Raw genomic sequence first — 57,671 nt, 5'->3', positions numbered from 1 at the left:
CTCTCTGATCAGCAAGGTGCTGTCAGTGAACACGTGGCCGCCCACAGCTGCCTCTGCACGGGCAAGAGCAGCATCGGCTGCCTCCCAATCGGACTCGGCAGACCGTTCCAGAACTTCCCGCAATTCAGCCTGCAGCGAGCGGCCCTTTGCCTGAGCTCGCGCCTTCAACCGGTCAATCGTCTCCGTGGATAGTCCCCTTATGAGAACCTGAGGCATCGTTTCCACCACCTCTCAACGGGTGATAGCATGATGATATCACTCCGGTAGAGGCGGGGCAAGAGGCCGGCAGGCCCATCCGAGTCTCGACCACTCGTCACTGCATCATCATCTGTCCTGCTTCGATGCTCTTCATGACCGCCAGATCGCGCCGCATGGTCTCGGCGACGCTCGAGGGCAGATCGCCGATGTCATAGCTGCGGTCGTGCTCGATCTGGAACTGGTACTCGAAGCTGTACGCCTTCGCACCGGACGCACCCGCCGGAACCTGGACATCCCAGCGCAGCAGTCCGCGCGGGCGCTGCTGGGCCAGATAGAGCGGGTCCGTGGCCAGCGGCGGCTGCGGGTCCACCAGCTGGACTGTCACCTGGTTGTCAGGGGCCTGCGGAAGGCGGTCCCAAAGGCGCACCGTAGCGGGCTCGGTCATGTAATTCTGCAATGCAAGGCGATACTTGTACTGCACGATCTGGTTGCCGCCCCGGGTGCTCGTCGTTTTCTCGAGGAACTCGCGGGAAGCTCGCAGGCGGGTCTCGGTGCCGAATCCGATGGTGAAGTTCTGCCCGCTTGCCACCAGCGGGATCTCGCCCCGGCCCGAGAAGGCGCCGTCAACGTAGGCATTGTAAGGACCCGCGAGAAGCGCCAGGTCACTGCTGTTGACACATTCGGCCGCGCGGTAGACGTAGTCCGTGAGCAGGGGGACCGCGGTGTAGTTGAACTCGGCCTTCAAGTCCAGCCTGGCGATAAGGAACATCTGCTGGTCTCGCCGGCTCTGAATGCTCACAGCCCCCTCGATGGGGTAATCAACCGCCAGGCCCTCGGTCGCTCCACCAATGGCCCGCGACAGCCGTACGACTTCATCGGGCGCGGTGAGTTCCACGTTCTGCAGCTGCGCGGCGAACAGGTTGGCGTTCAGGTATTCGTCATCGGCCGAGGGCATGGCAAGCTGCGCAGGCGGCGCGGCCTGCCCCATGCCGCCCGGCGCACCCATCATCCCCGGCATGCCCGCGCCCACCGGTCCCCGCTCGCCTGTTGGGCCCGGAGGCCCCGCCGGTCCGGTGTCGCCCTTGGCTCCCACCGGCCCGCGAATCTGCCGCTGCAGTTCACGGGTCTTTTCGGTGTAGCTGGTGACGGCATCCGCTTCCTGCCGCTGCTGCTCCTGACGGCTCACGAGCGCTATGCGAAGTGGCGACAAGATGGGCGCGGAAGCCAGCATCTTTGGGTGGCTGGTGGAGAGTGTCAGGGCCACCGAGTTCCAGTCCTCGCCGCTCATCTGGGTGAGCGCCGCGTGATACTCCAGCGCCACCTTGTCCCGTTCCTTGCTGAGCCGGGCGCTGTAAGCGGGGGTCCATCCGACGCCATCGACGAGGTAACTCAGGTGCAGCACGGAAGGCCCGGCCTGCGCCGCGTCCACGAAGATCACCGCGTCGCGTTGCACGTTTGCGCCGCCCCGGGTGAGTTCCGCGCGCTGACGCTGGAGGAGCGCCAGCGTTTCCTCGATGGCCACTTTCCGTTCCTGAAGCTCCAGCGCCCTGGCCGCGACTTCATCTCTCTGCTGGAAGATGAAGGTCGCGGTCTTCTCGACCGACTCTGGGTTCAGGACTGCCTGGGCCGCATCTTTCTCGAACTTGGCGGCCGTGAATTGGCCGAGTCTGTCCAGGAACTCCGCGCGACTGGCGAGGACCTTCGATTCGCTCTCGGCTCGACGCTGAGCGGCCATCTGCTCTTTGATCTTCGCATCAAGCTCGCGCACTTCCGGCCTGGGTTCTTCGGACACCGCGGTACTTCGGAACCGGACTGCTCGCACCGAGACGCTGTCACCGCCCGTGGCATACAGGGAACCCGGCACGACCCGTTCGGGCAGGCTTGTGACCGTGATTTCCTGGCTCCCCGCGACGGCCTCAAACTGGACCTCGCGCGTGACCAAAGCTTGTCCCTGGTACACACGCACTTCTGTGATCCTGCCGGCAGTCTGCGGCAGTGCCGAGCCGCAGACTGCAAGGAAAAGCAAACAGAGCAGGGCCGATCGTGTGTGCCTCGCCATCCTGACCGCTTCCCTTCACGAAGCGGCTGGGCCGCTCCTACTTGAGCGCAGCGATCTGCGCCTCGATTTCGTCAATCTCCGCCTGGCTGGTAAGCACTCCGAACTCGGTGTTGTACTCCACGACTTCGCCCGGCTCCAGGTACACCAGCGTTCCATTGTCCCGGTACATCTTGCGGCCCTGGACCTTGCAGTTCGCGGGCTCCAGGCCGGTCACGTAGTGCCCCTGGGCTGGCATCTTCCACTGGGTGAAGTACGGCATGGTCGCTTTCTCATAGCTGATGTACAGGCCAAGTCCCCGACCGCCGGCGATGTCACGGTTTACGAAAGCCACCGTCGCGATCCCGTTCTCATCGGTGGCGACATCATGGTAGTAGCACATCTCCGGCTGATGCGGCGTCGGCGCGGGCCACTGGCTCCAGCGGTCGAGCTGCGCTTCCGCGTCGGCATCCCGCGGCGTGGTCTCGCGAGAATTGATGACGTACTTCGCCCCCTCCTGCAGCAGTGGGAAACCCAGATTGCAGTGGTACAGGAACATGTGCTCCTGCTTCTCGTACCCCAGGTTCTCCACGCGGTCATTCAGCCAGATCTTGTTCTCGCCCAGCTTCGCGGTGATGCGCCGGGTGAGGAGCAGGTTTGCCTTGAAGACCTGCGCTTCCCGCACCCTGCCCTGTGCCCAGAAGACGTAGTCGTCACCAATCCACTCGCTGTCCACACACACGTTCTTTGCCGGGATGTGCGAGACTCGACCATGCAGTCCGATGCCCCCGGTTTGGCTCCAGGAGCCGTCCTCGAGCATGGCCGGGTAGCCCTCAGGCCCACCCTCCGCCGGGTCCACGCAGGGCGCGCCGGCCCAACTCATGCCGCAGGTCAGCAGCAAGCCTCCGTAGAAACTGCGCAGCCAGTTCAGGCCCTGCGGGTCGAAGTACGGAGACGCCACCTCGCCGGTGTGAGACATCCACGCCAGCGACTCGCCGTTGAAGTCACATGCGGAAATGTCCATACCGCGCCCCGGCAAGACCCGGAACCTCAGCCCCGCACCGGTCCTGAACTCGATTGCCTCACACCCGGCCGTGTTCCCGTCATCCAGAAGCACCTTCTGCGCCCCCGCAATCTGCTCAATGTCACCTACGTGCTGGAGCAATTCGGCCTTGGTCCAATGTTTCCCGTACAGGTTCGCCATCTGACTTCTCCTTCCGATATATCCGTGAATCACGGAGTGTCTTGATGCACAGCGATGCGCCAGCCGCCCGCTAGGGACCGGCAGGCGTCAGAATATCGCGTGGCCTACAGTCTGGGCAGAAGTTCCCCCACGTTGAGGGTGACACGGGCCGCGATGCAGGCCAGGGCGAAAGCGGCCACGATCGCAAGCGCCACAATGTCTCTTTTCCCCTGCTCCAGGTGACGGTATTCGGTGCGTCTTTTCCGCGCACCCATCCCCCGCGTCTCCAGGGCGCGAGTGAGATCATCCGCGCTGCGCAGAGCATAGCCCAGCGTGGGCACCACCGCCGGCAGCGACTTCCGGAACCGGTGCAGGGGCCCGCCGGAGTCAAGGTCAAGCCCCCGCGCCCGCTGGGCCTGCATGACGGTTCGTGCGGTGTAGGCGAAGAACGGGACAAGCCGGAAAGCGAGGGATAGCGCCACCGACGGAGCAAGACCCATCCCCGAAGAGCGCAGGGCCTGGGTGAGCTGCTCGGGCGATGTGGTTGAGATGAACACAAGTCCGAACAACAAGAACGCCACAATGCGCAGGCCCATGGCGGGGCCATATAGCAGCGCCTGCTTCGAGATGCTGACTGTGGGCCCCCAGTAGAAGCTGGTTCCTTCGGTATGCAGGTGCACCAGGAACCCGTCGATGCCGAGATACAGACCAGCGGCCGCCCCCGCAAGCCCAAGCCAGACGGCCAAAGCGTACGGGGTCTGCATCCGCCGCATCACCACTGCAGTGGCCGCGACGAACCATGCGAACGCCACCAGGTACCAGAGCCATAGTTGCGCGAACAGCGCGGGGCCGCGATACGCCAGGTATGCGCCCAGTGTCAGCAGCCCCCAGAACGCCGCATACCACCACCCGCCCACCTTCGTCAGGCTCGCATCGCGGAAGACGATCTGTATCAGCGAGAGCACAGTAATCGCCAGGGCCAGCAGGCCCGCGAAGATTATGACAATGACCAGGTCATAGGCAGTTGTGCCGCGCTCCACCAGCGCAGGTTCCAGGCTCAAGACCACGGTTGGATTTGCGATGTCTCGCACGAAGAAGATCCACAGTAGAGAGCTGACCACGAAGATCAACGTGAAAAACCTGAGGCTGCGCCGCAGGTTGTCCAGTGCACCCGCAATCGCAATGAGCACGATGCCGACAATGACCATCCCCGCTTCGTACACCGGGTGGTTGAAGGCCAGTGTTGCCGCGAACAGAAGCGCCAGGGCCACCAGCTTCGTGTTCGGATGCAGGCGATGGATGATGCTGTTGCCGTCTTTGTACAGGAAGCGCGAGGTCATTTGCCATCACCTGCCCGCAGGCAGTAGACGGCCTCATCCACGGATAGCATCGGTTTGCCCCAAACCCGCATTGCAAGCTCCGTGATGAGCGGCGGGCTCTGCCCTGAGCGCGCCAGCAATGCGCTGTCGCCGAAAACATCCCGCACCGGCGCGTCCGCCACAAGCTCCCCGTCCTGCATCACAATCGCCCGGTGCGCGTATTCGGCGGCGGCCCAATTGCAATGGGTAATGACGATGATGGTGTGTCCCTTCTCATTGAGCGCGCGCAGCGCGTCCATCATCTGCTCCTGCCTGGGGCCGTCCAGGCCGGTGGTGGGTTCGTCGAATACGATCACCTGCGGCTTCAGCGCAAGAATCGATGCCAACGCCACGAGTTGGCGCTCCCCCTTCGTCAGAAGGAACGGGTCATCAGCGGCCTGGTCCGAAAGGCCCACGGTCTCCAGCGCCCCGGCTACCCGGCGTTCCACAATGTCGGGCTCCAGGCCCACATTGCGGGGTCCGAAGGCCACTTCGTCCCAGACCGTGTCCGCGAAGATCTGGTGGTCCGGGTCCTGGAACAAGTAGCCAATTGTCTGCGCGAGTCCGGCGGGTGTGAGCCCTTTCGTGTCCCGACCCCCCACCAGCACGCGCCCCTGAGTAGGCTTGAGCAGACCGTTCAGGTGCTTGGCCAGGGTGGTCTTCCCGGACCCGTTCTCGCCGAGGATCGCCACAAACTCCCCTGCGTGAACGTCGAACGACACATTGCGGATCGCCTCGACCCCGTCGGCATAGACATGCTGCAGGCCCTGCACGCTGAGGACCGGTCTGTCCAGCGACCCGTCATTGGCCCGGTAGGCTTCGGCCATCCAGGGCGTGGCAATGTCATCCCAACGCTGCTGGTCGCAGGTCTCGGTCTTCAGCAAATCAGCGGCGTCATCTATGCTCAGCGGCCGCTCCGGCCGCCCAAGTTCCGCGAAGAGCCGTGGGATGTCGAGCGGACGCAGGCCCAGCGACTGGCTGCGCGCCGGGTCAGAAAGAAGCTCCTGGGGCTTGCCGTCGAAAGCAACGCGACCGTCCTGCAGGACCGTGAGATGGTCGGCTCCCAGGGCCAGGTCGGTCTCGTGCTCGGCAACCACAAGCGTGCGGCCTTCGTTTCGCAGGCGCCGGCACTGATCCAGCAGTTCGCGTTTCCCCTGTGGGTCAAGATCGGTCGTTGGCTCGTCCAGGACCACGATCGGCGGCTCGTTCACCAGCGCCGCAGCAAGAGCCAGACGCTGCTTTTCGCCGCCGGAGAGCAGGTGGGGCTCCCGGTCCCTCAATTCCCACATGTCCACGCTCTCCAGTGCCTGCCGGACGCGCCGGGCCATCTCATCCACGGGCGTGCCCATGTTCTCCAGGGGGAACGCCACCTCAAGCTCGGCGCTTGTGGTCAGCAACTGGCTCTCGAAGTCCTGAAACACCTGGCCGACGAGGGGCGCGAGGGCATACACCGGCAAGCCGCGGATGTCTCGTCCGAAGAGCCTCACCGTGCCGCCGAAGTCGCCAGTCTGAAGCTCAGGGATTACGCCATTGAGGCATTTGCAGAGAGTGGACTTCCCCGAGCCCGTAGCGCCCATCAACATCCGCAGTTCGCCGCGTTCCTGGGTGATGCTGACGTCCTGAAGTGCAGGGGCGTCCGACAAGGGATAAGCGAACCGGAGACTTTCCACCTGGATCGCGGGGCCGGTCCTGGGCACTTGCGCAAGGTCGTCCACCTCGACGACGTCCAAGTCCTCAGCTCTGCGTCCGATGCGGGTGAACAGACCGCTTCCTACCAGCACCATCGCTGCCGAAAGCAGCCCCAGCCCTTTCACGGTCACGCCGGATTCAGCCATTGCCGCGAGGGGGCCCTGCTCGCCGCCGAGAAACATAACCAGTGCCAGCGCTGCGCCGCCGACCGCACCCGCGATCACAAGAAGCGCCCCAACCGGCGCCAGCGGTCCCTCGCGGTAATCCTCGGGCCGCATGAGGTCCTCATACAGAAGACCCCAGCGGCGCGCTCGGGGGTACACCAGCGGCAGCAAGAGGAGGCCCAGCAGGATGGAAGCCGCGGAGTTATTCAGCGTGATGACCGCGGTAAGCACCTGGTACGGCACGAGGCCCAGCAGATCAACGCCCCAGCCGATCACCACCGCGCAGGCCATGCCCCCCAGCACGGCCACGAGCAGGAAGACGGGAGCCTGCCCCGGCGCGCCCGTTGCCGGACGCCCACCCATGATCAGCCGCCAAAGGCGGTACGGCACGTAGGCATACAGGAAGTTGCCGATGAACCCGAAAAAGCTGCCGGGACCGATCGTGCCGAAAAAGTCGCCGATCAAGTTGCCCACCGCGCAACCCCACGCTGCCGCCGGCCCGAAGAGAACACCGGCAACGACGGGCACCACGTTCCCCGGACGCAGTTCGGTGAGCCCAGGTATGAGCGGAATCGCCTTGAACGGGATGAGCAGTGCGGCATAGAAGGCAGCACACAGGGCAGACAGCACCGCCAGCTTTGTGCTGCGCCACATGACAATGGCGTCCCTCACAGCACAGGCCTCCCGGCGAAACAGTAACCCTTTCGTATGGTATTTCGACGCCGGTCCACGGGTCCCTTCCCATGCCCGGAGCCCGCAGGTGTCGGTCGCGCCGCGGCGAAATGCCCTCCGGCAATCCTCGGGCTCGCGTTCCGTGAGCCCTGGTGCATACCGAAAGGAGACCGAACCGTGAAACCCTGGATCATGTTCACCAAGCACCTCGAGGGATGGGACCTGTCTCAGATCATCGACGGCCTGAAGCGCGGCGGCGTGCAGGGAGCCGACCTCTGCGTCCGGCCCGGCTACCCCGTCAATCCCGAGAATGCAAAGACCGCGCTGCCCGAGGCCGCGAAGCGTTTCGCCGACGAAGGCCTCTGTATCCCGCTCATCACCACGCCGGGCGATTTCACGGACGCCGGAATGGACTACGCTGAGCCCCTGTTCGAAGCCTGTGCGGAAGCGGGCGTCAAGTTCGTCAAACTCGGCTACTGGTATGTGGAAGAAGGCGGCTACTGGGCAACCATCGACCGGTGCCGCACCCGACTTGAGGGCTTCGCCAGGCTGGCCGAGAAGACCGGCGTGAAGCCCGTGATCCACAACCATTCGGGCAAGACCATGGGCCTGAATTCGTCTTCCGTCATGAATATCGTGAAGGGCTTTGACCCCGCACTCGTGGGTGTCTTCACCGATGTCGGCCACCTGTCCATCGTAGGCGAGCCCTACGAGATGGCGTTGGACATCGTGAAGGACTACATCTGCGCCATAGCCTTCAAGGACCTGGTGAAGCAGAAGTTCATGCAGGGCAATGATGCCGTCTGGCGCATTGACGTCTGGCCACTGGGTATGGGTTTTGGCGACTTCCCGCTGGTGATGAAGCTCCTGAAGCAGATGAACTTCGACGGGCCGATCAGCTTCCACTGCGAGTACAGCCGCATGCCCGCGGAATCTATCATTCACCAGCTTGCCATTGACACGAAGTACATCAGCGACATCTTGGCGGAACTGGACTGACCGTCAGGGAGTCTCAAAGAGCAAGAACCTGAAACGCGGGCGCGTTGCCGGAGGACGTAAGTCCCGGCATTGCTGCGTGTGCTGGTATTTGATGGGAGGTCGGGCAAGATGAGGCCGACAGAGGTCGTCAGCGCCTCGTTCCTGGTGGCGCTTGTCATCCTGCTGGCGGGTTGCGGCGCGGGCACGGACAGCCGCAGCACCAGCTCATCCACGCGGAAGGACTCGGTGCCCGGCATCAGCGGCGGCAGGAGTGGGGTCACCCGCGCGAAGGCCGCAGCCAGCGCGAAAGCCGAGGAGGTCCAGTACTTCGGCCGCCGCGCCTTCAAGCTGAGCAACGGCCTGGTCAGCGTCATTGCCGTCCCCGACCTGGGCGGTCGGGTGCTGGAATACAACCTGGGCGACTACGCCTTCCTGTGGGTCAACAAGGCGGAACTGGGCGGGAGCGAAGGCGAGTCAGCCGGCGCGACGGCCACGTCCGCCTGGCGTAACTACGGCGGCTACAAGGTCTGGCCTGCCCCGCAGAAGGACTGGGGCGGCCCACCAGACCCCAAGGGCTCCGAACTCGACGGCGGGCGCTGGCAGGGGAAGATCGTCACCGCGTCAGGCCCCTCGGTTGTGGTGGAGATGACGAGCCCGGACGATCCGCAGGTGACCGGGCTGCGAATCACCCGCCAACTCACGCTGCATGCGGGCACGACGCGGCTGGAAGTCAAAGAGACCTTCCGTAACGTGAGCCAGCGGTCCATCTCCTGGGCCATCTGGGGCATCACCCAGGTCCCGGGCTCGGTCACCCCGAACGGTCCGCCCAGCGCCGATGCCCGGATCTATTTCCCCGTCAACCCCAATAGTGCCCACGCCGGCGGCTTCATCTACCTGCTCGAAGACAAGGGGCAGCAATGGAAGAAGGTGGCCAATGACCGCATCGTTCAGACCAGCTATGGGGGCAAGGCCGCCAAGATCGGCGCGGATTCTGTCGCGGGATGGATCGCCTCGGTGAATGAGGATGAGCGCCTTTCCCTGGTGCAGACCTTCCAGCCCAAACCCGGCGCGCAATACCCCGACAGCGGCAGTATTGTGCAGGTCTACACCAGCCCGGCGGACCTCAACTACATGGAGATGGAGATCAACTCGCCCATCACCCAACTCAAGCCGGGCGAAGACTTCAGCTTCGCACACGACTGGTTCTGTACCAGCGTGGGCGGCCCGGTGCTCAAGGTCACCAACGCCGGCGCGGTCAAGGTTCACCCCACCGCGGCGCGCAAGGGTAACCAGATCGTGGTCACCGGCGAACTGGGGGTTTTCGCGCCCGGCGAGGCCGTGCTGGTCCTTTCCGACGCGGACGGTAACAAGCTGCAGACCAGCAAGCCGGTCAAGGTCAGCCCCACGGGAACGGTGAAGCTCAACATCACCGTGCCACTGCCGGATGCAACCGCGACGGCGATGATCGTCCTGAACGACGAAAAGGGCGGGCGCGTGGGCAATCTGGCCGAGGTCCCCCTGGGTTCGGCGGTCGCGAAGAAACCGTCTGGCAACTGATCGCTGTGGCCGAAAGCGATGCACGACGGCGCCCGGCTTATCCCCGGGCGCCGTCCATGAATCCCGGAGGCGCCCCATGTCCCTCTTCTCCGTCGACAGACTCGGGTTCAGCAGCGCCTGCTATGCGGGATTGACTCTGGACCAAGCCGCACAACGTGGGCAGAGGCTGGGGTTTCGCACCTTCGAGATGCTCGCATTCGACGGCTACCGGCACAGCCAGGGGGTGCTTCGGGGGTTCTACTTCGAGCACACGACCGCAGCGGAGCGGGACGAACTGCGCGCCATCGCCGACCGGTTCGACCACGTGAGCACCCACGCACCCTTCATCGATATGACGCCGCTGGCGCCCAATCCCTCGGTGCGGGAGACGGCCGTTCGCCAGCTTGAGATCGCCATCGAGGCCGTTGCGTTCCTGGGCGGATCCACCACCACCACTCACGTCGCTCCGCGCTCAACCTGGACCTACGAGGACTCCGCAGGCGACCTCATCAGCCTCTACCGCCACCTGGGTGATCGCGCGGGAGAGCGCGGGGTCACCGTCACCATCGAGACCGGCTGGCCCGGAGATGTTCGGGCTTTCGCAGACCTGATTCATGGGATCGATCACCCCGCAGTGGGCGCGAATGTGGACGTAGGACACCTGGTGGGCACGATCCCTTCTGACTTGCGAGGCACGGAAGAGGGGAGGGCGCTGTACAACGACCGACTTGAGGAACACGTCCGGTCGCTTGAGGGACGGCTGTTCCACTTCCACTTGCATGATGTTCGACGAGAGGATTTCCGGGATCACCGCGCGGCAGGCAGAGGCTTTCTGGACTACTCGCGTCTCATGGCAACGGCTGCAGAGATCGGCTATGAGGGGCTGTTCGTGTTCGAACTGGAAGAACCGGACTTCGACGAGGCTCTGCGCGACAGCAAGGTCTGCATCGAGCGCGCCATGGGACTGGCCAACTGACTTCGCTCAGTCCAGCCCGAGGTCCGAACGCAGGTCTGGCCATCTATCTTCCAGGATGCGCGCTGAAGCAACCTGGCGGGCCGCCTCAACCAACGCAACGTGGTCGGACAGGGTGCGCAGGCGCAGCGTTCGCGGGTGGCACCGTGCGTACGCCAGCGCAGGTGCAAGCTCCGTAGTCAACTCCCACTCCGCACCGCCCTCTGTGACAAACTCCAGCGCGTCTCTGCGCACCGTGGCGGTGAGTTCGGTCCTCACCCACTCATACCCGTAGTTCGCGCTCAGATACCAGGCCAGATCCCGTGTCCGGTCCGCGAGGCCCGGGTTGTGGGCCAGGGACAACAGTAGGAGCATCTCCAGGAACTCGCGCTGCTCGGGGGAATGGACGGGGAAGAAGAACCAGACGCGCGCGCCGAATATCGAGCTTGCAGTTGCCTGCGCTGCCTTCTGCGTCTCTACCGGCATCCGCAGTCGCTCGCAGACCCGCTCCGTGTAGTTGTGCATTTCACGGATCCGAGCCGTCAGCGCATTGCGTTCTTCCTGCTCGATCTCCTGCGGGGTGCGCCTGCGTGCCACAGTCGTCTCCAAGGGTGGTTGCAGATGGATGACTGATTGGGCGGATGAGTTCGGCGGGGAGGCGTCAGGACGAATCTGCACCGGCCCGGTGCCCCAGGGCGGCAATCCCGGCAGCGGCCACGTAGATGAGGGTCCCGAGCACGAGCACGATGCCAAAGCCGAACAGCTTCGCGAGCACCATGGTGGCCACCGAACCGATCACGGACGTGACGCCATTCAGCCCCCACATCCACGGGACGAGGTCAGGGGACCAGTTGCCGACGATCCGAATCCCGGTGGGAAATGGCATACCCATGACGAAGCCCAGGGGCACCAACATGGCCGTGGTCATCGCGCAACGCAGGCGGATGTCCCAGGCCAGGGTGTTCTCCACCAGTGCAGGCTGAAGGCGGTACAGCACGTAGGATGCCACAGCGACAATCAGCGCCGCGCTGCATGCACGCAGAGCAAGCCCGCGTCCGGCTGCCCAGCGCTGGCTGAACAGGCTGCCCATTCCGCCGCCAAGAAGCAGCGAAAAGAGGATCACCGACAAAGTGAGCACCGGATAGCCCAGGTACAGTGTGAGTTTCTGGGCCAGCACGACCTCCACGAGCATGAACCCCGAACCCAGGAGGCAGAAGTAGAGTGCCGCTCCGCCCAGCTTGCCAATACCCGGGAACTGTGCTGGAGCCACGCTCCGCAGCCAGGCGATCACACAGATGCACAGCGCCAGCACCAGCAGCACCGCAACCCACAGGAAACGCCGGAACTGCGGCGGGACACCCACCGACATATCCACCACGAAGGGGCGGTCATCAGGGCACGCGCCGAACTCCACAGGCTCTGGGCTCGGGTACATCCGGTTCCACAGTGCGATGAAATCCTTGTCCGACAGGACCTTGCCTGTCAGCGACCTGAATGGTTCCGGCTCGAAGGCGCCCGGGAAGTAGATAGGCTCGAGGCCCATGCCCACGCTCTGTTTGGCAAGTTCGGTGGAGCGTGATAGCTCGAAAGGCTGCTTCCCGGCAAGCAGCAGGTACCGGTAAGGACCCACCGCGTGCATGATGTTTGGGGGGACGCTCATCAGGGCGACGTGCCTTAGTGCTGTCGCGCGGTCAATGCCCCGGGTTTCGAGGGCGGCCACCGCCGTAAGCATGGTGCGCAGAAGGATCAGCGGGCTCTGGCAGACGAACCCCACGGCGCCGCGGTCGGTGAGATGCTCGAAGTATTGGTCGAACGCCTCTATGGTGTGGACATAGCTCTCCAGCAACGCGAGGCTGGATGTGGTCGTCGTGGCTGTCTTCGTCAGGGCCATGTAGATGAGATCATACTTGTCCTCGCTCCGGTTCACGAAGCTGCGGCCCTCATCCACACGGATGTCAACGCCCTCGATATCGTAGATATGCCCGTTCATGTCGCCGTACTTGCGCACCAGCCGCGGGATCGAGGGGTTCAGTTCCGCGCCGTCGATCTTCTTCGCGTCCACCGCCATGGACAGGAGCACATCCAGCCCGCCGCCCGGTCCGATGAGCAGCACACTCTCCGGCTTTACCTGGTAGAACGCGTAGAAACCGATGAAACTCGTCAGGCGCGGCAGGATCGCTTGCATGTCCCCGTCAAAGGGGATCATATTTGTTGGCACTTCGCCGTCGGTGTAGATGAACAGATCGTCGGTGCCCTTGTTGGACACCACGTCTGTGCGCGCGAAAGCATTCCATTCGGTGTCCACGATCTTCGCGCCGATGTTCGGGTCGCCCAGTTCCTGAAACAGCGGCTTGGCGTTCCAGTCCGAGGCCAGAGGCATGATGGGGACGTCGATGATCGCACCGCCGCGGTTGGCGATCACCAGCCCGATCACCAGCACGGTCACAACCCCAGGGAACACGGTCCAGGCGGCTCTGCGCTCCTGAACACCGAGGCAGACACAGCCTGCCGTCACAACCGCCCCCCAGACAATCGCCGCGTTGATCCCGCCCAGCATCTGCAGTGCGCCGATGACCAGGAAGCTGCCGAGAGCGGCGCCGATGAGGTCCGCAAAGTACAGCCTGCCCCCCTGACCGCTGTGCCAGGCGAAGGCGTGGCTGAGGAAGGCTCCCGCAGCCAGGAACGGCGGCAGGCAGATGCCGGTGACCACCCAGACCGAAGTAAGGTGTGCGGAGAGTGAGGTGTTGAAGAGCAGATGGATACTGAGCGGAATGAGTACGCCGCAGAGGGTCCCGGAGACAACAAGCAGCAGTGGGGGGGGCATGGAACGCAGGACGGTCCGGCGCACAAGAAAGTCCACGAGGCCACCCATGCCCAGTCCGCACGTGGCCAGCGAGATTGCGAGGAAAACGAAGTGGAAACGCAGAAGTACCGAGAACGCCCGGGTGAGCGCGACCTCGAACCCCAAGACCGCCATGGCCACCGCGAAAACGGAGACCATAAGGGCCCATGACGGCCGAGCCGCCGCTGCTGTGTTCTCAACTTCCGCGCTCAACGTGCTCTCCCGGTCTCGCTCCATCATGATTCCGATGGCTCTTCGCCGCTCCCGGACTCGCCACCTTCGGGCTCGCCAGGCAGCCACTTCGCGCGCTCATCGTCGGTGAGGTTCCGCGTGTTGCGGCACCGGGGATAGCCCGCGCAGCCGAGGAACGGTCCCCTGCGTCCGAAGCGGATGACCATATTCTTCTTCCCGCACTTGTCGCACAGGATATCGGTCTCGACGGCCTGGCGGCGGGGCTTCTTTTCCCCCTCCAGAGGGCGGGTGTAGCGGCATTTCGGGTATCCGCTGCAGCCAACGAAGTCGCCCCGGCGTCCCTGGCGCACCACAAGATCAGCCCCGCACTCGGGGCATTTCTCCCCCAGAGGCTTTGGCTCGTTGCGGGGCAGGATGTCCCCCGTCAGGTCCTTCTTGTACTTACACTTCGGGTAGTTTTCGCACCCGGCGAACTTGCCGTAAAGGGAGTACCGTTCCAGCAGTTTCCCGCCGCACTCGGGGCACCGTTCACCCTCGAGCTCCTTGAGCGGTGCCGACTGGGCCTCTTCCACCTTCTCCTTGAAGGGCTCGTAGAAGGCGCGGAGAAGTTGCGCCCAGTCGGTCTCCCCTTGTTCGATCCCGTCAAGGTCGCTTTCGACCCGCGCTGTGAACTCCACGTCTACGATGTCCGGGAAACGCTCCACCAGGTAGTCGTTGACCGCCAGACCGGTGGCCGTCGCCACGAACTGCCGCGATTGCATGCGCACGTACTTGCGCTGGCGGAGGGTCTCGATGATCTGCGCGTAGGTGCTGGGCCTGCCGACACCGTTCTCCTCCAACGCCCGGACCAGCGTGGCTTCTGTGTACCGGGGCGGCGGCTTCGTGAAGTGCTGGTTGCCGGCCACGTCCAGAAGACGCAGAACCTGTCCGGCGATCAGTTCCGGCAGCGCCTTCTCGTCTTCTTCCTCTTCCGGGTCGCTTTTGAGCACGCTCAGGAACCCAGCGAACTTCAGGACAGAGCCGGTGGCCCGCAACCCGTACGGCCCGGCCTGGATCGCAAGGGTCGTCTGGTCGAACACCGCCGCGGACATCTGGCTGGCGATGAACCGGCGCCAGATCAGGTCATAGAGCTTGAACTGGTCGGGGCTGAGGAACGGACGGACCGACTCGGGGTCCTTGTCCACATAGGTTGGACGGATCGCCTCATGAGCGTCCTGGGCTCCCTTGGCCTGCTTGCCCTTGGCCCCGGGGCCCACGTATGCGTCGCCGTGGCGCTCCCTGATGAGACTGACTGCGGCGGTCCGCGCCTGGTCGGCGATGCGCGTTGAATCCGTGCGCATGTAGGTAATCAGGCCGACGGTTCCCTCGGCCATATCGACGCCCTGGTAGAGCTCCTGGGCGATGAGCATGGTCTTGCGCGCCGAGAAGTACAGCTCGCTGGCGGCCGCGCGCTGGAGAGTGCTGGTGATGAAGGGCGGCTGCGGGTTGCGCCGGCGCTCCTTCTTCTCCACCGAGTCGACCACATACTGCATTTGCCTGAGTTCCTCGACGATAGGCCTGACCTGCTCCTCGGTCTTCAGCTCGAGGTCTTTGCCGTCCTTGGTCTTCAGGTCTGCCGTGAACGGGATTTCCTCTCCCTCGGGGGTGAGTGTTGCCGTGACCGACCAGTACTCCTCCGGGACGAAAGCTGCGATCTCTCGTTCGCGCTCGCAGATGAGCCGCAGCGCCGCGGACTGCACGCGACCGGCGCTCAGGGGTGCAGAACCCCTTGCGCGGCCGGCCACCTTCTCCCATAGCAACGGGCTGAGGAGATACCCCACAAGGCGGTCGAGAATGCGCCGGGCCTGCTGGGCATTGACGCGATCCATGTCGATCTTGCGCGGGTGCTTCAGGGCATCGCGCACTGCGGTCTCTGTGATCTCATTGAACTCGATGCGCTCGGCGTCTCCCAGTCCCAGCGCCTCAGCAAGATGCCAGGCGATGGCCTCCCCTTCGCGGTCCGGGTCGGAGGCGAGGTAGACCCTGTCAACGCCCTTGAGCGCCTTCCTGAGCTGGGCCAGCACTTTTTTCTGCCGGTCATCGGTGGCGTAACGAGGCTCGAACCCGCGCTCGACATCCACAGCCAGTTCGCTCTCAGGTAAGTCGCGAACATGTCCCATCGAGGCGAGCAGCTCGTACTCGTCCCCGAGGAACCGCTTGAGGGTCCGCGTCTTCGTGGGTGATTCAACAATGATTGCAGATTTCGTCACGGCTCAGAGCGCTCCGTCCGATCGGGGGGGTGCCCCGGTTGATATTGAAACTGGTGAAACCGCGGCGTTGCCGGCAAGTGCCGCGTGTCCGACTACGCGCGCACGAAGGTACTGCCGGGCAACCTGCGCGCGAGCCCCTTCATTTCCAGCATCATCAGGCCCGCCGACACCTGTCCCGCCTGAAGCCCAGACCTGGTAACCACGTCGTCCACGTGCCGGGGCTCGTGAGACAGCGTCTCGAGTATGGCCTTCTCGTCTGCCGGGAGATCGTCAGTGGGGATGGGCTTGCGCTCGGGCACCGCCTCCAGGAGAATCCCCAGCCCGGCGACCACATCTTCGGCGAACTCGACCAACTGCGCGCCGTCCTTGATCAGGGCATGACAGCCGCGGCTCTCCGGCCGTGTCACGTCTCCCGGGACGGCGAAAACTTCGCGACCCTGATCTGCTGCCAGTCGGGCAGTGATCAGCGCGCCGCTCTTCTCCGGCGCCTCGACCACGATGACGCCGAGGCTCAAGCCGCTGATGATCCTGTTCCTTGCGGGAAACCGCTCTCGGATCGGTTCGGTTCCCAGCGCAAACTCGGTAACTACCGCGCCCTGGGCAGCGATCTCGGACCGCAACTGGCGATGCTGGCGCGGGTAGGTGATGTCCGGGCCGCTGGCCATGACGGCTATTGTTCTGCCACCTGCCTCCAGCGCGGCAGTATGAGCCTGCGCGTCCACCCCGAGCGCCATGCCGCTGACGATCGTAAAGCCGCGCCTTGCCAGGTCTTCCGACAGCCGCCGGGCCATTGTTAGCCCGTATGCGGAACACCTGCGTGTCCCAACCAGCGCTACGGAAAGCTCGTCACGGCGCTCCAAGCTGCCCTGGACAAAGAGCAGAGGCGGCATGTCAGAAGCTTCGCCCAGGAGTGGCGGATACTCAGGCGAGGTGCACGGAACGGGGGTGACTCCCAGCTCCTCGCAACGCGCGCGTATTGTTGCCGGGTCCACCTTGGCTCGGGCATCCCGCAGACGCGCTATGTGCGCCCCGCGCAGGCCATCAACCTGGGCAAATTCCGCATCCCCGGCTTCGAGCGCACCCCGTGCTGTGCCGAAGGCCTCCAGCAGTGCTCTCTGGCGCATGGGCGACAGGCCGCTGGCATTGAGGACGAGAAATGCGTCCAGTTCGTCGGGGTCGATCCGGACCAATTACGCGCTGCCCCCCGAAATCACATGCGGAAAAAAGACGGCAAGAGGGAGACCCCTCTTGTCGCTCGGTATTATCTGGCTGGGCCCGGGAACCGTGCCTCAGACGCCCTGTTCGCTTTGTTCCGTGTCCGCATCAAGTTCCAGCGGATCCGGAAGAATGATGTCTTCCTCGTCTTCATCATCCACGTCCACAGCCGCCGGAGCCGCTGCGACTGCCGCCGGCCGTTCTGCCTCAATCTGCTCCTGGAGCAGGAGGACCTGAGCCTCGAGTTCCTCGATCATGCGGTCGCGCGCGGCCAGTCGCTGCTTGAGCTCATTGAACTTCTCGATTGCCTTGGCCAGCTTCGCATTGGCCGCACGTGCAGCCGCACGCTGGCTGGCCCACGGCGCCCACGCGGCGACGGCCATTATGACTGCGCCGATCATCGTGCCGACTACGGGCAGGAAGCCGATGGGAACGTCGGGCAACCAATACTGAGGGGTGGCCACATTCCAAACCACCACATCGGTGGTCAGTGCCGAGTTCCACATGAGGAAGGCGGCACAGTAGCAGAATCCTGCAAGCAGCAGGGCTACCATAATGATGGACTTGACCACCGTGAAACCTCCAGAAAAACGCTCTCGTGAGCGCGGTCAGACGTGCTGTGCCGCTACATTCCCGGCAGACCCGGCATTCCAGACATCCCGCCGGGCATTCCAGGCATCCCGCCAGGCATTCCAGGCATCCCGCCAGGCATTCCAGGCATCCCGCCAGGCATTCCAGGCATTCCGCCGGGCATTACGGGCATTCCGCCAGGCATTCCGGGGATGGGTTCAGGCATTCCTCCTGGCATCATGCCAGGCATTCCGGGGATGGGTTCAGGCATTCCACCCGGCATCATGCCCGGCATTCCACCGGGCATCCCACCGCCCGGTGCTCCGAAACCTCCCCGCTGGAACCCACCGGCAGTGGGCGCCGGTGCTGCGGGGAGCTTGCGGTCCACGGTGAATGCGAAGTGGCGGGTAGACTCATTGCCCATCCAGTCGCTTACCGAGACAGCGACAACATAGTCGCCATCCGGCATGTTGCGTGACCGGCTACCGCGGTACTGCTCGCAGATAAGCCAGAGGTAGGCGCCAGCGGCGTCGTATGCCACTTCCCAGCGCACATCCTCATCGCCGCTCACCAGCGACGCGCTGATGGTCTGCGGGTCAATGCCGGAACCAGCGTCATAGGCAACCATGCGGACGTAGACCGGAAGTGCGCCGCGGATCTTGGGTTTTTCGGTCTCCGGCTTGATCTCATCGACTCCGACGTACAGGGCGAGATTCTGCTGGGTGCGCTGCTCGCCGGCGCCCGGGACCTCAATCTCGGCCTCTTCAAGTTCCGGCCCCACTGCGTCGGCCGCTTTCTGGCTGAAGGCGTAGAGCGCGCGGTCGTTCCCGAGGACGTACAGGTTGTCACCGTCAGCGACGGGCGATGCCTGCACCTCATACTCAAACACGAGAGTGGGGGCGACGGCGCGTCCATACTCGTCGTAGTAGTACCCCCCGGCGGCGCCAAAGCCCGATCTGGTGAGCCCGCCCCGGCTGAAGCGAGAAGTCCCGCCCGTGCGGCCTCCGAACCCGCCGAACCCACCCGCGCCCGCCGTAGTCCCTGTTCCCGCCATCGCGGACAGTCGTGCCGCTTCTGTGACCTGAGCCAGTGCCGCCGCCGCCTGGTCCTCTGTCGTTTCCTGCCCGGCCAGTTCGGCCAACTGGTAGTGCCAGAGCGTGGAGCCGTCTTCGATGCTGACTGCGTTGATCTGGCGCGGGCCGGAGCGATAGATCACCGCATCCCCGGCGACCAAGGGCGTGCTTTTCACAGGCTGCTGAAATCCATCCGTGGGTACCGCAGGCTTCTCCGCTCCCTGTCCGTCGCTCTCCTCCGGCGGCAACTGCCAAAGGATGTATTCACTGTTCACATCGTGGTAGGAGATATTCCCGGTGGCCCGGATGTCCAGGGCATACAGCTTGTCCTCGCTGTCGCCGAAGATGATGGCGTTACCGGCAACGGTTGGCGTGCCAACGATATTGCCCTTCGCCTCGAATCGCATCCGCACGTACCCGTTGCGCCCGTGGTCACAGGCGTACAGGTGCTTGCCCGCGGCGGCGAAGACCTTGCTCCGGGTGATAACAGGAGAGACAAGGAGGTCCTTGTTCTCGAGGGTCGTCTGCCAGACGAGCTTGCCGGTGTCCTCACTCAGACCGTACACGCTGCCGTCCAGGGAGGCCACATAGACGCCGCGATTCCAGTATGCGGGGGAGGAGACGATGGGCCCTTTGGTGCGGAAGTCCCAGATCTTTTTCTGGGATGCCATGTCCAGTGCGTATACCCAACCGTCACTGGCGCCGAAGTACACCTTCCCATCATGATAGAGCGGTGAAGACTGCACGCGCGGCGGGATCGCCTGCTCTTCGGGGGACTTCGGGAGCTTCGTGTGCTCGCGGGCGATGTTGAACTCACCCGCAAAACTCCCACTCTTTGCGCCGAGCTCAACAAAGTACACAATGCCGTTGCGGCATCCGAATACCGCGACACCGTCTTTGATCAAAGGGGTGGAATCCACACGGTCCGGCAGAGCGAGGGGCGCATCCCATTTTTTCGCCCCGCTGTCCTTCCAGACAGCATACATGTTATTGCCGACGAAGAAGTAGACCGTATCGTCGTCGTAGGCCGGAGAGGCCACTACGTGCTCGACGTTGTCCGTATTCGGCTCAACCGTGTGTTTCCAGCTGAGAACGAGCGGCACGGTGAGCTGCGCTGGGGAGCCGCCGCTGTGGCTGGGGTCACCCAGGAACATGGAATCGGGCCCGGCCGGCGCGGCGCCGGTCACACGGCTCTGGGCCAGTGCCGGTCCTGTGAGAACGGCGAAGACCGCCAGTGCCAGCAAACCGACTGTAACCCGCATCTAAGATGCCTCCTGGCCATTTGCCTGCAGGTCGGTACGAGGGTGCCGAGATCGGCCCTGCGCCTGCCGGTAGCGCCTGCTCACGATCCGGCTCCCGCGGGCTCACGCTTCTCCTGTACCAGCAGGCGCTGGAGACCGTACTTGGCCGCGATATTGTCCGGATCCTTCGCCAAAGCAATGCGATACTCGGCCGAGGCCTCGTGGAACCGCCCCTGGACTTCGTACACCTGCGCCAACTGGGCGTGTATATTCGCCAGAGTCACCGCGTCGGCCTTGGGAGCGTTCTTCAGAGCCGCTTTCAGCGCTTCCTCCGACGCCGCCCACTGCTCCAGCCCTGCATAGGAAGCGGCCAGCAGGCGGTAAGCGTCGGCGAAATCTGTGCGCAGCTCGAGGGCCTCATTGAGAATCTCGATGGTCTTCTCGTACGCCTTGCGCTCATGCCGCGCGCGGCCGATGAGATACAGCACGTACGGCCGCTGGCTGGTGGTATTCGCAACCGAGGATTTGGGCAGAAGCTCAAGGGCCCGCACATACTCGCCCTCGGCCCGGCCCCAGGATTGGAGCGCGAACAGGGCGTTCCCCAGGTTCAGGTATGAGCGGTAGTCCTTGGGTGCGGTCTCGATGGCAGTGGCGAAGTCGTTGACCGCAGCCACTAGCTTGTTGCGGTAGTACTTCACCAACCCCGACACATTCAGCGCCGTCACGTCGTCTTTATTGATGGCGAGAGCTTTGCGCGCCGCCTGATCAGCTTTGTCAAGTTCGTCCAATCCGAGATAGGCCCGGGAGAGCTCGGACCAGAGCTCTCCGTTCTCCGGTTCGAGGGCGATGGCTTCCTGTTCCAGGAGGTCGCGGGCCTGGGCGTACATGTCAAGCTTCTCAGCCGGGTCGGTGAGGGTCTCGCCGTGGCTGATCCAGGCCTGTGCTTTGTGAAGCATGGCCGGAACATACGTGGGCATGTAAAGGAGCGCCTTGTCGAAGGCCTCGGCGGCCTCCTCAAACGTGTGCGACTCGATGCCGCGTTCCTTGTCGGTCGCGTAGGTACTGGCCTGATAGAGATAGATCTGCCCCAGGCCGTCGAAGATGCGCGCTACCAGCGGATCGGGCTGCGGCGGCGCCTGCATTTCCCGCAGTTTCGCGTCCTTCGGGATGCCCAGCACGTACAGTGCCCGAGCGTAACCGTCCAGTCGGTCCTTTGGATCCTGGGACTGCTGTGTTGCAGTGGTCAGGCCGGCCGTGCCGAAGCCCCCAAATCCCCGGGTTCCCTGGGCCTGCTGCTGGTTGTAGCTCGACGGGGGCGGCAGCTTGTCACCCTCTGCGGCGTACCACTGGAAAATGGCAGAAAGCAGAAGGCCGTCCTGCTCGAAGATCTCTTTGCCGTGCAGGAAGTAGCCCCTTCCGATGCGAGCCCAGGCGTCGGCATCGTCAAGAGAACCTTCGCCCTCCTGCGGCCTCATGGCATGCCGGTAGCTGTTGCGCATGGCGGCCCAGTCCTTCAGGCCGGCGTACGCGTCGCCCAATGCTTTGTTGAGCTCGGGCCACATGTGCAGGTCCAGGGCGAACTCCTGGGCCCGCGCGTACTTCTCGCTGACCTGTTCCAGCGTCTCCCGGTCAGTATCCGTGCGCGGGCGGGCCTTGGCGCCGCGAAGCTCCCATAGTTCCTTACGCAACTGGTCCCAGGCTTCCAGGATGTCGGAAGCCCGCATGGGGTCATCGGGGTCGGTGACCTGATAGTGGATGCGCAAGAGGTGGAAAACCTTGTCCCGCCAGTTCTCCAGGGTCTCGCGCGCGTACTTGAGGGTTTCTATGGCTTCCTGATATTCACCGGTAGCCGTCAGAGCCTGGCCGAGATAATACCGGGCCTCCACATAATACGGCTCTTCGAGGACCACCCGGCGGGTGAGAGCAATTGTGTCCTGGTACTCCCCGGCGGCGTAGGCAACACGGGCCAAGGCGACATGCACGGCGTTGCGGTCCTTGAGGTTCTTGAGGGAGAGTTCCTGCCTGTAGTACTCCTTGGCCTTCGCCAGCTTCCCCTGTGCCTCGTAGATGCGGCCCAGATGCAGGGCCGTCCCGGGTCGCGACGGGGCAATGGCCGCGGCCTTCTCCAGAGCCTCAATGGCCCCGGAGTAGTCGCGTTCACCCGTGTCGCCAGGCCCTGCGAGGTTCAGGTGAACGTATTGGAATCTGGCCAGACCCAAGTAATACCAGGCTGCCTCCCAGTCGGGGTGGGCTTCGACGACTGCGGAAAGGTCGTCGATCGCCCGGTCGTACTCACCCCGCTGATAGGCTTCGATGCCTGCCACGAAACTATCTGCGTCGTCCTGAGCAATCGCCGAAGGGCCCGGCAGCAGAACGTACAGAGCCGCCGTGGCCACGACAACGAGGCGCCAAGTCCCCGTCATCGGACAGCTCCCCTTTGAATACTCAACTGGAATCGCCGGGCGCAGGCATTGTATAGCAAACCAGAATCCCCTGTCAACGCGAGGCGGGCACCCGAACGCCGCCCCGCGTGTCGCTGAGGATGGCTCTGCAGGCGGCTTTCCAAGACAGAACGTCGCGGTAGCCGCCAGGGTTCTATCTGTGTCAGATCTTGCCCACCGGCACGTCGCGTTCACCCGTGTCCGCCGCCTTCTGCGCTGTGAGTGCTGCCAGCGTGGAACGCAGGCACTCCTCGCGATCCAGGAAGGCCGGCTCGCCGAACTCCACCTGCCGTGCGAAATCTTCAAATGGGTCCAGCGGCGGCAGGTCATCCACGGGCACTTCCAGGCGAGGCTCGCCCGCTCGTTCCACTATCAGGCCTCTGCCGGATTCATATTCAAGCGTGCCCTGGCTGCCCCACAGGAAGAAGCGCCAGGGCGCATGATGTCCGGCGGGCACCAGGTATGAAGCATCCCCGAATACACTCGCGCCACCCTCAAGCTCCATCCAGCACTGGGCGCTCTGCTGGAAGAAACCGGGCGCGGGCGAATCCGGCACCGCCGACGCGCGGGCGGCAATAACCCGCTCGAACTCCCGGCCTGTGATCCACCGGAACATGTCGATGCCGTGGATCATGATGTCGTTGATCGTTCCACCGTGCTTGCCTGGCTCGAAGTACCACCCCGGGCGGGTACCCCAGCTCAGCGGGTGCTGGCCGAACACCGTTGCCGAGGCCAACTCGCCGATGACGCCCTCGGACATGATCCTTTTGACAGTACGAGAGGCCGCAGAGTAGCGCATGGTGAGGTCAACTTGCACAACAAGACCCTTGTCCCGGGATAGCTGGGCGATCTGCCGCAGCTCCTCTTCCCGGATGCACAGAGGCTTGTCAGTGATACAGTGCTTCCCGGCCTGCAGGGCCTTGATCACGGTTGGCCCGCGTTTGGCGTAATAGTCGACGCAGGCCAGGGCGTCGAAGTCCACACTGTCCAGGACCTCATCGAAGCTCTCGTGGGTGAGTTCCACCCCAAGCTCCCGGGGGATAGCCTCCCGGGCAGCTGGGTCTTCTTCCACGCACGCGACGATATCCACAAAGTCCAGTTCCCGCGCCTTTGCGTAAATGGAGCCCACGTGTCCGTGGCGGAAGCCGACGATCGCGAGTTTCATGGCATCTACTCTCCTGCGGTCTCGGCCACGGCTGGTCCCGCTTCATCCCCGAAGGCCTGTGCGATGCGATCAGCGGGCAACTGCGGCGAGACCAGGCTGACCACCGGCGTGGCGACCAGGGAGACGACGATGGCCACGGCCGCCGCCACCGGCGAGTTCGCTGCGCCCCACGCGAAATACAAAGCCACAGCTGCGCCAAGCCCGCACAAGAAGCCGGCGGCCGCGCCGGCGGCAGTTATCCTTCGGCAGTACAGACCCCAGACATACGGGCCTATGAAAGCGCCCGCCAGTGCTCCCCAGGACATGGACATGAGGGTGACGATGCCCGCGGGCTTTGTGGCAGCGATGATGACTGAAAGTGCGATGAAAGTCCCGCAAAGCACGCGCAGCAAGGTGAGCCCCTGTCTGCTGCTCTTGTCGCGACGATTGCGGGCTCCAGCAAGGTCCACCGCAATTGCGGCGCTGGATACCAGAACCAGCGACGCCAGGGTGGACATCGATGCGGCAAGCACCACCAGCAGGATGATGACCGAGAACCAGCCGGGCGTGTGCTCCGTGAGCATCTGGGGCACGATCTTGTCGAAATCGGGGCCATTCGGTCCCTGGGGCAGGTCCGGCCCGGTGAAGAAATGGTGGGACAGCGCCCCGCAGTAGTACGCACCGAAGGCGATGAGCGTCGAGAAAACCGTGGCGACCAGCATCCCGCGCTTCACCACATCGCGGCTCTTGATGGAGTAGAACTTCTGCACCATCTGAGGCAGGCCGAAGGGACCTACGCTGGTCATGAACACCAGGCTTGCAAGCATCAGCCATCCGGGAAACAGAGCATCGGGCCTGGGGGCCAGACCGGGAGCGGCGTCCGGGCCGGCCACATCCACTGCGGCGCCGATGACACCTTTGCCCGTGGCCCCTGCGAGAAGCAGGATCATCAGAATGACCCCGAAGACCTGCAACAAGCCCTGGATGAAGTCAGTGGTGGTGACCGCGAAGTATCCGCCCATCACCAGGTAAACGCCAGTCAGCGCCGCCATGAAGATGACCGCCTGCAGGTAGTCGATCCCCAGGTTCACCTCGAACAGGTGAGCCAGCCCCGTGTACACAGAGGCGCTATAAGGCACGAGAAAGATGAAGATGACCAGGGCGCTCAGAGCCTTGAGCCAGCCGAGGCCATAGCGCGCCGCCAGGAACTCGGGCATGGTAATGGCGTCGAGACGTTCGGTCATTTCGCGGGTCGGGATTGCCAGCATCTTCCATGCTAACCACGTACCAATGACTGCGTTGCCGAGGGCAATCCAGAGAACATTGAGGCCGAAGCCCCATCCGAGCTTGCCGGCGAAACCCACAAACAGGACTGCGGAGAAATACGTGGTCCCGTACGCCATGGCCGAAATCCACGGACCGATGGTGCGCCCCCCGATGAAGAAGTCCCCCACGTTCTGGGTACGACGCATGGACCAGTAGCCGATCATAATCATTGCAGCGATATACAGGACAACGACGACCGCTTTTGCGACGAGTTCCACGGATAGGCTCCCTTCCCGCCATGGTTACGGCTGCCGTGCGTCGATCTTCAGACCGAACTGCTCTGCGAGGGCCTGCCGCCCCGGACTGGGCGGCAGCAGTGCAAGAGCTCGGGCAACGCACTGAGCTCCTTTCTCCTCTTGGCCCGTCAGGGCCTGCGCGACTCCCCACGCAAGGGCCACTTCCGGTTCGCCCGGAAGCTCCTCAGCGGCGGCGCGCAGTACGGGAACAGCGGCGCTGGGGTCTGCGCCGCTTTTCAGCAGAACGATCCCCAGGCCCAGGTTGGCAATTCCCCGCACGTCCTCATAGCTGAGCGCCACCCGGAAAGCTTCTTCCGCCTGTTTCCATTTCTCCTGCTCGCCGTAGATCCGCCCCAGCCAGGTGTAGGCCTCCCCCGAAGGGCTGCGCTGCATCAGCTCTTCCGCGGCCTGCAGCGCTTCGGGCCACTTTTTCTCATGTACGAGAAAGCCCACCATGGTCTGCAGGCTCGCCGAGTCTTGGGGGTCGGCATCTGCGGCTTCCCGAAAACGCTGGTACATGGCCTTACGGTTATCCATCATGAACTCGGCGATCCCCGCGAACAGGAGCACCCGCGCCTTGAGTTCGGGCGCAGCCTGCACGAGCTGCATGTATTCGTCCCGGCAGGAAGTGAGCAGGCGCTTCTGTGTCTCGTCCAGAGTGGGCCAGATCGGGTCGGAAATCCCTTTCACCATCTGGGCCGCGAAGAACGGCGCGAGCTTGCAGGAGACGGCATGCTGGCGAAGGCGCGGATAGTGCGGCGCGAGATTTGCCGCGCGCAGAAGAAGCTCACTCACTTCCTCGAACTCCGCGATGCGTTTGAGGCCGGAGAGCGGGTCGTCACGCAGGGCGATAAGCAGGGGCAGCCACTTGGACAGGAAGAGCGCCACGTGGGCCAGCGGCTCAGTGGGGGCAAGCTCGACGGCCCGAAGACCCTCGCTCTCTGCCGCCGCGAAATGGCTTTCCATCAGCCACCGAAGGCCGGCGTCATGCGCGTGGACACCGTTCTTGGCGTGCAGATACGAAGCCAGTTCGTGGGCCTGCCAGAGCTTGTCGTCATAGACGAACGCTTCCTCAATGTGGGCCGCCGCGTCCTCATCCTCGCCAAGCGCGATAAGCACCTCGGCCAGCTGGTGGTGGGCCTTTGCGTTCTTCGGGTCCTTCTCCAGGAGCTTCATGTAGCCGTCGGTAGCCACTCGGTAATGCACCACCGCCAGTTCATACTGTCCGGTCCACAGGAGCAGCCGGGCAAGCTCCAGGTGCATCTCTGGCGAATCCTCAGTCTCGAGTCGTTTGTTCAGGGCCTCGATGTCTGCTTGCGGATCCTTGCTCGGAGGAATGCGCAGGTCTCGGATCGGAAAGCTCACATCCAGGTCCAGGCTGATGGCGGGAAAGTGAAGCTCACGGATGAGCACCGCCGAATCCAGCGCTGCACATGGAATGACCGAAAGCAGGCCGATCAGTGCAAACAGCGCCCCGATGGCGGCCTGTGCCGGGCCAGCGGCATTCTGATACCCGTCTCTATATCCTGCGGCCAATCTCGGCACCTTCCCAGATTGCATCATGGAGCGTCCTCGGCTGGAGCGCGTCCCCGATGATGTGCACGGGCGCGCCCCCTTCAGTCCCCAGTCCGGGCCACGGGTCCGCAGCGGCCCGTCCCAGCGCACACACGATCCCTGCCGGTGGGAACTCGCGGCGCTCCTCGCCACGCACCAGCGCCGTCACCACGCTGCCCAGCACCTTCTGCACACGATGCCCGGTGAGCAGGTGTATCCTTGCCTTTTCGACTCGCTTCAGCAGGAAATGGCGTACCCCTGGAGGGACGCCCATCCCGACCTGATCGTTCTGCTCGAACAGCAAGACCTCATGGCCGTTGCGGGCCAGCTCCAGGGCCGACACGAGCCCCACCCGGTCACCACCCAGCACGGCGACCAGTTCCGGCAGGTCCATCTCCGGATCCTGCAAGAACCCGATAGCCTGGACGAAATCGCCATCGTAGCCCTCGGGCAGGACCTCACCCGGGTCAAGCGGTCTCGAACCCGTGGCGATGATCAGCTCCTCCGGCGCGAATTCGGCAACGGACTGGGCATCCGCTTTCTGCTGCCAGCACACTTCGACGCCCGATTCGTCAATCTGGCCTGCAAGACAGTCCAGGTACTCGTCGAGCACATGGCTCTTGTCGGGCCAGGCCAGGGCTGCAATGCGGCCGCCCAGGATGGGCCCGCGCTCCCACAGGGTCACTTTGTGCCCTCGTCGCGCCGCAGTGACGGCAGCGGAGATCCCTGCCGGGCCACCGCCCACGACCAGGACCTTTTTCGTCTTCGCGGGTACCGGGCCATCAGGCCAGTCCGGCCAGTCCACCTCGTGCGCGGTCAGCGGATTTGTGACGCATTCCGTGAACCCTTCCGGGCTGTGCCGGCGCTCCATGCAGGCCTGATTGCACAGGATGCAGGGGATGATCCGGTCCGCCCGGCCCTCCTGCGCTTTGCGAACCCAGTTCGCATCCGCCAGCAATTGCCGGCCCAGCGCCACAAGGTCGCAGCGGCCATGGGCGATGGCCTCCTCAGCAAAAGCCGGGTGGCGGATATTCCCCACACCGATCACCGGTACCTGCACGGTCCGGCAGATCGCCTCCGACAGGTGCAGCAAGTGGCCTTCGGGCAGCATCCATGGCGCGGACGCGTAGTAAGAAGTCTCCCCCACGCATGCCGACACATGCATGGCGCAGTAGCCGTATTCCTCCAGCAGCCGGGCTACCCGCAGAGCCTCGTCCAGCTTCATACCGCCTTCGAGGAACTCATCGGCCGATATGCGGCACCAGACCGGGTAGTCCTTGCCGCAGCGCCGCCGGATCTCCTGCATCACCTCGAGCGCGAACCGGGTGCGCTTCACCGTGTCGCCGCCGTAGGCATCGGTGCGCTGGTTCAGGAAGGGCGACAGGAAGGAGCAGCCGAGGTAGCCGTGGGCCATGTGGACTTCGACCCCGTCATACCCCGCCTTTTTCGCTCGCAGCGCAGCCTCGCCGAAGGCCTGGGTCGTGGCGCGGATCTCTTTCGCCGTCATCTCCCGGGGCATGCGCCGGTCCCGTCCGGCAACCACCGCCGAGGGGGAGATGCACTGCCCGCCGATGGTGTCGGGGTCGGCCTGCCTGCCCCCGTGCTGGATCTGAAGCGCGATCCTTCCGCCGGCCTCGTGGACGGCATCCACAAGACGCCTGTGGCCGGCGATGTGGGAATCATCCAGGATCGCCAACATTCGCGGGCCAGTCAGCCCGGACTGCTGCACCGCGGTGTGCTCGACGATACTCAGCCCTACGCCGCCTTTCGCGCGGGCAACATGATACGCAATGAGCCGGTCAGTGACCTTGTGGTCCTCGTCGGCATAGTTCGTCGCCATGGGTGCGAGAACCACCCGGTTGGGCAGTTCAAGGCTGCCCAGGCGGATCGGGGAAAACAGGTGGGGGTATTTGTTCATCGCAGTCACCCTGCAGGGGCGGAAGCCCTGTCCTGGATGGCATGTGCGCCGGTGGCGGGAGAACAATCGCATGTTTGCGGCAGGAATGCAAGTGCTTGAGCGCATGGGGCAAGCGCCGCCTGGCTGGTGCGCAGGTGAAATGGCCTCCAGGGGGGAATTCTGGTATACTACGGCGAGAATCCAGGCCGGCAAGAGAATCCTTTGCACAAGCGGGAGGGTACCATGGCTAAGAAGATTAAGGCCGCTGTCATTGGCGCAGGGATCGGCAAGTATCACATCGAGGGGTACCAGGCCAGCGGAAAGGCCGACGTGGTTGCCTTGTCTGACGTGAATCCGGTCGCACTCGCGGAAGTCAGCTCCAGGTATGGCATCCCGGGCGCGTACACGGATTTCAAGGAGATGCTCAAAGACGATGCCATCGACTGTGTGAGCGTCTGCGTCCCCAACGCCCTGCACGCGCCGCTTGTGACCGAGTGTCTCAAGGCCGGCAAGCATGTCCTGTGCGAAAAGCCCCTGGCCCGTGACGCGAAAGAGGGCCAGAAGATGGTGGATGCGGCCCAGGCCGCAGGCAAGAAGTTCATGATCCAGTTCAACAACAGGTACCGGCCCGAAGCAATGCTGCTCAAGCAATACGCAGACGCCGGCGAAATGGGCAATCTATACTTCGCTCGCTGCGGCTGGATCCGGCGCAATGGCATCCCCGGCTGGGGCGGCTGGTTCACCAGCAAGGAGATGGCCGGCGGCGGCCCGCTCATCGACCTGGCCGTGCACATGCTGGACCTCACCATGTGGCTCATGGGCAACCCGGAGCCTGATACCGTGCTCGCCTCCACCTACTCGGTTTTCGGTCCGAAGATGGAAGCTCTGGGCCCCTGGGGCACGCCCAATAAGAAGGGCAAGTTCGACGTGGAAGACATGGCTGTGGCCATGATCAAGTTCAAGGGCGGCCAGACCATCGCCCTCGAAGCCTCTTGGGCCTCGCGCTGCAAACGGGAATGGGTCTACTCCACACTCATGGGCGACAAGGCCGGCGCCAGTCTGGAGCGCGTCTTCGGCTTCGACGGCGACGATGATACCGCCATCGACACCCTGGAACTGTTCACCCAGGAGCACGGGGCGCCGGTGAACCGCAACCTCATCGTGGAGCCCGACCCCGCGATGGGTCGGCACACCGCGGTCAAGCATTTCGTGGACTGCCTGCTGGATGACTCGGTGGAGATGATCTCGCCTGCCACCGATGGCCTGCGGATCATGAAAATCCTGGACGCGGCGTACAAGTCCGCCGAGACCGGCAAGGCCGTCACGATCAAGTAGGCCGGCGGAAGGAATGTTTTCGGGGCAGCCGCGAAACGGCTGCCCCGGTTCAGCCGTTGTGCTGCCCGGCGGGCTCACGCCTCGGTTCGCAGCTCTTGACGAAGACAATGCGGGGAGACGAAAGCCATGCGACAACTGGCGCTGATCGGGCTCGTGGCAGCGGCGGTGACCCTCACCGGATGCGGGGGCAGCGACGACAAGATCTTTACCATCAATCTCACCGGCGCTGACATCTACGCCCTGACCATCGATACCGGTCAGGTTACGCGGCTTACCGACAACGCCGCTGAAGACTACGGAGCGGCGTTCTCGCCGGATGACACGAAGATCGCGTTCACGTCCAACCGCGACGGGAACACCCACATCTACGTGATGGACGCGAATGGAGAGAACGAGACCCGCGTGGGCACAGACCCGGCCAATGACTGGGAGCCGACCTGGTCGCCCGACGGCACCCGCATCGCTTTCGTATCCGACAGGGACGGCAATCCCGAACTGTACGTGATGAATGCCGACGGCACCGGGGTCCAGCGGCTCACCGACAATGCCGCGAAGGACTGGGAGCCCTCCTGGGAGCCCGGCGGAAAGACCCTCCTGTTTAGCAGCAACCGCGACGGGGACTTCGACATCTACGCTCTGGAGGTGCCCGATCCACCAGCAGCCGAGACCGCGCAGGATCAGGTCGAGACGCCCACATACCCGGCAGTGACCGCGCTGACCAATGACGACGAGAACAATACCCACCCCGCATGGTCGGGAGATGCCGATTCCATTGTCTACTTCAACAGCGTGAACGGCGGGACCATGTGGTTCATGTCTTCCACCGGCGGCTCAAAGCGACAGGCTTCGGCCAACGCCTGGCCGCACAGCGGATTCACATGGTCGGATAATGACCAGGTCGCCTATGCCCGGGAGACCGGCACCAGTAACCCCGTTATCTGGCTCATGACCCCCAAAGGCAATAGCAGGCTGGACGCTCTGAAACCCACCAAGACCCAGGCGGACGGGTACCCGGGCTGGTCCAGTGATGCGGAGACGTTGCTGTTCACACGCTGGACCCGCACCGAGACGCCCTACTGATCGCTTCCGGGATCGTCGATATCGCGGCGTGCTCCGGCCCAGGGACGCCGACTGTCTGAGAGTTCACGTCCCTGCTGCCACGCGGCGAGAAGCTCCGGCAGGTCGTTCCCGCCATCGTCCAACCCGACCGCATCCGCCTCCGCGAGGAACACCTCATGCCCGCTTTCCGGCGGGCATCTGCGTATCACCGCCAGGCAGGTATGCGCGGTGATCCCGGAATGCCTGAATGCCGATCGTGGAAGGCCGATCACCCCCTCCACCGTGAAGCGCTCCAGGAGCCAGTCCCGCACGAAACGCCAGCGCGCATTAGCAAACAGGCCAACGGGCAGGACCACCGCAACGAGCCCTCCCGGCGTGCAGAGCTGAAGAAAGCGCTCGAGAAACAGCACTTCCACCGGCATGCGGCGGCAGTCTTCGGGGGTCGAGATCAGCCTGCCCCAGCGCAGCGCCGGCAGCTGGTAGCGGTCGGCAATTTCCCGGAGGGCCCGGGCATTCGCCTGCTTCAGCCCCTCCCCGGCATACGGTGGATTCCCCACTACCCAGTCGAAGCCACCGTCCATTGCTTCCGTGGGCCCAAGCAATCCATCAGCACAGTGAAGCCGCGGCCCCGGATGTTTCAGCAGCCCGGAATCCTCCCATGAATCCGCTATCGCCGGGTCCCGATCAACTCCCCAGACGTTCGCGGGCAGCGCCAGGCCTCGTTCCAGCACTCTTCGCAGGAAGGCGCCCTCGCCGCAAGCAGGGTCGATTACCCGACGATCCCCCCTGCAGTGACCCGCAGACAGCCATTGGAGGGCATCCAGGGCGAAATCGACCACAGTCGGCGGGGTGAAGTACTGCCCCAGGCTCTTTCGGTGCTCGTGGTTCATGCCGCCGGGTTCGCCGTCAGCGTGGGCGCATCCTGCTCTTCACTCGGTTACGCTTGACTCTCGGCGCGAGGTGCCGCTATCCTTGCCCTCAAGAGGCAGGTGAGACAGTCGGGGCCCGCAGCATGCGGCCCCGGCGCACTTTTGATGGCAGATTACTATCAGGCCGATTTCCTGACCCGCAGCCAGATCGATCAGGTGCAGTTGTCCTCGCTCAGGGGCGCCATCGAGCGCGCTAAGCGCGCCCCATACTATGCCCGGGCGCTGGCCGGCATCTCCCCGGGCGACATGAAGTCCCTGGACGACATTCGCAAGCTCCCGTTCACCACGAAAGAAGACCTGCGGGCGAACATGCCCTACGGTTTCCTGGCGGTCCCTCGGTCCCAGGTGGTGCGCATGCACTACTCGTCGGGAACCACCGGGGTCGCCACGGCGATCTACCATACCGCCCAGGATGTACAGTGGTGGAGCGAATGTGTGGCTCGTGGGCTTATCGGGATGGGCGTGACCCCCGAAGACGTGTTCCAGAACATGATGGGTTACGGACTGTTCACGGGGGGCCTCGGGCTTCATTACGCAGCCGAGCTTGTGGGCTGCATGACTATCCCGGCCAGCTCGGGCAATACCCAGCGCCAGGTCCATCTCATGCAGCAGTTCGACACTACGGTGGTCCATATCTTGCCCAGCTACGCCATGCGCGTGGTGCATTACTGCCAGGAAAACGGCATCAACGCGGCCACCGACCTGAAGATTCGGATCGCGGTGCTGGGCGCCGAACCCCACACCGAGAACATGCGCAGGCGCATCGAGGAAGCTCTGGGCTGCAAGGTATACAACTGCTACGGGCTTTCGGAGATGTGCGGCCCCGGCGTGGCTATGGAGTGTCAGGAGCAAAACGGGCTGCACCTGCGCGAAGACCACTACCTGGCCGAGATCATCGACCCGCAGACACTGGAACCCGTGGCGCCCGGGGAAGAGGGCGAGCTCGTCCTGACCACCCTCAACCGCCAGGCTAATCCGCTCCTGCGCTATCGCACCCGGGATATCACCCGCCTCGTGGATGAGCCCTGCGCCTGCGGCCGGGAACACCGCCGTATCGGGCGCATCGTGGGCCGATCCGACGACATGTTCATCGTCAAGGGGTGCAATATCTACCCCATACAGGTGGAGCGCGTGCTCATGGACGTGGAAGAGGTGGGCTCCAACTACCTCATCACCCTGGAGACCGTAGACGATCTGGACGAAATGACCATTGACGTGGAGCTCTCGAAAGACGTGTTCTTCGACGACGTTCGCAAATTGGAGGCCATCCGCCAGCGGATCGTTCATGCGGTGCGCAATGACACCCTTGTCACGCCCCGCGTCGAACTGCACCAGCCAAACAGCCTGCCGACCACCGAGGGCAAAGCGGTGCGCGTGGTGGACAACCGCGGCATCGTCAATGAGGGAAGCAATTGATGAGCGAGAAGGCGATTTTGTCAGGAAACGAGGCCGTGGCACGGGGAGCCTGGGAGGCAGGGGCGACCTTCGGCTCGGGCTATCCCGGGACACCGTCCTCCGAGATTCTCCCGGCCCTCACCGCGCTAGGCGACTGCTACACCGAATGGGCGCCCAATGAGAAGTGCGCTCTGGAATCCGCCGCGGGTGCGTCTCTCGCGGGAGCGCGCTGCCTGGTGACCATGAAGCATGTGGGCCTGAACGTGGCCGCCGACCCGTTCTTTACCCTCTCATACGTGGGTGTCAACGGCGGCCTGGTTCTGCTGGACGCCGATGACCCGGCCATGCACAGCAGCCAGAACGAGCAGGACAACAGGCATTTCGCCCGGGCCGCGAAAGTGCCGGTACTTGAGCCTTCCGACAGTCAGGAGGCCAAGGACTTCACCCGCCTTGCTTTCGAGATCAGCGAGCAGTTCGACACGCCCGTGATGGTCCGCACCCTTACCCGAGTGGCCCACAGCGAGGGCCTCGTGGAGCTCGGTGAGCGCACCGTTCCAACCCGCGAGTGCGGCCCGGTGCGGGACGCCCGCAAGTATGTGATGATCCCCGCATATGCCCGGGCGCGCCGGGTGTTCATGCAGGAGCGAACCGCGAAGCTCACCGCCTTCGCCGAAGAGACCGAGATCAACCGTATCGAGCCTGGCAGCCCGGACATCGGCATCATCACTTCCAGCGTGGCCTATCAGTATGCCCGGGAGGCGGCGCCGGAAGCGTCCTTCTTGAAGCTCGGGATGACCTGGCCGCTGCCGCCAGGCAAGATCAGGCAGTTTGCGGGTTCCGTCAAGAAGCTGTATGTAGTGGAGGAGCTGGACCCGTATCTTCGGGACCAGGTTCTCGCGCTGGGACTCGCCGTCGAGGAGCTTCCCGAGAGCCTTCAAATCGGCGAGCTCAGCCCGGAGCGCGTGGCTGCGGGTCTGCGTGGCGGAGACGTGGCGCCGGCTTCCAACGACCTGCCACCGCGACCGCCGGTTCTCTGCGCCGGCTGCCCGCACCGCGGCGTATTCATCACCCTGCGCAAGCTGAAGGCTTTCGTCACGGGCGACATCGGCTGCTACACCCTGGGCACGCTGGCGCCCCTGTCGGCGCTGGACACCTGCCTGTGCATGGGCGCCGGCATCGGCGAAGCCCACGGGATCGAAATGGCCTGTGGCGAGAAAGGCAAGACCGTGGCGGTCATCGGTGACTCGACCTTCGTGCATTCGGGCATCACCGGTCTGGTCAATATCGCTTACAATGGGGGATCGTCGGTGGTGGTGATCCTGGACAACGGGACCACCGCCATGACCGGCGGCCAGGAGCATCCCGGCACCGGCGTGACCCTGAGCGGCAGGCCCGGGCGGTTGCTGGATATCCCGGGCATCTGCAGAGCCGCGGGCATCCCGAATGTAGTCACTGTTGACCCGCGCAATCTCGAGCAAGTCGAGAGCACGTTGAAACAGGCCCTGGAGTCGCCCGAAGCCTGGGTGATTGTGGCCCGGTGCCCGTGCATTCTGAAGGCCCGGCCCGACGCTTTCCCGCGGGTCATCGACGAGGACAAGTGCATCCGCTGCCAGGTCTGCGTGCGCATCGGCTGCCCGGCGATTTCCACCGAGGCCACCGACGACCCGCGCAAGCCTCAGCCGCGAATCGATCCGGTGCTCTGCACCGGCTGCAATCTGTGCGCCCAGGTGTGCCCGGTGAGCGCAATCGGCGAAATGGAGGGTGGAGCCTGTGAGGTCTAGTCGACGCTCCCCAATCCACCCAGGCAGGCGGTCCAGATGACAACCAATATTCTCCTCTCCGGAGTCGGGGGGCAGGGCATTATCACAGCGTCACGGGTTCTCGCGGAGGCCGCGATGCTTTCCGGCTTTCATGTGAAAAAGAGCGAGATCCACGGAATGAGCCAGCGCGGCGGAAGCGTAGAGAGCCACGTGCGCTTCAGCCCCGACGGCCTGGTGTTCTCGCCGACGATCCCCTTTGGCGAAGTCGACGTGCTCATGGGCTTCGAACTCCTGGAGGCGCTGCGCGCGATTCCGAACACGAAGCCTGACGCCCTGGTGCTGGTTGAAGACCGGGTGATCGTGCCCAGCTCCGTGACCTGCGGGCCCTTCGAGTACCCCGCGGATGTTCTGGACCAGTTGTATGCATCCGGGCGCAACGTGCGCGTCGTGGACGCCTTCAAGATTGCCTGCTCCCTTGGCGAACCCAGGGCCGCGAACATCGTTCTGCTCGGGGCCGCCAGCAGTTCCCTGGTGATCGACGCCCAGGCATGGGAAGGTGCGATCCGCCGGGCGGTGAAAGCGAAGGCGCTGGATGTCAACCTGAAGGCCTTCGAGGCGGGAGTTGCGGCGGGCCGCTCCGGTTAGAGGACGCTCACGGGACGCGGCTTCCGTCCCTTATACGATGACCCTTCTGGGGGTGTTCCGATGATCTGGGACCCGTACCATGAGTGTATGGACCTGGAACAGCGCCGGGAACTGCAGGCCCATCGCCTGCGGGAGACCGTGGCGCGCCTCAGCGCCAATGTGCCTTTCTATCGACAGGCATTCCGCGATGTGGACGTCCAGCCCCAGGACATCCAGTCCATCGACGACTTGGCCTTGCTGCCTTTCACCGTCAAAGATGACCTGCGCGATAACTACCCCTACGGTCTGTTCGCATCTCCACTGAGTGAAGTGGTCCGCGTGCACGCCTCCAGCGGAACCACGGGTAAGCCTACGGTGGTCGGTTACACTGCCGAGGACATCAACCTGTGGGCCGAGTGCATGGCCCGGTCGATCGGGTGCAGCGGCGGCACACCCCATGACACATTGCAGGTCGCCTACGGTTACGGCCTGTTCACCGGTGGCCTGGGGCTTCACTACGGCGGGGAGCGCATGGGCTGCACGGTGATTCCCATGTCCTCGGGGAACACCGAGCGCCAGATCATGATGATGCGCGATCTTGGCAGCACGATCCTCGCCTGCACGCCCTCCTACGCATTGACCGTCGCGGATGTTGCCGCCGACATGGGCCTGCAGCCTGAAGACTTCAAGCTCAAAAGCGGCATCTTCGGCGCCGAGCCGTGGAGCGAGTCCTCTCGCCAGGCCGTCGAAGAGAAGCTGGGGCTGTCGGCGCACGACATCTACGGCCTGAGCGAGATTATCGGCCCCGGCGTGGCCAATGAGTGCTCAAACAAAGGCGGCTTGCACATTTTTGACGACCATTTCGTGCCGGAGATCATCAACCCGGAGACCGGCGAGGTGCTCCCGGACGGCGAGTACGGCGAACTGGTCATCACCTGCATCACCAAGACCTGTCTGCCGCTCATCCGTTACCGCACCCGGGATATCTCCTGCCTGCACCGAGATATCTGCCCCTGCGGGCGGACCCACCCGCGCATCGGCCGTTTGCAGGGACGCACCGACGACATGCTCATCATCCGGGGTGTGAACGTCTTCCCATCCCAGATCGAGCATGCCTTGCTGTCTATCGAGGAAGCCGAGCCCCACTACCAGTTGATTGTGCGGCGCGAAGGCCATCTCGATGTGCTGGAAGTGCAGGTGGAGGTTTCCGGCGAGATCTTCGCCGACACCGTCCGACGGTTGGAGGAAGTGGAAAAGCGCATTGCCCACGCAATCCGCACCACCGTAGGCATCGGCGTCGAAGTCAAGCTCGTGGAGCCGAAAACCATCGCGCGCAGCGAAGGCAAGGCCAAGCGCGTCATTGACCTACGCAAGGAGGAGTGAGTCCAGTGAACGACCGGCTGACAAAACAGGTGTCTGTGTTCCTGGAGAACAAGTCGGGACGGCTTGCCGAAGTATGCCAGACACTGGGCAAGAACGGCGTGAATATCCGCGCCCTGTGCATCGCGGACACATCCGACTTCGGGATCCTGCGCATGATCGTGGATACGCCTGAAGTTGCAGTGCGCTGCCTTCGCGATGGGGGCTTTTCCGTGGGCGAGACCAGCGTGCTCGCAGTGGAGATTCCCGACGTTCCGGGCGGCCTGGGTGGCGTCATCAGCCTTCTGGGCAATGTGAACGTGGAGTATATGTACGCGTTCTTCACCACCGTCGAGGGCAACGCGGTCGTGGTATTTCGCGTCTCCGAGGAAGAGATTCCGTCCGTGGTGGAGATCCTCGGGCGCAACAACATCCGCATCCTGCCCGCGGAGGACGTCTACTCCCTGTAGTGCCTGCCGGGAAGCATTGCAGGCCCCGGGCAGGCGGCTCCGGGGCCTGCGTCACACTGCATTCCGACCTACCCCAGGGCCCTGCGGATCACTTCCGCAACCTGTTTGCCCTGCAGTTCCCGCCCGGCCGCGCTGAAATGTGCCGCGTCCCCTGACCGCAGTTCCGCCTTTCCCACCACGAGACCATACAGGTCATTCACCGCGATCCCGAACTCCTGCATGATCGGGGCTGCTGCGGCATTGCGCGCCAGCACCTTCGGGTTCATCTCCGGACACAGTGACTCCGGCTGCCCGTTCACTGTCATCGGCGTAGATGTAGCCCAGATCAGCTTCGCTTCCGGAACCAGAGCGCGCAGGAAGGTCAGGTACTCGCGGAGCGCCGTCGCGTACTCCGCCACAGACAGATGCCAGCCGTGCAGTCCGTTGTTGAAGTGGATGAGTGCGTGTGCGTAGTCTGCAGTGGCGTACTGCGTCTCGCGCCGGATCGCCGGGTCATTGATAGCCTTGGAGGTGGCCATCAAGTCCACGTTAGCGAAGCCCTCCAGCCGGGCGCTCACCGTTGCGTGGTATCCGTTGGCGATGGAGTCGCCTATGAGCAGCACGCGCGGGCGGGTGCTGTCCGGCGCGTGGTCCCAGCGGAAGTTGACCCACTCGATGTTTTCGCGGACGACTTCAGCCATGTCGCTGTCTCCCCTGCCGTTGCGGTTTTCACCGCTTTCTGATCCACACACTCCAGGCGTCCCGCATGACGTGAGCTCCATCCGGCCGCGTGCTGAGCTTCAGTTCACCCCTGTCCCGCCTCACCTCGGCTATCTCGAATGCGGCGAGCCAATGGCGCAGCCCGTTCTCGTCGAAAAAGTGGTGGAGAATCCCGGCCTCCGGCCCGTCTTTGAGCACGAACGAATTCGGCTCCACTTCCTGGCCGTTCCCGTAGCGCCAGTCCCAGGTGTTCAGCACCGTCAGATAGAACTCGCCCCCGGTTCGCAGGAGACGACGGATCTCATCGACGGCCTGCTGCAGCAATGCCCTCGGGTTGTGGTTGAGAACATTGGTGGCGATTCCTGCATCGAAGGCCCCATCGGCGAAGGGGCAGGCGGTCATATCAGCCCGGACCAGCCGCGCAGGGAGGCCCGCTTCGGCGAGAGAGCGGGCGCAGACTTCGAGACCGTTCTCCGCCACGTCGCTGCCCCAGAGCTCGAACCCCAGCGATTGCAGGTAGGCCATGTGTCTTCCCGCGCCGCAGCCCAGGTCATAGATGTTGCGCCGGCCTTCGGAAAGCCAGCGCCGAGCGGTCTCAACCACGCCGGGGTCGGGCTCGGTCCAGTGGAAACGCGGGTCGGTGAACAGGTCGTTCCAGGATCGGGGGGTGGACAAGAAAAGGCCTCCGGGTGGCAGCCAGGGAACCCGATACGGTCCGGATTCACGGAAGAAAGATCAGAGCGCTTGCTGGAGGGGCAAGCCCGCTCCAGCAAGCTCCGGCTCACGGAAAAAGCCACCGGCCCGGCGTGCCGGCCTTAGGCCCAGCGAATCTCCACCATTTCATGTCCGTTGATCCGCGGGATCACAAACTCCACGCGGCCGTCCGCCTGTTTGAACTGCAGCTGGTCCACACGGGGAACCAGGTTGACCGCGGTGACCTCCTTGTCGATGGCCACAGAGACGGGCACGTCGTAGATCGGGATGACATCCTCAATGATGTCGAAGTCGCGGCCGCGACGTTCGGGGATATAGTGCAGGGCGTGGAGCACCAGGCGGCTCTCGTCATGTTGCACGTTCAGAGTGAATTGCGCGGTGGAGGGACCGCCTGCTTTGACCACCGGGTCGGGCAGCAGCATGTTCAGCACGTTGGCGACAATGGTCTTGCACCACAGCGGCGCGTTATTGTGGTACTGGGTGAACACCGGGTGCGCGAAGTAGATGCAGTTGGACTTGCGCACTGCGGCCACGTACTCGGCAGGCCCCTTTGCGGGTGTATGTCGGTGGGAGCAGAAGTGCTCCCAGGTGCGATTGAAGTAGGGTCGCACCACGTGGGAGAGAATCTCAACGCCCTGGGCGATCTCCACTTCCAGCCCGCGCAGGTACATAACGTAATGGGTGTCCGCAAGGCCATCCCCCACCTTGCCCGGCACCAGGAAATCCGGACAGAAGGGGGCGTCGCCCACATACTTGACCCCGAGTTTGCCCACGTTGAACACGTCTCCGGCGGGGTTCAGCCCCGACTTGTAGCTGGCGAGGATGCAGCCGCCATCTACTACATAGTTGGTGAGGCGCGCCCCCAGCTGGTCATCCACCACGATCTCATCGGGCATTACAATGACCCGGTACTTCGAGAAATCCGATTGCGAGTCGATAATATCGAACTGGTGGCGCAGCTCCGTGAGCATCCGGGTTGCGCCGATTGCCGCTGCCGGAAGCCCGCCGTGACCGCCGGTTCCGACGAACTCTTCGGGGGTCATGACCCCCACGTCTGCAACGGGCTCGGCGGCCTCACACCATGGTTCCTTCTCTTCCACCTGCGAATAGACGCTGCCGATGAGGTCGTATGTCACCGGGCAGATCTTCCCGGTGGGGTGCAGTTGGTCGCCGATGGAGCACTTCGCACCAAGGGCCAACATGTTGAAGCACTCATATTCCAGTGCGGCCTTGTTCTTGAACGAGTGGAAATCGCCCCAGCTTGTGTGGAACTTGCCGGTCATGCCCATGCAGTCGCGATGCAGACCGCGCGCGAACCGCTGGGCCAGCGGGAAGTGCATGTAACCCCAGCCACCGCTGGGCAGGGACTCCAATTCCAAGTGGGTGAAGGCGTTGATCATCTTACGGTGCTTGGGGCCGCAGTGGCCGGAGTTGAAGAACACCGTGGCATCCGGGCAGACCGCGCGCACGCTGTCGAACAGCCGCTGCTGAAAGGTGAACAGGACCTTATCCGCATACTGAGCGCGATGCTCGGCATTGGCCGGGTCAAGACCGTCGGCCTTCATGCCCTCGATACAGTACCGGCAGCAGCACGGTGTCGCGGAGACGATATCGAAGAAAATCCCGTCCACCGGCATTGTCTCGCAGACTTCGAGTGTCTGGGGCTCAAGTACCTCGTCCACGTACGGGCTATTCAGGCAGAGCCGGCGGTAGAACCCGGGCTCGAAGGGCTTGGTCCCCGGGAAGCACCCGTTCTCATCTACGACCACCCATTCCGGGTGCTGCTTCACGGTGAACAGGTCCCACTGCACAGTGATGTAGATCGGCACACGGATGTCCCGGGCATGGCAGGCGTCGATCTGCTCCTTGAGGAGATTGCAGGTGAGATTCGGGTGCCTGCGCTCCGGGAACTTCGCGGTATCGTGGTAGATCATCCCGTGGTGACAGCGCGAGAAACACGTGACCGAGTTCACATGTGCGGCCTTCAGGGTGTCGGCGAACTCGTCGGCGTTGAACTCACTGCCGATGCCGGGGATAACCTCGCTGGTGTGGAAATCGAGATGGATCTGGCGGAAACGCAGGTTTACCATTGGGGGCTCCTTGGGGTCACAGACTCCGTGGCGGCTTCCTCTTTCATTGCGGATGATAGGCGAACCCCGCGGGACGGTCAATAGTGGTCCGCGGGCGTCTGCTACTCCAACTCTCGCAGGTAGTCCACCGACACCTTGGCCTTCGCCGGGCCGTGGATCGGGTCGAAGCGCAGGCCGATGACCTTCTGCCCGCGCCAGGCAGGGTGGCCGGCTGCTTCCAGGCGATATGCGTGCCACTGCCCGTCCGGAATGATCGGCACTCGGAAGACCCGGTCCTCCGAGTAATGCGTGGCGCTTTCCGTGATGAAGTACAGTTGCGCCAGCTCGCCGGCGTCAGTCTTCAGCCGGAACTCCAGGCGCTTCACCCGGTCCCCGTCCAGCGCGAGCGAGGGAGAGTACAACTGGGGGTCACCGGAGACGGTATCCAGCACCAGCGCCCCGTTTTCAATGCGCGCGTTGAGAATGCCTTCGCCAATCCGCCAGTTCTCCAGGGAATTGTCAAAGCCCACCTCCAGCCGGTCAACAGGCGGCGGTGCGGGCAGAGTCAGGGGCATCTGCTCGCCGTTGATCGCGATGCAGTTGGCCTCCGGGTCGGCGACCACAACGGGCTTGCCGCGCTGCCAGAAGGTGATTTTGTCCACCCCGCGCACCAGATTGCCGCGGGGATCGATGAACTCGATCTGCAGGGGGTCGTCGCGCAGGTAATCCACGCGCTGGTCGGTGCAGGGCCAGTCGGCGCTGAAGGCGACGAAGCTGCCTTCGGGTTTCCAGGCAACCCACCCGTACTGGGGCAAGGTGATACCGTCCGGGCGGGCATCGGTTACCGGCAACGGTTCGGGCAGCCGGTTCACTACCACCGTCAGCCCGTTCTCATACTCAACCCGCACACGCCCATAGCACTGGCTCTGCGGCGCCCAAGGGGAAGTGACCGGAATAGTGCCGCTCTCGACCAGCTCCTCCAGCGTGCGCCAAACGCCGTCGTGCATGTAACGCACCTGGCTCACCGGCTGCAATGCGTAGTGCCGCTGCAAGTGGCCGATCAGCAGGGTTTCAGTCAGCCAGTAACGCCAGTTGGCGAAGGGGTAGCAGACATAGGCCCCGTTGCCGTACATCACTTCGCAGCAGCGGTAGTCGTCCAGTTGCGCCTGGTCCTTGCCGAAAGTAGTTGTGCCCGAGTGGAAGGCCGGGAAGGGCGGAAATTCGTAGAACCGATACATCAGCCCCATCCCGTGGAACATGGATAGGTGCTGAAGCCTGCGGAGTTTGAACTCGGGGCTGAAGAACCGGTTGTGCCCATTGCCGATGCCGAAGTCCCCCGTATCCACATAGAACCCGAGGAGCTCCTGGTCCATGAGCGTCTCCGAGCCCAGGGGGCCTTCGTGCATGTCCTTGATGAGCCGGGCCAGGGACCGCTGCCGCCCGAGTGTCGAGCGCAGTGACCGGCTGCCCCGTTCGGCGTCGAAGTCATGCCAGGCGGTGGGGAATGCACCTGATGTGAGCTGGTCGGTGAAACTGGCGTTGGGCTGCCACAATTCCGCGATTTCTCTCTCCTGCCGTCCGGCAACCGCGGGCCAGTCACCGGGGCTCATGAAGTCGAGTTCCTTGCCCTCCGCATTTACCGCGAAATGCGCGATCCCTTTGTTGAAGCTGGGCGAATTGCGGCGCAGAATGCGGTAGTTGGTGCGGAAGCCGAAGCGGCCCAGGGACTTGCCGAGGTTGCACAAGGAGCGCAGTTCCTCCACCGTGCCCACACCGATGTTCGGCGGATAGTCGGGCATCCAGACGGAATCGGGCAGCAGGGAGTCAAAGCCGCCGGTCTGCCAGTTTTGCAGGATCGACAGAAACCGCAGGTGAGGCTGCCCGGCAGTTCCCAGGACTTTCAGGAGATGCTCCAGTTCACCCGCAGCCCGGCCACCCCACAGGTCAAGCTGCACGCTGGCGGCCAGATCGCAGGCGTACTCGCTCGGCGGCTGTGTCGGGAACGGGACCACATCCCACAGGTCCCGCGAGACCCGCAGTTCCAGGACCTCGTGAACCGGGAGGTAGGCCCCGGCGGTATCCGGCGCATAGTCCACCTGGTGTGTGGCTGGGAAGGGCCGGGTTCCGTGGTTCTCTTGGCTGAGTGCGCGCCAGGAGGTGGCGTCGCTCTCCTCCAACACCCAGTGAGCGGTGAACCACAGGTCGCCCTGCACGCTGTAGATGGTCTTCGGCCACCACGTCTGCCCGTAGTTCTCGGCCTGCCGGGACAGGTCCAGGCGTCGCCATTCTCCCAGCCCGCGCACGCTTCCCGGGTGGATTCCCCGGGCATCCGGGTGGTCACAGGACAGGTGCAAACGGAGGGTAGTCCCGTCTCTCTCAACGCGCAGGGTCATGCGGATGGACGGGTCGCGACGCCCTCCTCTGCCAAGGACCGCCGCGCCGTAGAAGGGCTGGAAAGTGACCCCGTTGGCCGTCACCGTGACACCGGCCAGTCCGCGAGTGGTATCCACGGTTGCGAAGCCCGTGTCGAGGGGGTAGCGCGCCGGGCCTGCGGATGCCACGGTGGCCAACACAAGCGCGCCGATGATCATTGCCGGTGCCGAGCGCAGGTTATTCGGGCCGGTCATGAAGGCTCCTTCCGGCGAATTGGTCCCCTACAACCTGAACAGGCGCTTTGCGTTCAGCCCCAGGATCTTGCGCTTGTCGTCGTCGGTGAGCCGGGCTGCGAGCACTCGCCCAAGGCCGGGGCGCGGGTCGATGAAGGGGTTGTCGGTGCCAAAGAGCACGCGGTCGGCTCCCACGCGCTTGACCATGTCCTCGATCAGGCCGCGGATCAGCCGGGATCCGGTCAGGTCGAGATACACGTTGGGGTGTCTGTGAGCTTCCTTTTCGGCCTCGTCCAGCACCTGCCAGCTTGAGGCCGCATGGCCGATGATGAACCCGGCCGCCGGGAACTGTGCCGCGAGGCCACCCAGAGTGCTTGCGCCACCAAGGGGGTCCCCGGCCCAGGAGTGGGACAAGATCGGCAAGCCATAGGCCTGCGCGTACTCGTAGACCGGAAAGTAGTCCTTCCCGGAAGCCTTGTACTGGTGCAGAGAGGGGTGTAGCTTGAAGGCCTGGATGCCCCCGTTTGCCTCCCAGTACTCAATCTCCTGCTGGATCTCCGCTGCCCCGTAATTGGGGTTCACGGTGACGAAGGGCACCAGTCTGCCCGGGAATCGCGCCGCCGCCTCATAGGCGTGACGGTTGCCCAGGCGGTAGTCGGGACCGATGCACAGGTGAGGGCTGATCACCGTTGTACGGATGCCGCACTGGTCCATGGTACGCACCATGGCATCGGGGCTGCCCTGCTCGGGCACGTTGAAGTCCAGCCAGGGGCCCATGTGCCCGTGGGCATCGATGATGATTTCGTTCTGGTAGACCACACCCATACGCCAGTCATTCTGGAAGTCCATAGGTTTCACCGCCGCTCTCGCGGCCAGGGATTTCACTGCGCGATGCCCAGCAGGCGCATGAGATTGCCGGAAGCGATGGCGGAGCGATCCTGCGGGGGGATGTCGGCATACAAGATAGGCGCCATTGCCCCGCCGGTCTCCAGTTCGGGCAAGTTGGTGCCGAAGACCAGCCTCGACGCGCCGAAACGTGCGCAGACTGATTCGATCCCGCGGAAGGTCTGGTAGGTGGTGCTTTCCACGAACAGGTTGTCGTGGCGCTCCCAGAGGGGGTAAAGGTAACGGTCCACGCGGTAGTAAGGGCCGAGAAGGATCAGGGGCAGGTCCGGATGGGCGCTCAGGACGGCCGCCAGCTCGCCCCAACTGGTCTGGCCAATGTGCACCAGCACCGGGACGCTATGGGCAGCCAGGGCCTCCAGCAGCGCGCCGGCGCACCAGTCCAGCAGGCTGAAGGTGTGGTCCTGCGGGAACAGCCGCACTGCGCCGTGGGCTTCCCGCACCATCCGCGCGAACCCGTCCGGGTCAGGCATTTCACCCGTTGCAGGGGGCAGTGCCACGAAACACGGGTAGAGCCGGTTCTGGCCCACCAGTTCCTCCAGCAGCACCTCGTTGCCATCTTTCGGCGACCACTCCGCCGCCAGCGTGTGATAGACCAGCGCCCGGCCGATCCCGGCGTAGTCCATTTCCGCGAGGAGTTGGTCCGTGGTGGTGATCTGCCCTTCGCGGAACACAGTGGGGCGCCCGATCCGGGCATTGCAGTCGAAGAAGTCCAGGGCTGTGGGGGTCACGGTCTGCCTCCGCCTGCCGGTCTCAAGTATCGCGCCGATGAGCCGGCGGCTGGAGGAACAGTTCCCGCAAGACGACGCGTTATCCTTCAGACCGGGAGGCGTTTCATGTATACTTGCCCTGGCACCCCCCGGATGGGGCCAACGGACGGGTGCTGTTGCTTCCGGCAAAGTGGAAGCAGGGCTCTTTCGTTGCAGCACAGGGCCTTCCCACGATCGTCTAGCCTTTTGCTAACACACCTGAAATAGTTCGGTGGCACATTGCCGCTGGACGGGCATTGGAGAAGCGTGCCCATGGACTCCCGAGAGCACGTGGTGACGTCGGAACGAGCCTTTGAGGGAAAGTTGGTGAAAGTCCGGGTGGACCAGGTCCGTCTGCCGGATGGTCGGGATGCCCGGCGGGAAGTGGTGGAGCACCCGGGAGCCGTGGCTATAGTTCCGGTCTTGCCGGGGCCGAGAGTGGTCCTCGTCCGGCAATGGCGACATGCGGCCGGCGAGGTCCTTCTGGAGATCCCCGCGGGGACCCTGGAGCCTGATGAAGAACCTGTGGTCTGTGCCCGGCGCGAACTGGCCGAAGAGACCCGGCTGCGCGCGGGGCAGTTGCGGCCCCTCATCACCTTTTTCACCACGCCCGGGTTCACCGAAGAGAAGCTGTACACATTTCTCGCAACCGACCTTGCGTCGTCTGAGGGCGAAGCGGACGAGGATGAGTTCATCTGCTGTGAGGACGTGGATTGGGACGAGGCGGTGGCCATGTGTCTCGACGGGCGCATCCATGATGCCAAAACCATCGCCGCGATCCTTGCCGCGGACCGGTTCCTCTCGCGGGATGTGGAGAGTTGACTACGCCCCACGATAGCGGTGAGCGAAGATGAAAATGGTGGAGATTGACGCATCCACGTTGGGCAACTGGCGAGACGGCCTGCACCTGGAGTGGCTCGAGACCAACGGTTTGGGCGGCTACGCCATGGGCACCGTCTCGGGTGCGAATGCCCGGCGTTACCACGGCATTCTGTGCGCCGCAGTGCGGCCGCCTGTGGACCGCAGGATGTTGCTGAACAAGCTGGAGGATGTCATCTACATCGACGGCTCGCGGCATGCTCTGTCCTGCAATCTATACGGCGACGTGGTCCATCCCGAGGGCTATCACTACCTGCGAACCTTCCGACTGGACCCGTGGCCCATCTGGACTTACGAGATGCAGGGCACGATCATTGAGAAGCACCTCATCATGCCCCACGGGCGCAATGCGGTGGCCGTCGCATACCACTGTGTCGAGAGCCCCTGCCCGATCCGCATAGAGGGTCGACTGCTGGCCTCCTGGCGCGACCATCACCATCTCGCCCATTCGCGGGTGGACATCTCTCCAGAGTTCCAGGAGCTCCCGGGAGGCGCGCGCATTTCCATCAACGGCGGTCCGCCGGTCTTTCTCCAGGCGGGCGACGGACGCGTCAGCCATTGCGCGGAATGGTATTACAATCTCACCTACCCCTTGGAAGCCGAGCGCGGCCTGGACTTCCAGGAGGATCTCTACTGTCCCGTCGAACTTGAGTGGCCCCTCTGCCCTGGGCAGACCTGCGCGCTGGTGGCATGTGTGGATCAGCCGTTGGAGCTGACCTTTGACGAGATCGCCGCTTCAGAGCGAGCGCGACGCGAAGCCGTGGTTCGTCCGGCCCCCGCGGATGACCCCGTGGCGCGACGGCTCTTCCTGGCCGCTGACCAGTTTATCGTGGACCGCGAAGTGAATGGGGCTCCGGCAAAGAGCGTGATCGCCGGGTACCCGTGGTTTACGGACTGGGGCCGAGATACGCTGATTGCCCTGCCTGGTCTGCTCCTTGCCACCGGGCGGCATGAGGATGCCCGACAGGTCCTTATCGCGTGCGCCGAGAGTATGCAGGATGGTCTGGTGCCCAATCTTTTCCCCGACCAGGGCATCGGAGCCGCATACAACACAGTGGACGCCACCTTGTGGTTCTTCGCGGCAGCCAAGCGGTACTACGAGGCCACCTGCGATCTTGATCTGTTTCGCGAGGTGCTCTTCGCCCGGATGCGCCAGTCTCTGGCGGCCCACATTGAGGGCACGCATTTCGGCATTCGCATGACGGACGATGCCCTCCTGACTGCGGGGGATGAAACCACTCAGCTCACCTGGATGGATGCCAAGGTGGGCGACTGGGTGGTCACACCGCGCCACGGCAAAGCCGTCGAGGTCAACGCCCTGTGGTATTCGGCCCTGCGCACAGCCGAGTATTTCGCCCGAAAGCTGGATCGGGATGCGCGGCCGTATGCGCGGCTGTGCAGGCGGGCGAAGGAGGCCTTCCTGGCGTGCTTCTGGCTGGAAGATCGCGGCTATCTCGCCGATGTGGTGCGGGATACCGAGATCGACGCCTCCCTGCGGCCGAACCAGGTCATCGCCCTCAGCCTCCCGTATACCATGCTCTCCGTGGCCCAGGAACGCTCTGTGCTCAAGGTGGTCACCGAGCAGCTTCTCACGCCCTACGGCCTGCGCACCCTCGCGCCTAGTGATGACCGCTACCGGGGCAAGTGCGAGGGCGACCCGTGGTCACGTGACGGCGCGTATCACCAGGGCACCGTCTGGACCTGGCCGCTGGGTGCCTTCCTCAGTGCGTACTTCACCCACGCCGGGCGCTCAGAGCAGGCGAGGCAATGGGTTGGCGAACTGATCCGCCCGCTGGTGAATCACTTGCGGGAAGCCGGGCTGGGTTCTGTGTCGGAGATTTTCGACGGCGACCCACCCCACACTCCCCGAGGTTGCCCTGCGCAGGCCTGGAGTGTAGCCGAATTGCTGCGCATCTGGCTTGAGCTTGGCCTGGGCGGACCGAAATCCTGACCGTGCACACATCCTCCATGCGAGGTTTGCGACAAGATGGGCGTATTTCTTCCCACCGCCGCCGTTGGCAACGGCCGCGTGCTGGCCACCCTCGGCGCCGCGGGCGAGATAATGACGTTCTTTTATCCGCGCATTGATTTCGCGCAGAATGTGCGCCAACTGCTGAGCGCCCTCTACGTGGGCGAGCCGGGGCACGGCACATTCCTGTGGACCTTCGACCCCCAGTTCAGCCGGCACCAGTGGTACGAGGACCAGGCGCGAGTACTGCACACCGAACTGCGTCTGGAGCGCGAACAGTTGCGCATCGTGTTTACCGACTTCTGCCCGCCGGATACCCATGCGCTGGTGCGCCGGGTCCGCATCGCGGCCCCCGCAGACAGGGGCTTTCGGGGCATGCTGCTCAAGTACTTCGAGCTGCGCATCCACGAAGTCACGGGCAAGCAGTCTGTGAGCTACTCCGCGCCCGACGGCGTGATGGTCCAGTATTTCCGGGACATCGCTTTGGCTGTGGGTGGGCGCAGGCCCGATGTCTGGCGTTGCGGCAAGTCCATTGACGAAGGACCCCGGAGCGCCAAGAGTGACCTGTACGACGGGCATCTCAACGGCCAGGCGGAGGACATCGGCCAGGTGGACTTCGCCCTGGGCTGGCATGTGGCGCTGGAGCCCGGCGAGGTGAGTGAGTTCGACATTATCATCACCGGGGCCCACGACCGCCACGAGGCCATACATCGGGTAAAGGACCTTGCCGCAACCGGCTCAGCGACGCTTCTGGCGAAGACGGTGGACGAGGATCGGCAGTGGCTGGAATCCGGCAAGCGTCCGATAGTCGCGCCCCGCTTCGCGCAGGCGTACGACCGCGCGCTGCTGTCCATCCGCATGTTGCAGGACCTGCGCACATCGGCGATCATCGCGGCGCCCGAGTTCGACCCTTCGTACGAACTGTGCGGCGGTTATGGGTACTGCTGGCCGCGCGACGCAACCGAGGCAGCGGAGGCACTGCGCCTCGCGGGACACAATGAAAGCCTGTGCGGCCTGTGCGACTGGTATATGCGCGCGCAGCTCCCCTCGGGCCAGTGGGGCCAGCGTTACTGGGCCGACAACCAGCTCGCCTCTTCCTGGGCGCTTCGTGAGGATTTTCTGCAGGTAGATCAGACCGCCGCGGCGCTCATTGCTCTTTGTGAGGTTCAGTCAACTCCCGGCGGCGCGGCCACACTTGAGAACCGCTGGCCCAGCATTCGCCGTGGCGCGCAAGCACTGGCGGAAATGGTGGATGAACGCGGCTGGCACAGTTTCGCCTGCGACCTGTGGGAGACGTTCTGCGGAACCTTTGCCTACACAAATGCGGCGATTCACGCCGCCCTGAAGGCGTCCGCCGAGGTTGCACGCCATATGGGCGAGACCGAAATCGCCGATGAGTGGGACGGCACGAGCGCCCGCATCAAGCGGGCCACGCTGAGCCTGCACAATGGGGACTACTTTGCCCGGGGGATTCTCGGCGATGACAGCCCCGATCTGGTGGTGGACTCGTCAACCCTTGGCTTGTCCGAGCCCTTCGGCATGATCTCGCCCCGGGACCCGGATGAGCGCAGACTCATAGAGACCAACCTGAATACCATTGAAGAGCGACTGGCCTACAAGATGGAGGGCGGCGGCGTTGGGATCCGGCGCTATGAAGGAGACGGGTATCTCGGCGGCGTCATAGGCTGTGTGAACACACTTTGGTTCGCACTGGTGAATCTTCAGGTTGCCCTGGCGTGGGCGGCGGAAGACCCCGACCATGCCACAGCCCTCCGTCACCGTGCGGTGGGCTACATCGACTTCTGCCTGGCGCACACGACTCCCACTGGACTGCTGCCTGAACTCATCGGAACGCGGCCCGAATACCCGTACTGGGCTGCTCCCCACGGCTGGGCATCGGGCCTGATGATCAAGTGCCTGCTGGTGTTGTCTGAGCTGGACGGTTTCCTGGCCGAAACCCGCCGGCAGGTTGTCAGTGAAACGCAGACGAACTAACGCAGCAACCGGCACGGGAGGCGGCGCATCCACCAATGAGTAATCCCGCTGGCGCATTCGTGATGGTCCTGCATGGCCACATTCCGTACGTGCTCGGGCACAGCACCGATCCGCACGGAAGCGTCATGCTGTATGAGGCCGCGGCGGAGACATACATCCCACTGCTTTGGTGCCTCGAGGAGCTTGAGCACGAGGGCATCAAGGCCAACATAACCGTGAGTCTCAGTCCTATCACCGTGGAACAGCTCTCCGACGAGCGGTTCAAGATCTGGTTCGTGGACTACCTGCGCGCGAAGATTGCGGGGGCCGAGGAGGACGAGGCACTTTTCCGGGATCAGTGGGGGGACGGACATCTGGCGTTCTTGGCGCGAGAAACCTGGCGGAACCGTTACGAGGCAATCCTGCGGGCCTTCGTGGAGGGCTACAATCGCGACCTTGTTGGGGCATTTCGCCGTATGCAGCAGATCGGCCAGATTGAGTTGATGACCTGCGGCGCCACCCACGGCTACTTCCCGCTCCTGCATGAGGATGTGAGCATACAGGCCCAGATTATGCAGGCCGTCTCCAACTACCAGCGGCATTTCGGCGAGCGCCCGCGGGGGATCTGGCTGCCCGAATGCGCATACCGCCCCCACGCTCTTTGGGGGCCGCCGCCGGAACTTGGGTATCTTCAGGATGGACACCCGGAGTTACCGATGGAGCGCGCGGGGATAGAGGAGCTCGTGGGTAACAGCGGGTTCTCGTATTTCATCGTGGATACCCACATGCTCGGCGGCGGACAGCCCCTGCCCGTGGCGGTCCGTCGCGGCGATATCACAGGCAAGCCCTGGGAGGCTATCCGGCATCTACGCGACGCATCGCCTTACGACGGCCCGAAGACCCCATACCGCCCGTATTTCGTTGGCGACCGTTTCGAAGACCATTCTCCAGTGTCCATCCTCGTGCGCGATCCGGACACCAGCCGGCAGGTCTGGAGCGCCTGGCAGGGATACCCTGGCGATTTCTGGTACCTCGAGTTCCACAAGAAACACATGCCCCACCAGCTTCGCTACTGGCGGGTAACCGACGATCTCAACGACCTGGGTACCAAGCAACCGTACGAACCGCATCAGGCAGATGCACGCGTACGCGAACATGCGGGGCATTTCCTTTGGCTCGTGAAAAGCAAGCTCCAGTCGGCGCCCTGGGAGGGCGGCATGCCTGTGGTCTGCGCGCCCTTCGACGCCGAACTGTTCGGCCACTGGTGGTTCGAAGGCCCGGCATGGCTCACCAAGACACTCCGGTGGATGAACCAGGACCCGGACATTGCGGTGATGAAGGCCTCCGAGTACATCACGAACCACTCGCCGGACCGCGCAATTACCCTTCCCGAAGGCTCGTGGGGAGCGGGCGGTGGACATGCGGTCTGGCTCAACGCCGAGACCGCCTGGACCTGGCATCTTGTCTACGATGCGGAGAAGGACTACAAGGGGCTGGCGGCTTATCTCGCAGACAACAGGGATTCCAGGGTGCGCGCGCTTGTCCAGCAGGCCGGGCGCGAACTGCTGCTGCTGCAGGCATCTGACTGGCAGTTCCTCATCAGCACCTGGTCGGCCCACGACTATGCATCCGCACGTGTCCGTCACCACTATGATGACTATCGTTTCGTGGCGCGTCTTGCCCGCGAAGTGGCCGCCGGCGCGTCTCTCAGCCCCGAGCAGGAAAAGCAGTTCGCAGCAATCTGCGACCGCGACCGGCCCTTCCCCGACCTCGACCCGCACTGGTGGCTGCCGGGAGCGGCCGAGAGAGCGCCCGCTGCGGGACCGGTCTGAATGAGCGGCCCCGGCATCTACGTCCACTTCGCATTCTGCCGCAGTAAGTGCCTTTACTGCGATTTCAACTCGCGCCCGGGCACCCCTGCTGAGCAGAGCGCCTACGTGGACGCGCTTGTGGCCGAAATCGAGCGCACACCACCCCTGGGTGCAGCCACCGTGTACTTCGGAGGGGGAACGCCAACGGTTTTCGCGCCTTGCGACCTCGCCCGGGTTCTGCAGGCCGTCACTGCCCGCTTCGTGGTCGGACCCAGCGCGGAGATCACCCTCGAAGCAAACCCGGGAACGGTGACCGAGGCGTCCTTGAGGGCGTTGCGCGAGGCGGGCTTCAACCGGCTGAGTCTCGGGGTGCAGTCGCTGCGCGACCCGGAACTGACGCTCCTTGGCAGGGCGCATGATGCGGCCCAAGCCGAGCAGGCAGTGGCTTCGGCGCGTGCGGCCGGCTTCGAGAACCTGTCCCTCGACCTCATCCGCGGACTGCCGGGGCAAAAGCTGGAGCACTGGCAGGAGACCCTCGAGGGGGCCATTGCCCTGGAGCCCGACCACATTTCCGCCTACGGGTTGTCTCTCGAGGAGGGCACCCCCCTGAGGGAGAAAGTGGAGCGTGGCGAACTCCCCCGGCCCCGCGGCTCCGGCAGCGCGCACTGGCTGGATTGGACGGTGCGCCGGCTCAGGCGTGCAGGATACCGCCGCTACGAGATTTCCAACTACGCGCGGCCAGGGCGCGAATCCCGGCACAATCTCAACTACTGGCACAACGGCGAGTACATTGGCATCGGCGCCGGCGCATGGAGCTATCGGGCCGGTGTGCGCAGCCGGAACGTGGCTGATTCGCGCGAGTACACACGGCTGGCTCTGGCTGGCGAGGAACTTGTGCGCGAGGCGGAGAGGCTTGGCCCCGAGGAGGCGTTGGGCGAGGCGATGATGCTGGGCCTGCGGCTGACGGAGGGCATCAGGCCCCCCGAACTGGCTTGCAGATATGGCATCGACCCGCGTCAACGGTACGCGGACGTCATTGATCGGCTCGTCAAAGAAAGACTTCTGGTTGACGAACACGGGGTCTTACGTTTAACGTCTAAAGGATTACTCGTTCAAAACGCCGTTGCTGTCGAGTTCCTGCAATGAGGCTCAGCCCCGCGACCGGAAGGAATGATCCTTACGGCCGTCGAAGGGTATCTCGCCGGGATGCAGATTCGCTCACACCGGCAAGAGGGTGAGAGGCAGTATGGCGACCAAGAGCGCGATCATCGCGATGACACTCACCGTGTTCCTGGCCCTTGCGGCCGGCGTGGCCCAAGCCGCGACGGTTGTGGTTTTCGAGGGCAAGGCCACGGAGGCGCAGATGACCCCCTGGGGCAACGGTAAACTGACCCTGGGCAACAATCCCAAGTATCAGAATGGGAACACGCTGCAGGTCGAGACTTACGGCCTGCAGGAAGGCGGGCGGCTTACGCTGGAAAAGCCCGTGGACCTCACTCCGTATGTGAAAAATGCCCGGACCAGCCAGATCACGGCGTATGTCCAGCTTGGCAGGACCTCTTTCCAGCAGACCCGTCGCGGGCGATCCGGCAGAACGGGTCGCCGGGGACGGCGCGGCGGCGGGATGCCGGGCATGGACATGCCGGGCATGGGCGGCATGCCTGGGATGCCTGGGATGCCCGGAATGGAAGGCCCGGCACCTGGGATGCCGGGAATGCCCGGTGGGATGCCTGGGATGCCCGGAATGGAAGGCCCGGCACCTGGGATGCCTGGAATGCCGGGCGGGATGCCTGGAATGCCGGGCGGGATGCCTGGAATGCCGGGCGGGATGCCTGGAATGCCGGGCGGGATGCCGGGAATGCCCGGTGGGATGCCGGGAATGCCGGGAGTAGGCGCGGCTCCAGACGACAATCTTCCCGAGTACTTCGCCCAGTTGCCTGGCCTGCCTGAAGGCGGCGGGCAGGCGCCCGCGCGCCGTCCGCAGCCCCACGAGATCGGCGGCCCCGGCGGACCTCCGCCTGCAGCCGCTCCGGCTGCCACGGTTCCCGGGATGCCCGGTGGAATGCCCGGAATGCCGGGGGCTATGCCCGGTGAGATGCCCGGTGGAATGCCTGGGATGCCTGGAATGCCGGGTGGGATGCCTGGAATGCCCGGCGGAATGCCCGGGATACCCGGAATGCCGGGGGGTATGCCCGGCGAGCCGGGAATGATGCCCGGTATGGCTCCGGGTGGCATGCCTGGAATGATGCCGGGGATGTCTCCCGGTGGAATGCCGGGAATGGGGGGGACGCCCGGTGGCTTTGGCGGCTTCGGACCATCGCGCCCCGCAAAGCAGCTCACCTCCGTGCGAATGCTCCTCATCACCGATAAGGGCCAGGTTGACACCGGCGCATTTGCCGTCAAGTCGCTGAAGACAGAAGGCGGCTGGAGCGAGGCGACAGTCAAGTTCTCAGACATGAAAGGCCCGGGGCTCACGGAAGGCGCGAAGCTCCTTGGCATCGTGTTCACCGGCAATTCGGGTGGCACGTATTTTGTGGGGCGCGTCCAGATCTCCGGCGGATAGTGAGAGGCCGAACCTGAACTCAGCGCAACCGCAACAGGCCTCCCGGGGGGAGGCCTGTTTTGCGTGTCCGAATGGAGGACCAACGCGAGCAACAAGCATGAGCGGAGAATTCGTGCTCAAAGGCGGCACCGTTGTTGACCCCGCATCCGGCCGGATGGAACAGGCCGATGTCTGGGTGCACGCCGGCATTCTGGCAAGCATCGGCCCTGAGCCGTGGCCGGCAGACTGGGAAACGGTGCCTGTGCCGAGGCTGCTCATCGCACCGGGCCTTGTGGATATCCACGTCCACCTGCGCACGCCCGGCCAGGAGCACAAAGAAACCATCACCAGCGGCACCCGAGCGGCGGTGGCCGGAGGCTTCACCACCGTTGCCTGCATGCCCAACACCTTGCCGCCCGTGGACCGTCCGGAACGGGTCGCGGAACTTGCGTCGCGCATTGGCGAGGAGGCTTTCTGCCGGGTCGAGATCATCGGCGCGATTAGCACGGACAACCTCAATGCGGAGTTCGTGGACGCCCGGAGCATGCGGGACGCGGGTTGCGTCGCTCTTACGGACGATGCATTTCCGGTGCAGGAACTGGAGGGCATGCAAAGGGCGCTCAGGGCGGCCGGCGCCGGAGATGCAACTCTGATTGCCCACTGTGAGGACCGCAGATTCACCCGGGGCGGCGTCATGAACCTGGGCGCGGCAAGCAATGCGCTCGGGGTAACGGGGCAGGATAGCCGCTCGGAGAGCGAGAGCCTGCTGGCTTGGGAGCACGCCGCCCAGGCCTGCTGTCCGGGCACCAGGCCGCGGTTCCACGTGGCCCACGCAAGTTCACGGGTTCTTCTGGAGGCGGCCCGGCAGATTCGGCAGGCCAGAGTATGGCCGTCGCTGACCCTGGAGACCGCGCCCCACTACTTCGCGCTGACCGAGGACGCGGTCCGCACACATGGGGCAAATGCCAAAATGAATCCGCCGCTGAGAGCCGAGGAGGACCGACTGGCGGTACGCGCTGCACTGCTGGACGGGCTGATCGGCGTGATCGCCACCGATCACGCGCCACATACGCCTGAAGAGAAGGCGGCGGGACTCGTGGACGCGCCCTTCGGCGTGGTGGGGCTGGAGACGTCGCTGGGAGTGACTTTCAGCGAGCTCGTGCATACCGGCCTGATGACCCCGGCGGAGTGCCTCGCGCTCATGACCTGCAACCCGGCCTGGGTGCTCTGGCCAGGCGCCGCACGGGGCCCGGGGTTCCTGGTCGCGGGCGCACCCGCGGATATCACTCTCATTGACCCGGAGCATCGCTGGATTGTTGACCCGGCGCAGTTCCAGTCGAAGGGCCGCAACACGCCCTTCGCAGGGGCCCAGCTGCGGGGGAGAGCCTGGGGCACGATCGTGGGAGGACGGTGGCGAATGAGGGAGTACGTGGTCTGTCCAGAGCCGTCCGGGGACTAACAGCTCCTTGCTTCGTCAAACAGCCACGAGTATAATTCCTTCCGTACCGTGGCAGGGGATGTTAGGAGAAAGCTTGGGATTTCCTGAGTTTTCCTTCAGGTCTGGGGCATTACGGTGTGGCTGGGGAACAGAAGGGGAGAGCGACTTGGGCAGCAAGGCCATGCTCGCGCTGGAGGACGGTCTGGTCTTTGAAGGCTGGTCATTCGGCGCAGAGGGCGAGAACTTCGGAGAAGTGGTCTTCAACACGGGAATGACCGGTTACCAGGAGGTCCTCACGGATCCCTCGTACCGGGGACAGATCCCGTGCATGACCTACACCCAGATCGGCAACTACGGGATCAATGACGAGGACGTGGAATCCTGGCGGCCCTGGGTCGAGGGTTTCATCGTCCGCGAGCTTTGTGAGGTTCCCAGCAACTGGCGGAGCAAGCGAACGCTCAGTGACTATCTGGGCGCCAATGGGATCATCGGCATCGAGGGCATCGATACCCGGATGCTCACCCGCCACCTGCGGACATACGGGGCGAAGAAGGGTGTGATCTCCACCACCGATCTCGATGCAGAGAGCCTGGTGGAGAAGGCCAAGGCTTCCCCATCGATCGTGGCTGTCGATCTGGCGAAAGACGTCACCTGTGATCGCATCCGCGAGTGGGGCGAGTCGGGCTACGTGGACTTTTCGGGCGATGATCCGAGGCAGTTGTCGCTGGGCTTGGCAACCGGGATGCCAAGCATGTGGAAGCCCCGGGAGCAGGTGCTGCGTGCCGTCGTCGTGGACCTGGGTGTGAAGCAGAATATCCTGCGCCTTGTGCACCAGATGGGTTGCCAGGTCATCGTGGTCCCGGCGCAGACACAGGCCGACGAGATCATGGAACTGGAGCCCGACGGCGTGGTCATCTCCAATGGCCCGGGGGACCCGGACGCCGTCACTTATGCCATCGATACCATCGCAAATCTCATCGGCAGAGTCCCGATCTTCGGGATCTGCTTCGGCCAGCAGCTGATCGCGCTGGCTCTCGGCGGCCGCACTTACAAGCTGAAGTTTGGCCACCGCGGCGTCAACCACCCCGTCAAGAACCTGCGCACAGGGCAGGTGGAAATCACCACCCAGAACCACGGGTTCTCTGTGGACTTTGACTCTCTGCAGGGCACGGGTATGGAGCAGACCCACGTGAACCTCAATGACCAGACCATCGAGGGGATGAGGCATAGGGACTTGCCGGTTTTCTCGGTGCAATATCATCCCGAAGCCGGTCCGGGCCCCCACGATGCTCGGTACCTGTTCGACGAGTTCAAGCGAGACATGCTCGCGTTCCGCGGAGCCTGATGCCGCTGCCGTTTCACAATCGCAACTTCGTCGCCCACTATGCAGCCTGACCGCAGCGACAGTCCTGGAACCACATTCGCCAGGAGGTCGGCCTCGTCCGGGGCACAGACCATGCCGCTGGATCATCCCAGGGGGGCAGACCGAAAGCCACCGGCCATCCGGAAGCGAACCATCGTTTTCGGCGTGAGCCTGCTTGTCTTCGGTGTCGGGATGATGGTCATGGGCCTTGGTATCGGTGTGACCAAGGCCGGCCTGCCCCCTGAGAAGCACCCCTCTCTGCTTTTCGAGCGCCAGCAA

General features: G+C 64.0%; 41 protein-coding genes (1 of these 41 only partly in view). 19 read left to right on the top strand and 22 right to left on the bottom strand.

The genetic code is table 11. The features are described 5' to 3' along the window. Positions 1 to 313 precede the first annotated feature (313 nt). From HPY44_20600 to HPY44_20585, 4 genes are all read right to left on the bottom strand, one after another. Positions 314 to 2,257: a mucoidy inhibitor MuiA family protein gene (locus HPY44_20600; GenBank protein ID NSW58416.1), complete on the bottom strand. Its 1,944-nt coding sequence runs from the start codon at positions 2,255 to 2,257 to the stop codon at positions 314 to 316. Positions 2,258 to 2,294: 37 nt separating this feature from the next. Beyond that, entirely contained in the window at positions 2,295 to 3,437 is a 1,143-nt protein-coding gene (locus tag HPY44_20595) for an aldose 1-epimerase family protein (GenBank protein ID NSW58415.1), read from the bottom strand. Between the two features lie 104 nt (positions 3,438 to 3,541). Next, positions 3,542 to 4,756 (bottom strand): hypothetical protein, encoded by a 1,215-nt coding sequence (locus tag HPY44_20590; GenBank protein NSW58414.1) that lies wholly within the window; start codon positions 4,754 to 4,756, stop codon positions 3,542 to 3,544. After that, positions 4,753 to 7,299: an ATP-binding cassette domain-containing protein gene (locus HPY44_20585; protein NSW58413.1), complete on the bottom strand. Its 2,547-nt coding sequence runs from the start codon at positions 7,297 to 7,299 to the stop codon at positions 4,753 to 4,755. Before HPY44_20585 ends, HPY44_20590 begins: the two co-directional genes overlap by 4 nt. Positions 7,300 to 7,491: 192 nt before the next feature. On the opposite strand from HPY44_20585, the gene HPY44_20580 reads away from it, so the two are divergent. From HPY44_20580 to HPY44_20570, 3 genes are all read left to right on the top strand, one after another. Beyond that, on the top strand, positions 7,492 to 8,298 hold the full coding sequence (locus HPY44_20580) for a sugar phosphate isomerase/epimerase (GenBank protein ID NSW58412.1): 807 nt from the start codon (positions 7,492 to 7,494) through the stop codon (positions 8,296 to 8,298). 108 nt (positions 8,299 to 8,406) lie between these two features. Continuing rightward, on the top strand, positions 8,407 to 9,834 hold the full coding sequence (locus HPY44_20575) for a DUF4380 domain-containing protein (protein NSW58411.1): 1,428 nt from the start codon (positions 8,407 to 8,409) through the stop codon (positions 9,832 to 9,834). A gap of 76 nt (positions 9,835 to 9,910) precedes the next feature. Next, a complete protein-coding gene (locus tag HPY44_20570) occupies positions 9,911 to 10,789 on the top strand; it encodes a sugar phosphate isomerase/epimerase (GenBank protein ID NSW58410.1) in 879 nt (292 codons plus the stop codon). A 6-nt stretch (positions 10,790 to 10,795) separates the two neighbouring features. Here the strand turns inward: HPY44_20570 and HPY44_20565 are convergent, their stop codons facing one another. From HPY44_20565 to HPY44_20515, 11 genes are all read right to left on the bottom strand, one after another. Beyond that, a complete protein-coding gene (locus tag HPY44_20565; GenBank protein NSW58409.1) occupies positions 10,796 to 11,362 on the bottom strand; it encodes a hypothetical protein in 567 nt (188 codons plus the stop codon). Positions 11,363 to 11,426: 64 nt separating this feature from the next. Further along, positions 11,427 to 13,847 (bottom strand): hypothetical protein, encoded by a 2,421-nt coding sequence (locus HPY44_20560; protein NSW58408.1) that lies wholly within the window; start codon positions 13,845 to 13,847, stop codon positions 11,427 to 11,429. Further along, positions 13,844 to 16,048, bottom strand: a complete 2,205-nt coding sequence (topA, locus tag HPY44_20555) for a type I DNA topoisomerase (GenBank protein NSW58407.1) — start codon at positions 16,046 to 16,048, stop codon at positions 13,844 to 13,846. Before topA ends, HPY44_20560 begins: the two co-directional genes overlap by 4 nt. A 92-nt stretch (positions 16,049 to 16,140) precedes the next feature. Next, positions 16,141 to 17,238 carry a DNA-protecting protein DprA gene (dprA, locus tag HPY44_20550; protein NSW58406.1) on the bottom strand — a complete coding sequence of 366 codons (1,098 nt, stop codon included), beginning with the start codon at positions 17,236 to 17,238 and terminating at the stop codon, positions 16,141 to 16,143. A 99-nt stretch (positions 17,239 to 17,337) separates the two neighbouring features. Continuing rightward, on the bottom strand, positions 17,338 to 17,835 hold the full coding sequence (locus HPY44_20545) for a hypothetical protein (protein NSW58405.1): 498 nt from the start codon (positions 17,833 to 17,835) through the stop codon (positions 17,338 to 17,340). A gap of 53 nt (positions 17,836 to 17,888) precedes the next feature. Beyond that, the gene (locus HPY44_20540; GenBank protein ID NSW58404.1) at positions 17,889 to 20,168 is read right to left on the bottom strand and encodes a PQQ-binding-like beta-propeller repeat protein; all 2,280 of its coding nucleotides are present in this window, start codon (positions 20,166 to 20,168) and stop codon (positions 17,889 to 17,891) included. A gap of 80 nt (positions 20,169 to 20,248) precedes the next feature. Beyond that, complete coding sequence (locus tag HPY44_20535; GenBank protein ID NSW58403.1) at positions 20,249 to 22,570, bottom strand: tetratricopeptide repeat protein; 2,322 nt, start codon at positions 22,568 to 22,570, stop codon at positions 20,249 to 20,251. A gap of 181 nt (positions 22,571 to 22,751) precedes the next feature. Next, on the bottom strand, positions 22,752 to 23,753 hold the full coding sequence (locus tag HPY44_20530; GenBank protein ID NSW58402.1) for a Gfo/Idh/MocA family oxidoreductase: 1,002 nt from the start codon (positions 23,751 to 23,753) through the stop codon (positions 22,752 to 22,754). Positions 23,754 to 23,758: 5 nt separating this feature from the next. After that, positions 23,759 to 25,228 carry a hypothetical protein gene (locus HPY44_20525; GenBank protein NSW58401.1) on the bottom strand — a complete coding sequence of 490 codons (1,470 nt, stop codon included), beginning with the start codon at positions 25,226 to 25,228 and terminating at the stop codon, positions 23,759 to 23,761. 72 nt (positions 25,229 to 25,300) lie between these two features. Then, complete coding sequence (locus HPY44_20520) at positions 25,301 to 26,830, bottom strand: tetratricopeptide repeat protein (GenBank protein NSW58400.1); 1,530 nt, start codon at positions 26,828 to 26,830, stop codon at positions 25,301 to 25,303. After that, a complete protein-coding gene (locus HPY44_20515; protein NSW58399.1) occupies positions 26,814 to 28,766 on the bottom strand; it encodes an FAD-dependent oxidoreductase in 1,953 nt (650 codons plus the stop codon). Before HPY44_20515 ends, HPY44_20520 begins: the two co-directional genes overlap by 17 nt. Positions 28,767 to 28,988: 222 nt before the next feature. On the opposite strand from HPY44_20515, the gene HPY44_20510 reads away from it, so the two are divergent. Together HPY44_20510 and HPY44_20505 are read left to right on the top strand one after the other, a co-directional pair. Then, positions 28,989 to 30,080, top strand: a complete 1,092-nt coding sequence (locus tag HPY44_20510; GenBank protein NSW58398.1) for a Gfo/Idh/MocA family oxidoreductase — start codon at positions 28,989 to 28,991, stop codon at positions 30,078 to 30,080. A gap of 126 nt (positions 30,081 to 30,206) precedes the next feature. Beyond that, on the top strand, positions 30,207 to 31,160 hold the full coding sequence (locus HPY44_20505) for a PD40 domain-containing protein (protein NSW58397.1): 954 nt from the start codon (positions 30,207 to 30,209) through the stop codon (positions 31,158 to 31,160). Here HPY44_20505 and HPY44_20500 read toward each other — a convergent pair. Continuing rightward, the gene (locus HPY44_20500; GenBank protein NSW58396.1) at positions 31,154 to 32,029 is read right to left on the bottom strand and encodes an N-6 DNA methylase; all 876 of its coding nucleotides are present in this window, start codon (positions 32,027 to 32,029) and stop codon (positions 31,154 to 31,156) included. The two genes, HPY44_20505 and HPY44_20500, sit on opposite strands and share 7 nt — an antisense overlap. Positions 32,030 to 32,173: 144 nt before the next feature. On the opposite strand from HPY44_20500, the gene HPY44_20495 reads away from it, so the two are divergent. The 5 genes from HPY44_20495 to HPY44_20475 are packed head-to-tail and all read left to right on the top strand — an operon-like array spanning position 32,174 to position 37,676. Further along, complete coding sequence (locus tag HPY44_20495; protein NSW58395.1) at positions 32,174 to 33,484, top strand: phenylacetate--CoA ligase; 1,311 nt, start codon at positions 32,174 to 32,176, stop codon at positions 33,482 to 33,484. Next, positions 33,484 to 35,244 carry an indolepyruvate ferredoxin oxidoreductase subunit alpha gene (gene iorA, locus HPY44_20490; protein ID NSW58394.1) on the top strand — a complete coding sequence of 587 codons (1,761 nt, stop codon included), beginning with the start codon at positions 33,484 to 33,486 and terminating at the stop codon, positions 35,242 to 35,244. Before HPY44_20495 ends, iorA begins: the two co-directional genes overlap by 1 nt. A gap of 36 nt (positions 35,245 to 35,280) precedes the next feature. Beyond that, the gene (locus HPY44_20485) at positions 35,281 to 35,868 is read left to right on the top strand and encodes an indolepyruvate oxidoreductase subunit beta (GenBank protein NSW58393.1); all 588 of its coding nucleotides are present in this window, start codon (positions 35,281 to 35,283) and stop codon (positions 35,866 to 35,868) included. A gap of 60 nt (positions 35,869 to 35,928) precedes the next feature. Continuing rightward, positions 35,929 to 37,230, top strand: a complete 1,302-nt coding sequence (locus HPY44_20480) for a phenylacetate--CoA ligase (protein NSW58392.1) — start codon at positions 35,929 to 35,931, stop codon at positions 37,228 to 37,230. A gap of 17 nt (positions 37,231 to 37,247) precedes the next feature. Next, positions 37,248 to 37,676: an amino acid-binding protein gene (locus HPY44_20475; protein ID NSW58391.1), complete on the top strand. Its 429-nt coding sequence runs from the start codon at positions 37,248 to 37,250 to the stop codon at positions 37,674 to 37,676. Positions 37,677 to 37,744: 68 nt separating this feature from the next. Here HPY44_20475 and HPY44_20470 read toward each other — a convergent pair whose 3' ends face one another. The 6 genes from HPY44_20470 to HPY44_20445 form a co-directional block, all read right to left on the bottom strand. Beyond that, positions 37,745 to 38,356 (bottom strand): SGNH/GDSL hydrolase family protein, encoded by a 612-nt coding sequence (locus HPY44_20470; GenBank protein ID NSW58390.1) that lies wholly within the window; start codon positions 38,354 to 38,356, stop codon positions 37,745 to 37,747. Between the two features lie 28 nt (positions 38,357 to 38,384). After that, complete coding sequence (locus HPY44_20465; GenBank protein NSW58389.1) at positions 38,385 to 39,050, bottom strand: methyltransferase domain-containing protein; 666 nt, start codon at positions 39,048 to 39,050, stop codon at positions 38,385 to 38,387. A 140-nt stretch (positions 39,051 to 39,190) separates the two neighbouring features. Beyond that, a complete protein-coding gene (locus HPY44_20460) occupies positions 39,191 to 41,179 on the bottom strand; it encodes a beta-galactosidase trimerization domain-containing protein (GenBank protein NSW58388.1) in 1,989 nt (662 codons plus the stop codon). A gap of 101 nt (positions 41,180 to 41,280) precedes the next feature. Beyond that, entirely contained in the window at positions 41,281 to 43,785 is a 2,505-nt protein-coding gene (locus HPY44_20455; GenBank protein ID NSW58387.1) for a hypothetical protein, read from the bottom strand. 27 nt (positions 43,786 to 43,812) lie between these two features. Then, positions 43,813 to 44,613 carry an amidohydrolase gene (locus HPY44_20450; GenBank protein ID NSW58386.1) on the bottom strand — a complete coding sequence of 267 codons (801 nt, stop codon included), beginning with the start codon at positions 44,611 to 44,613 and terminating at the stop codon, positions 43,813 to 43,815. 32 nt (positions 44,614 to 44,645) lie between these two features. Beyond that, a complete protein-coding gene (locus HPY44_20445) occupies positions 44,646 to 45,398 on the bottom strand; it encodes an amidohydrolase family protein (protein NSW58385.1) in 753 nt (250 codons plus the stop codon). A gap of 291 nt (positions 45,399 to 45,689) precedes the next feature. Between HPY44_20445 and HPY44_20440 the strand changes: the two genes are divergently transcribed. The 9 genes from HPY44_20440 to HPY44_20400 form a co-directional block, all read left to right on the top strand. Beyond that, positions 45,690 to 46,238: an NUDIX hydrolase gene (locus tag HPY44_20440; GenBank protein NSW58384.1), complete on the top strand. Its 549-nt coding sequence runs from the start codon at positions 45,690 to 45,692 to the stop codon at positions 46,236 to 46,238. A 28-nt stretch (positions 46,239 to 46,266) separates the two neighbouring features. Continuing rightward, entirely contained in the window at positions 46,267 to 48,246 is a 1,980-nt protein-coding gene (locus HPY44_20435; GenBank protein NSW58383.1) for a glycogen debranching enzyme N-terminal domain-containing protein, read from the top strand. A gap of 36 nt (positions 48,247 to 48,282) precedes the next feature. After that, the gene (locus HPY44_20430; protein ID NSW58382.1) at positions 48,283 to 50,259 is read left to right on the top strand and encodes a hypothetical protein; all 1,977 of its coding nucleotides are present in this window, start codon (positions 48,283 to 48,285) and stop codon (positions 50,257 to 50,259) included. Positions 50,260 to 50,294: 35 nt separating this feature from the next. After that, the gene (locus tag HPY44_20425; GenBank protein NSW58381.1) at positions 50,295 to 52,070 is read left to right on the top strand and encodes a DUF1957 domain-containing protein; all 1,776 of its coding nucleotides are present in this window, start codon (positions 50,295 to 50,297) and stop codon (positions 52,068 to 52,070) included. Next, positions 52,071 to 53,195: a radical SAM family heme chaperone HemW gene (hemW, locus tag HPY44_20420; GenBank protein ID NSW58380.1), complete on the top strand. Its 1,125-nt coding sequence runs from the start codon at positions 52,071 to 52,073 to the stop codon at positions 53,193 to 53,195. It begins immediately after the preceding gene. A 100-nt stretch (positions 53,196 to 53,295) separates the two neighbouring features. Further along, positions 53,296 to 54,612 carry a hypothetical protein gene (locus HPY44_20415; GenBank protein ID NSW58379.1) on the top strand — a complete coding sequence of 439 codons (1,317 nt, stop codon included), beginning with the start codon at positions 53,296 to 53,298 and terminating at the stop codon, positions 54,610 to 54,612. 97 nt (positions 54,613 to 54,709) lie between these two features. Continuing rightward, the gene (locus HPY44_20410; protein NSW58378.1) at positions 54,710 to 56,050 is read left to right on the top strand and encodes a dihydroorotase; all 1,341 of its coding nucleotides are present in this window, start codon (positions 54,710 to 54,712) and stop codon (positions 56,048 to 56,050) included. Positions 56,051 to 56,108: 58 nt separating this feature from the next. Beyond that, positions 56,109 to 57,374, top strand: a complete 1,266-nt coding sequence (gene carA / locus HPY44_20405; protein ID NSW58377.1) for a glutamine-hydrolyzing carbamoyl-phosphate synthase small subunit — start codon at positions 56,109 to 56,111, stop codon at positions 57,372 to 57,374. A gap of 111 nt (positions 57,375 to 57,485) precedes the next feature. Further along, a protein-coding gene (locus HPY44_20400) for a heparinase II/III family protein (GenBank protein NSW58376.1) crosses the window boundary here: on the top strand, positions 57,486 to 57,671 show its 5' end (the start). 1,956 nt of this gene lie beyond the right edge of the window; 186 of the gene's 2,142 nt are visible here — the first part of the coding sequence; it begins with the start codon at positions 57,486 to 57,488; its stop codon lies beyond the right edge, outside the window.

The organism is Armatimonadota bacterium, from assembly GCA_013314775.1.
Lineage (GTDB): Bacteria > Armatimonadota > Zipacnadia > Zipacnadales > JABUFB01 > JABUFB01.
This window is presented reverse-complemented; position numbering and strand designations above follow the sequence as displayed.

Bases quoted from the DNA above. Each gene is read 5' to 3' on its own strand.
- HPY44_20600 (NSW58416.1), bottom strand. From the start codon at position 2,257: ATGGCGAGGCACACACGATCGGCCCTGCTCTGTTTGCTTTTCCTTGCA.
- HPY44_20595 (NSW58415.1), bottom strand. From the start codon at position 3,437: ATGGCGAACCTGTACGGGAAACATTGGACCAAGGCCGAATTGCTCCAG.
- HPY44_20590 (NSW58414.1), bottom strand. From the start codon at position 4,756: ATGACCTCGCGCTTCCTGTACAAAGACGGCAACAGCATCATCCATCGC.
- HPY44_20580 (NSW58412.1), top strand. From the start codon at position 7,492: ATGTTCACCAAGCACCTCGAGGGATGGGACCTGTCTCAGATCATCGAC.
- HPY44_20575 (NSW58411.1), top strand. From the start codon at position 8,407: ATGAGGCCGACAGAGGTCGTCAGCGCCTCGTTCCTGGTGGCGCTTGTC.
- HPY44_20570 (NSW58410.1), top strand. From the start codon at position 9,911: ATGTCCCTCTTCTCCGTCGACAGACTCGGGTTCAGCAGCGCCTGCTAT.
- HPY44_20560 (NSW58408.1), bottom strand. From the start codon at position 13,847: ATGATGGAGCGAGACCGGGAGAGCACGTTGAGCGCGGAAGTTGAGAAC.
- HPY44_20540 (NSW58404.1), bottom strand. From the start codon at position 20,168: ATGCGGGTTACAGTCGGTTTGCTGGCACTGGCGGTCTTCGCCGTTCTC.
- HPY44_20535 (NSW58403.1), bottom strand. From the start codon at position 22,570: ATGACGGGGACTTGGCGCCTCGTTGTCGTGGCCACGGCGGCTCTGTAC.
- HPY44_20530 (NSW58402.1), bottom strand. From the start codon at position 23,753: ATGAAACTCGCGATCGTCGGCTTCCGCCACGGACACGTGGGCTCCATT.
- HPY44_20525 (NSW58401.1), bottom strand. From the start codon at position 25,228: ATGATTATGATCGGCTACTGGTCCATGCGTCGTACCCAGAACGTGGGG.
- HPY44_20515 (NSW58399.1), bottom strand. From the start codon at position 28,766: ATGAACAAATACCCCCACCTGTTTTCCCCGATCCGCCTGGGCAGCCTT.
- HPY44_20510 (NSW58398.1), top strand. From the start codon at position 28,989: ATGGCTAAGAAGATTAAGGCCGCTGTCATTGGCGCAGGGATCGGCAAG.
- HPY44_20505 (NSW58397.1), top strand. From the start codon at position 30,207: ATGCGACAACTGGCGCTGATCGGGCTCGTGGCAGCGGCGGTGACCCTC.
- HPY44_20500 (NSW58396.1), bottom strand. From the start codon at position 32,029: ATGAACCACGAGCACCGAAAGAGCCTGGGGCAGTACTTCACCCCGCCG.
- HPY44_20495 (NSW58395.1), top strand. From the start codon at position 32,174: ATGGCAGATTACTATCAGGCCGATTTCCTGACCCGCAGCCAGATCGAT.
- iorA (NSW58394.1), top strand. From the start codon at position 33,484: ATGAGCGAGAAGGCGATTTTGTCAGGAAACGAGGCCGTGGCACGGGGA.
- HPY44_20485 (NSW58393.1), top strand. From the start codon at position 35,281: ATGACAACCAATATTCTCCTCTCCGGAGTCGGGGGGCAGGGCATTATC.
- HPY44_20480 (NSW58392.1), top strand. From the start codon at position 35,929: ATGATCTGGGACCCGTACCATGAGTGTATGGACCTGGAACAGCGCCGG.
- HPY44_20470 (NSW58390.1), bottom strand. From the start codon at position 38,356: ATGGCTGAAGTCGTCCGCGAAAACATCGAGTGGGTCAACTTCCGCTGG.
- HPY44_20460 (NSW58388.1), bottom strand. From the start codon at position 41,179: ATGGTAAACCTGCGTTTCCGCCAGATCCATCTCGATTTCCACACCAGC.
- HPY44_20455 (NSW58387.1), bottom strand. From the start codon at position 43,785: ATGACCGGCCCGAATAACCTGCGCTCGGCACCGGCAATGATCATCGGC.
- HPY44_20450 (NSW58386.1), bottom strand. From the start codon at position 44,613: ATGGACTTCCAGAATGACTGGCGTATGGGTGTGGTCTACCAGAACGAA.
- HPY44_20440 (NSW58384.1), top strand. From the start codon at position 45,690: ATGGACTCCCGAGAGCACGTGGTGACGTCGGAACGAGCCTTTGAGGGA.
- HPY44_20435 (NSW58383.1), top strand. From the start codon at position 46,267: ATGAAAATGGTGGAGATTGACGCATCCACGTTGGGCAACTGGCGAGAC.
- HPY44_20430 (NSW58382.1), top strand. From the start codon at position 48,283: ATGGGCGTATTTCTTCCCACCGCCGCCGTTGGCAACGGCCGCGTGCTG.
- HPY44_20425 (NSW58381.1), top strand. From the start codon at position 50,295: ATGAGTAATCCCGCTGGCGCATTCGTGATGGTCCTGCATGGCCACATT.
- hemW (NSW58380.1), top strand. From the start codon at position 52,071: ATGAGCGGCCCCGGCATCTACGTCCACTTCGCATTCTGCCGCAGTAAG.
- HPY44_20415 (NSW58379.1), top strand. From the start codon at position 53,296: ATGGCGACCAAGAGCGCGATCATCGCGATGACACTCACCGTGTTCCTG.
- HPY44_20410 (NSW58378.1), top strand. From the start codon at position 54,710: ATGAGCGGAGAATTCGTGCTCAAAGGCGGCACCGTTGTTGACCCCGCA.
- carA (NSW58377.1), top strand. From the start codon at position 56,109: ATGTTAGGAGAAAGCTTGGGATTTCCTGAGTTTTCCTTCAGGTCTGGG.